General features: G+C 71.0%; 53 protein-coding genes and 3 pseudogenes. 32 read left to right on the plus strand and 24 right to left on the minus strand.

What is annotated here, in order from left to right:
* Positions 1–216 precede the first annotated feature (216 nt).
* Positions 217–1251 carry an SIS domain-containing protein gene (locus KBY19_RS22510; protein WP_210966561.1) on the minus strand — a complete coding sequence of 345 codons (1035 nt, stop codon included), beginning with the start codon at positions 1249–1251 and terminating at the stop codon, positions 217–219.
* A 176-nt stretch (positions 1252–1427) separates the two neighbouring features.
* Here KBY19_RS22510 and KBY19_RS22515 point away from each other — a divergent pair, with 176 nt between their 5' ends.
* The 3 genes from KBY19_RS22515 to KBY19_RS22525 all read left to right on the plus strand — a co-directional run bounded on the left by KBY19_RS22515 (position 1428) and on the right by KBY19_RS22525 (position 5231).
* On the plus strand, positions 1428–2597 hold the full coding sequence (locus tag KBY19_RS22515) for a LacI family DNA-binding transcriptional regulator (protein WP_210966562.1): 1170 nt from the start codon (positions 1428–1430) through the stop codon (positions 2595–2597).
* Between the two features lie 90 nt (positions 2598–2687).
* The gene (locus KBY19_RS22520; RefSeq protein ID WP_210966563.1) at positions 2688–3968 is read left to right on the plus strand and encodes an FAD-binding oxidoreductase; all 1281 of its coding nucleotides are present in this window, start codon (positions 2688–2690) and stop codon (positions 3966–3968) included.
* A gap of 387 nt (positions 3969–4355) precedes the next feature.
* On the plus strand, positions 4356–5231 hold the full coding sequence (locus KBY19_RS22525; protein WP_099885591.1) for a glycosyltransferase family 2 protein: 876 nt from the start codon (positions 4356–4358) through the stop codon (positions 5229–5231).
* A gap of 308 nt (positions 5232–5539) precedes the next feature.
* Here the strand turns inward: KBY19_RS22525 and KBY19_RS22530 are convergent, their stop codons facing one another.
* Positions 5540–5926, minus strand: coding sequence for a hypothetical protein (locus KBY19_RS22530; protein ID WP_099885590.1), 387 nt, complete (start codon positions 5924–5926; stop codon positions 5540–5542).
* A 681-nt stretch (positions 5927–6607) separates the two neighbouring features.
* Between KBY19_RS22530 and KBY19_RS36735 the strand changes: the two are divergent.
* Together KBY19_RS36735 and KBY19_RS22535 are read left to right on the plus strand one after the other, a co-directional pair.
* Positions 6608–6876, plus strand: a pseudogene (locus KBY19_RS36735) (IS5/IS1182 family transposase); the annotation flags it as partial.
* Positions 6877–7107: 231 nt separating this feature from the next.
* Positions 7108–8019: a MerR family transcriptional regulator gene (locus tag KBY19_RS22535; RefSeq protein WP_099886955.1), complete on the plus strand. Its 912-nt coding sequence runs from the start codon at positions 7108–7110 to the stop codon at positions 8017–8019.
* 228 nt (positions 8020–8247) lie between these two features.
* Here the strand turns inward: KBY19_RS22535 and KBY19_RS22540 are convergent, their stop codons facing one another.
* On the minus strand, positions 8248–8682 hold the full coding sequence (locus tag KBY19_RS22540) for an Rrf2 family transcriptional regulator (RefSeq protein ID WP_121785998.1): 435 nt from the start codon (positions 8680–8682) through the stop codon (positions 8248–8250).
* Positions 8683–8805: 123 nt separating this feature from the next.
* Between KBY19_RS22540 and KBY19_RS22545 the strand changes: the two genes are divergently transcribed.
* The 4 genes from KBY19_RS22545 (at position 8806) to KBY19_RS22560 (ending at position 11525) form a co-directional block, all read left to right on the plus strand.
* Positions 8806–9561 carry an SDR family NAD(P)-dependent oxidoreductase gene (locus KBY19_RS22545; RefSeq protein WP_210966564.1) on the plus strand — a complete coding sequence of 252 codons (756 nt, stop codon included), beginning with the start codon at positions 8806–8808 and terminating at the stop codon, positions 9559–9561.
* Between the two features lie 233 nt (positions 9562–9794).
* Positions 9795–10286: a GNAT family N-acetyltransferase gene (locus tag KBY19_RS22550; protein WP_210966565.1), complete on the plus strand. Its 492-nt coding sequence runs from the start codon at positions 9795–9797 to the stop codon at positions 10284–10286.
* Between the two features lie 182 nt (positions 10287–10468).
* Positions 10469–11089, plus strand: a complete 621-nt coding sequence (locus KBY19_RS22555; RefSeq protein ID WP_099885585.1) for a hypothetical protein — start codon at positions 10469–10471, stop codon at positions 11087–11089.
* A 124-nt stretch (positions 11090–11213) separates the two neighbouring features.
* Positions 11214–11525, plus strand: coding sequence for a hypothetical protein (locus KBY19_RS22560; protein ID WP_307843585.1), 312 nt, complete (start codon positions 11214–11216; stop codon positions 11523–11525).
* A 105-nt stretch (positions 11526–11630) separates the two neighbouring features.
* Here the strand turns inward: KBY19_RS22560 and KBY19_RS37300 are convergent, their stop codons facing one another.
* The 4 genes from KBY19_RS37300 to KBY19_RS22580 all read right to left on the minus strand — a co-directional run bounded on the left by KBY19_RS37300 (position 11631) and on the right by KBY19_RS22580 (position 14720).
* The gene (locus KBY19_RS37300; protein WP_107488716.1) at positions 11631–11969 is read right to left on the minus strand and encodes a Tn3 family transposase; all 339 of its coding nucleotides are present in this window, start codon (positions 11967–11969) and stop codon (positions 11631–11633) included.
* A gap of 113 nt (positions 11970–12082) precedes the next feature.
* The gene (locus KBY19_RS22570) at positions 12083–12736 is read right to left on the minus strand and encodes a hypothetical protein (protein WP_210966566.1); all 654 of its coding nucleotides are present in this window, start codon (positions 12734–12736) and stop codon (positions 12083–12085) included.
* 60 nt (positions 12737–12796) lie between these two features.
* The gene (locus tag KBY19_RS22575) at positions 12797–14374 is read right to left on the minus strand and encodes an alpha/beta hydrolase (protein ID WP_099885583.1); all 1578 of its coding nucleotides are present in this window, start codon (positions 14372–14374) and stop codon (positions 12797–12799) included.
* A 94-nt stretch (positions 14375–14468) separates the two neighbouring features.
* Positions 14469–14720, minus strand: a complete 252-nt coding sequence (locus KBY19_RS22580) for a hypothetical protein (RefSeq protein WP_210966567.1) — start codon at positions 14718–14720, stop codon at positions 14469–14471.
* A 189-nt stretch (positions 14721–14909) separates the two neighbouring features.
* On the opposite strand from KBY19_RS22580, the gene KBY19_RS22585 reads away from it, so the two are divergent.
* The 3 genes from KBY19_RS22585 (at position 14910) to KBY19_RS22595 (ending at position 18134) form a co-directional block, all read left to right on the plus strand.
* Positions 14910–16091 (plus strand): sensor histidine kinase, encoded by a 1182-nt coding sequence (locus KBY19_RS22585; protein WP_099886954.1) that lies wholly within the window; start codon positions 14910–14912, stop codon positions 16089–16091.
* A gap of 5 nt (positions 16092–16096) precedes the next feature.
* Positions 16097–16780 carry a response regulator transcription factor gene (locus KBY19_RS22590; protein ID WP_099885581.1) on the plus strand — a complete coding sequence of 228 codons (684 nt, stop codon included), beginning with the start codon at positions 16097–16099 and terminating at the stop codon, positions 16778–16780.
* A 577-nt stretch (positions 16781–17357) separates the two neighbouring features.
* Positions 17358–18134, plus strand: a complete 777-nt coding sequence (locus KBY19_RS22595; protein WP_099885580.1) for a VOC family protein — start codon at positions 17358–17360, stop codon at positions 18132–18134.
* Between the two features lie 356 nt (positions 18135–18490).
* On the opposite strand, the gene KBY19_RS22600 is transcribed toward KBY19_RS22595, so the two are convergent.
* Entirely contained in the window at positions 18491–19024 is a 534-nt protein-coding gene (locus KBY19_RS22600; protein ID WP_099885579.1) for a GNAT family N-acetyltransferase, read from the minus strand.
* A gap of 313 nt (positions 19025–19337) precedes the next feature.
* Between KBY19_RS22600 and KBY19_RS22605 the strand changes: the two genes are divergently transcribed.
* On the plus strand, positions 19338–19985 hold the full coding sequence (locus KBY19_RS22605) for a class I SAM-dependent methyltransferase (protein ID WP_099885577.1): 648 nt from the start codon (positions 19338–19340) through the stop codon (positions 19983–19985).
* Between the two features lie 129 nt (positions 19986–20114).
* Here KBY19_RS22605 and KBY19_RS22610 read toward each other — a convergent pair whose 3' ends face one another.
* Positions 20115–20621 (minus strand): hypothetical protein, encoded by a 507-nt coding sequence (locus KBY19_RS22610; protein WP_307843586.1) that lies wholly within the window; start codon positions 20619–20621, stop codon positions 20115–20117.
* Between the two features lie 30 nt (positions 20622–20651).
* Positions 20652–21776: an NAD(P)/FAD-dependent oxidoreductase gene (locus KBY19_RS22615; RefSeq protein WP_099885575.1), complete on the minus strand. Its 1125-nt coding sequence runs from the start codon at positions 21774–21776 to the stop codon at positions 20652–20654.
* A gap of 50 nt (positions 21777–21826) precedes the next feature.
* On the opposite strand from KBY19_RS22615, the gene KBY19_RS22620 reads away from it, so the two are divergent.
* Complete coding sequence (locus KBY19_RS22620) at positions 21827–22519, plus strand: TetR/AcrR family transcriptional regulator (protein WP_099885574.1); 693 nt, start codon at positions 21827–21829, stop codon at positions 22517–22519.
* A 74-nt stretch (positions 22520–22593) separates the two neighbouring features.
* Here KBY19_RS22620 and KBY19_RS22625 read toward each other — a convergent pair whose 3' ends face one another.
* A complete protein-coding gene (locus tag KBY19_RS22625) occupies positions 22594–23109 on the minus strand; it encodes a hypothetical protein (RefSeq protein WP_099885573.1) in 516 nt (171 codons plus the stop codon).
* A 3-nt stretch (positions 23110–23112) separates the two neighbouring features.
* Between KBY19_RS22625 and KBY19_RS37305 the strand changes: the two genes are divergently transcribed.
* Positions 23113–23241, plus strand: a complete 129-nt coding sequence (locus KBY19_RS37305; RefSeq protein WP_282102833.1) for a hypothetical protein — start codon at positions 23113–23115, stop codon at positions 23239–23241.
* Between the two features lie 265 nt (positions 23242–23506).
* Here the strand turns inward: KBY19_RS37305 and KBY19_RS22630 are convergent, their stop codons facing one another.
* Together KBY19_RS22630 and KBY19_RS22635 are read right to left on the minus strand one after the other, a co-directional pair.
* Positions 23507–25447 (minus strand): helix-turn-helix domain-containing protein, encoded by a 1941-nt coding sequence (locus KBY19_RS22630; protein ID WP_210966568.1) that lies wholly within the window; start codon positions 25445–25447, stop codon positions 23507–23509.
* A 171-nt stretch (positions 25448–25618) separates the two neighbouring features.
* Positions 25619–25996, minus strand: coding sequence for a VOC family protein (locus KBY19_RS22635; protein ID WP_099885571.1), 378 nt, complete (start codon positions 25994–25996; stop codon positions 25619–25621).
* Between the two features lie 353 nt (positions 25997–26349).
* On the opposite strand from KBY19_RS22635, the gene KBY19_RS22640 reads away from it, so the two are divergent.
* Positions 26350–26922, plus strand: a complete 573-nt coding sequence (locus KBY19_RS22640; protein WP_307843587.1) for an HPP family protein — start codon at positions 26350–26352, stop codon at positions 26920–26922.
* A 58-nt stretch (positions 26923–26980) separates the two neighbouring features.
* On the opposite strand, the gene KBY19_RS22645 is transcribed toward KBY19_RS22640, so the two are convergent.
* Positions 26981–27343: a hypothetical protein gene (locus KBY19_RS22645; protein ID WP_210966569.1), complete on the minus strand. Its 363-nt coding sequence runs from the start codon at positions 27341–27343 to the stop codon at positions 26981–26983.
* 17 nt (positions 27344–27360) lie between these two features.
* Here KBY19_RS22645 and KBY19_RS22650 point away from each other — a divergent pair, with 17 nt between their 5' ends.
* Entirely contained in the window at positions 27361–27432 is a 72-nt protein-coding gene (locus KBY19_RS22650) for a hypothetical protein (RefSeq protein ID WP_099886952.1), read from the plus strand.
* A gap of 68 nt (positions 27433–27500) precedes the next feature.
* On the opposite strand, the gene KBY19_RS22655 is transcribed toward KBY19_RS22650, so the two are convergent.
* Together KBY19_RS22655 and KBY19_RS22660 are read right to left on the minus strand one after the other, a co-directional pair.
* Complete coding sequence (locus KBY19_RS22655; RefSeq protein ID WP_099885569.1) at positions 27501–28037, minus strand: putative immunity protein; 537 nt, start codon at positions 28035–28037, stop codon at positions 27501–27503.
* Positions 28038–28129: 92 nt separating this feature from the next.
* Positions 28130–28729: an ABATE domain-containing protein gene (locus KBY19_RS22660; protein WP_210966570.1), complete on the minus strand. Its 600-nt coding sequence runs from the start codon at positions 28727–28729 to the stop codon at positions 28130–28132.
* 87 nt (positions 28730–28816) lie between these two features.
* Here KBY19_RS22660 and KBY19_RS22665 point away from each other — a divergent pair, with 87 nt between their 5' ends.
* Together KBY19_RS22665 and KBY19_RS22670 are read left to right on the plus strand one after the other, a co-directional pair.
* Positions 28817–29605: an MBL fold metallo-hydrolase gene (locus tag KBY19_RS22665; RefSeq protein WP_099885567.1), complete on the plus strand. Its 789-nt coding sequence runs from the start codon at positions 28817–28819 to the stop codon at positions 29603–29605.
* 41 nt (positions 29606–29646) lie between these two features.
* Positions 29647–29816 (plus strand): annotated as a pseudogene (locus KBY19_RS22670) (TetR/AcrR family transcriptional regulator); the annotation flags it as partial.
* Positions 29817–29861: 45 nt separating this feature from the next.
* Here KBY19_RS22670 and KBY19_RS22675 read toward each other — a convergent pair.
* A complete protein-coding gene (locus tag KBY19_RS22675; protein ID WP_099885566.1) occupies positions 29862–30290 on the minus strand; it encodes a pyridoxamine 5'-phosphate oxidase family protein in 429 nt (142 codons plus the stop codon).
* 199 nt (positions 30291–30489) lie between these two features.
* On the opposite strand from KBY19_RS22675, the pseudogene KBY19_RS22680 reads away from it, so the two are divergent.
* Positions 30490–31437: pseudogene (locus KBY19_RS22680) on the plus strand (AraC family transcriptional regulator); the annotation flags it as partial.
* Positions 31438–31565: 128 nt separating this feature from the next.
* Here KBY19_RS22680 and KBY19_RS22685 read toward each other — a convergent pair.
* Complete coding sequence (locus KBY19_RS22685) at positions 31566–31892, minus strand: hypothetical protein (RefSeq protein ID WP_247691296.1); 327 nt, start codon at positions 31890–31892, stop codon at positions 31566–31568.
* A gap of 297 nt (positions 31893–32189) precedes the next feature.
* Positions 32190–32492: a TfoX/Sxy family protein gene (locus tag KBY19_RS22690; protein ID WP_185018751.1), complete on the minus strand. Its 303-nt coding sequence runs from the start codon at positions 32490–32492 to the stop codon at positions 32190–32192.
* Between the two features lie 260 nt (positions 32493–32752).
* On the opposite strand from KBY19_RS22690, the gene putP reads away from it, so the two are divergent.
* Together putP and KBY19_RS22700 are read left to right on the plus strand one after the other, a co-directional pair.
* A complete protein-coding gene (putP, locus tag KBY19_RS22695; protein ID WP_247691297.1) occupies positions 32753–34363 on the plus strand; it encodes a sodium/proline symporter PutP in 1611 nt (536 codons plus the stop codon).
* A 174-nt stretch (positions 34364–34537) separates the two neighbouring features.
* The gene (locus tag KBY19_RS22700; protein WP_210966571.1) at positions 34538–35443 is read left to right on the plus strand and encodes a hypothetical protein; all 906 of its coding nucleotides are present in this window, start codon (positions 34538–34540) and stop codon (positions 35441–35443) included.
* Between the two features lie 59 nt (positions 35444–35502).
* On the opposite strand, the gene KBY19_RS22705 is transcribed toward KBY19_RS22700, so the two are convergent.
* Entirely contained in the window at positions 35503–37563 is a 2061-nt protein-coding gene (locus tag KBY19_RS22705) for a helix-turn-helix domain-containing protein (protein WP_210966572.1), read from the minus strand.
* A gap of 415 nt (positions 37564–37978) precedes the next feature.
* Between KBY19_RS22705 and KBY19_RS22710 the strand changes: the two genes are divergently transcribed.
* Positions 37979–38473, plus strand: a complete 495-nt coding sequence (locus KBY19_RS22710; protein WP_185018743.1) for a hypothetical protein — start codon at positions 37979–37981, stop codon at positions 38471–38473.
* Positions 38474–38516: 43 nt separating this feature from the next.
* Here KBY19_RS22710 and KBY19_RS22715 read toward each other — a convergent pair whose 3' ends face one another.
* The gene (locus KBY19_RS22715) at positions 38517–38987 is read right to left on the minus strand and encodes a pyridoxamine 5'-phosphate oxidase family protein (protein WP_210966573.1); all 471 of its coding nucleotides are present in this window, start codon (positions 38985–38987) and stop codon (positions 38517–38519) included.
* A gap of 146 nt (positions 38988–39133) precedes the next feature.
* On the opposite strand from KBY19_RS22715, the gene KBY19_RS22720 reads away from it, so the two are divergent.
* Positions 39134–41923, plus strand: a complete 2790-nt coding sequence (locus KBY19_RS22720; protein ID WP_210966574.1) for a LuxR C-terminal-related transcriptional regulator — start codon at positions 39134–39136, stop codon at positions 41921–41923.
* 95 nt (positions 41924–42018) lie between these two features.
* Here the strand turns inward: KBY19_RS22720 and KBY19_RS22725 are convergent, their stop codons facing one another.
* On the minus strand, positions 42019–42471 hold the full coding sequence (locus KBY19_RS22725; RefSeq protein ID WP_210966575.1) for an iron chaperone: 453 nt from the start codon (positions 42469–42471) through the stop codon (positions 42019–42021).
* A gap of 239 nt (positions 42472–42710) precedes the next feature.
* On the opposite strand from KBY19_RS22725, the gene KBY19_RS22730 reads away from it, so the two are divergent.
* Positions 42711–43406 (plus strand): hypothetical protein, encoded by a 696-nt coding sequence (locus KBY19_RS22730; protein ID WP_210966576.1) that lies wholly within the window; start codon positions 42711–42713, stop codon positions 43404–43406.
* A gap of 82 nt (positions 43407–43488) precedes the next feature.
* Here the strand turns inward: KBY19_RS22730 and KBY19_RS22735 are convergent, their stop codons facing one another.
* Complete coding sequence (locus KBY19_RS22735) at positions 43489–44052, minus strand: hypothetical protein (RefSeq protein WP_099885557.1); 564 nt, start codon at positions 44050–44052, stop codon at positions 43489–43491.
* 337 nt (positions 44053–44389) lie between these two features.
* On the opposite strand from KBY19_RS22735, the gene KBY19_RS22740 reads away from it, so the two are divergent.
* The 5 genes from KBY19_RS22740 to KBY19_RS22760 all read left to right on the plus strand — a co-directional run bounded on the left by KBY19_RS22740 (position 44390) and on the right by KBY19_RS22760 (position 49965).
* Positions 44390–44950 (plus strand): DUF1266 domain-containing protein, encoded by a 561-nt coding sequence (locus KBY19_RS22740; RefSeq protein WP_307842240.1) that lies wholly within the window; start codon positions 44390–44392, stop codon positions 44948–44950.
* A 380-nt stretch (positions 44951–45330) separates the two neighbouring features.
* Entirely contained in the window at positions 45331–45420 is a 90-nt protein-coding gene (kdpF, locus tag KBY19_RS22745) for a K(+)-transporting ATPase subunit F (RefSeq protein ID WP_099885555.1), read from the plus strand.
* A gap of 8 nt (positions 45421–45428) precedes the next feature.
* Positions 45429–47132 carry a potassium-transporting ATPase subunit KdpA gene (kdpA, locus tag KBY19_RS22750; protein WP_210966577.1) on the plus strand — a complete coding sequence of 568 codons (1704 nt, stop codon included), beginning with the start codon at positions 45429–45431 and terminating at the stop codon, positions 47130–47132.
* Entirely contained in the window at positions 47129–49291 is a 2163-nt protein-coding gene (gene kdpB, locus KBY19_RS22755) for a potassium-transporting ATPase subunit KdpB (protein ID WP_099885553.1), read from the plus strand. Before kdpA ends, kdpB begins: the two co-directional genes overlap by 4 nt.
* Positions 49292–49296: 5 nt before the next feature.
* Positions 49297–49965 carry a potassium-transporting ATPase subunit C gene (locus KBY19_RS22760; protein WP_099885552.1) on the plus strand — a complete coding sequence of 223 codons (669 nt, stop codon included), beginning with the start codon at positions 49297–49299 and terminating at the stop codon, positions 49963–49965.
* 161 nt (positions 49966–50126) lie between these two features.
* Here the strand turns inward: KBY19_RS22760 and KBY19_RS22765 are convergent, their stop codons facing one another.
* On the minus strand, positions 50127–50216 hold the full coding sequence (locus KBY19_RS22765) for a K(+)-transporting ATPase subunit F (RefSeq protein WP_099885551.1): 90 nt from the start codon (positions 50214–50216) through the stop codon (positions 50127–50129).
* Positions 50217–50585: 369 nt separating this feature from the next.
* Here KBY19_RS22765 and KBY19_RS22770 point away from each other — a divergent pair, with 369 nt between their 5' ends.
* Together KBY19_RS22770 and KBY19_RS22775 are read left to right on the plus strand one after the other, a co-directional pair.
* Positions 50586–51044 carry a PaaI family thioesterase gene (locus KBY19_RS22770; RefSeq protein WP_185018727.1) on the plus strand — a complete coding sequence of 153 codons (459 nt, stop codon included), beginning with the start codon at positions 50586–50588 and terminating at the stop codon, positions 51042–51044.
* Positions 51045–51098: 54 nt separating this feature from the next.
* Positions 51099–51713 carry a bifunctional 2-polyprenyl-6-hydroxyphenol methylase/3-demethylubiquinol 3-O-methyltransferase UbiG gene (locus KBY19_RS22775; protein WP_099885550.1) on the plus strand — a complete coding sequence of 205 codons (615 nt, stop codon included), beginning with the start codon at positions 51099–51101 and terminating at the stop codon, positions 51711–51713.
* The last annotated feature ends 71 nt before the right edge of the window (positions 51714–51784 follow it).

A 51784-nucleotide genomic window follows, 5' to 3' on the forward strand; every position in this document is an offset into this window, starting at 1 on the left:
GTGCTGGGGATGGGTGGGAGGGCGCCCGGAGGCCGGTGGCCGGGGGGCGGGGCGAGGGCAGGGCGGGTCGGGCGCGGCAGGGCGCCGGGGCTCTTCACCGCGCCCCGCACCGGGGGCTTCGCACCGGCGCCCTTTCGGGGAGGCGTCTTTCCGGGGTGGGCGGGCGCCCTCCCAGTGGGCGCCCACTCCGGGCCGCTGCCTATGCGCTCAGCGTGCTCAGTAATCGACCTGGAACATGTAGCGGCGCTTGTCCAGGTCGTGGCCGCGCACCGCCTCGTAGTGGTGGGCGAGGCGGCTGGCGAGCGTGTTGAGTGCGATCGGGCTGATCTCGCCGCGCAACTCCTCCGGGACACCGGGCAGCGAGAGCGACCGGGTGTCGATGTAGTGGGCCTTGCGCGTGTATTTGTCGAGGAAGGTCTTCGCCCGCTCGGCCATCGGCCGCGTGCCGTCCTCACCGAGCATCAGCAGCACCGGCTGATCCTCGGTGACCACCTCGAAGGCCCCGTGGAAGAACTCACCGGCGTTGTAGCTGCCGCCGTGCTTCCACTGCATCTCCATCAGGTAGCACATGGTGAAGCCGTAGCCCGCCCCATAGTTGGGGCCGGCGGACAGCACATAGGTCACGTCTTCGTCGGCCAGCGCAGCAGCGATGGAGTGGCACAGTTCCTCGGACTCGAGCTGCGCCCTGTGCAGCGCCTCGGGCAGCGCCTCATAGGCGGCGCGCAACTGCGCGTAGTCACCGGGCACCCCGGTCTGCTCCAGCAGCGCGTGGCCGAGCTGTGCGAACAGCACGTGCTTGGGGGCGGCGACGGTGTCCTCACTGCCGTAGGTGAAGGCTGTGTGCGCGGCCTTGGCGAGGGGGCTGTCCGGGAGCCGGGTCACTGCGGCGACCGTGGCCCCGGCGGCCCTGGCGAACTCGGCGGCTGCGACGGTCTCCTTGGTCGTACCGGTGTGCGAGGCGACGACGACGAGCGAGCCCTCACCGAGCAGCGCGGGCTTGCGGAACTGGAACTCGGCGCTGTTCATGTGGAAGACCGGGAACGGTGCGCGGGTCTCCAGCATGTGGTGCACGGCGTACGAGGCGACCAGCGAGCCGCCGCAGCCGACCAGGAAGACGTTGCGCAGCCCGGCGTCGGAGCCGGTGATGCCCTCGACGAAGGTGCGGGCGGCCTCGCGCTGCCCCAGCGCGAAGGAGACGGTCTCCTTGAAGTCCGGGTTGATGGGCTTGAGCGGCAGAGTTGCGATGGTCACGCGGTTCTTCTCCACATCTGACGAGGGTGGACGAGCGGCGGGAAGCACGAGGTTGGGAACGTTCCCAAGAGCATCCGGGAACGGCTTTGGGAACGTTCTCACCCGCGGTGCTGAGAACCTTCCCACCGCCGATCCGACAGCGTCAATACTGCTGCGGCGGATAATCTGTTGCCGCCATGACCAGTCACCGAAGCCAGCGCCCCGCGACCATCCCCGACGTGGCCCGCGAGGCCGGAGTCTCCCGATCCACCGCCTCCCGGGCGCTCGCCGACTACGGCTCCGTGAGCCCGGACGCGCGGGAGCGGGTACACGCCGCAGCCGCGAGCCTCGGCTACCGCCCCAACCAACTCGCCCGCAGCATGATCACCGGCCGCACCCACACGTTGGGCGTGGTGGTCGCCGACATACAGAACCCCTTCTTCGCCGGCGCCACCCGCGGCATCGCGGACGCCGCACGCGCCGCCGGCTACCAGGTGCTGCTGGCCAACACCGACGAGGACCTCACCCAGGAGCGCTCCGCCGTGAAGATGCTCCGCGACAAGCACGTCGACGGCATCATCATCGCGCCGGCCTCCTCCTCCAGCACCGCGCACCTGATCGCCCTGCGGGAGGCCCGCTGCCCGCTCGTGCTGCTGGACCGCGAGGTGCCGTCGCTGGACACGGACACGGTCACCGTCGACAACCGCGGAGCCGCCGAGGACGCCGTACGCCGGCTGCTGGAGGCGGGACACCGGCGGATCGGCATGGTGACGCTGGGCGGAAGCGGCGAGGACCGTGCCACACAGCAGGGGCAGCACGGGGAAGCCGACAGGCACCGGGCGGCCGGGCGTGCGGACGGCGGGGAGGGTCCGCAGCGCGGGCACGGCACGGAACGGCGCCGTGCGGAGCCGCCCGCGCAGGTCTCCACGGGCGTCGAGCGCGCCGAAGGCTTCCGTGCCGCCCTGCACGCTGCCGGTCTCAAGGACCCCGACACCTACGTACGGGTCGGCGTCCACGGGCAGGATCCCGCTGCGCTGACGACCGAACTGCTCCGGCTCCCCCAGCCGCCGACCGCGCTGTTCACCACCGACAGCCTGATCGCCCTCGGCGCCCTCTCCGCCGTCCAGGAAGCGGGGCTGCGAGTGCCGGACGACGTCTCCCTCATCACCTTCGACGACGCCGACTGGACGAGCGTCATCCGCCCGCGCGTCTCCGTCGTGGCACAGCCGGTCCAGGAACTGGGCGCCCGCGCGGTGCGTGCTCTCGTCGCCCGTATCGAGGGCCGGTCACAGGCCCACCCCGAACACATCGTGCTGGACACCACGTTCGTCTCGCGGGACTCCGTCGCCCCACCGCCGTCCCGCTGAGCATCGGTTACGGTGACGGCTGTTCCGGAGCAGCCGGCGAGCAGCCGATGGGCCGTCGCCCCGCCGGCCCGTCGGCCGAGGAGGAAGCGCATGAACCGCCCCACCCACATCGCCGTCATCGGCGCCGGCGTGCTCGGCACCACCCTCGCGCACCGGCTCGCCCGCCGGCCCGCGCAGCACACCGCGCCCTTCGGAACGGCGGACGGCCCGACACCCGGCGTATCCGCTCCCACCGTCACCCTGCTGGACCGCGCGCAGCCCGGACGCGGCACCTCGCGCTGGAGCCTGGCCTGGCTCAACTCCAACGGGGTGCCCGACCGCGGTTACCACGAACTGCGCACCGCCTCGCTGGACGCCTGGGCGCGGCTGGCCGAGGAGGCCGACGGCGCGCAGTGGTATCGCCCGGTGGGCAACATGCGCTGGGCGGACCCGGCTCCCACCGACCCGGACGACTCCGTGGAGGGCGGTCGGCTCGTCGAGCGGGTACAGCGGCTCCAGCAATGGGGATACCCCGCCGAACTCGTCTCCGCGCAACGGATCTCCGCCCTCGAACCGGCCCTGCGGCTGCCCGCGAACGTGCCTCAGGTCGCCTGGTTCCCCGATGAGGGCTATGTGCTCACCGAACGACTCGTCTCCACCCTCGGGGAACAGCTGCGGAACGCCGGTGCCGAGATCCGCACCGGCAGCGCCGGCCACGTCGTCGGCCTGGAACGCGCGGACGCGGGCACCGCCCCCGCGACCGACCGACACCCCACCTCGCATGCCGAGGGCGGCAGTTGGCTGGTACGCACCGCTGACGGGAACACGCTCCGGGCGGACGCCGTGGTGTGCTGTGCGGGCCGGTGGACACCCGAGGTGACCGCCCTCGCCGGGAAGTCGCTACCGATCGTGGACCCGTCGGCGGCCGGGTCGGCGGCGCCCGGACTCGTCGTACGGGTGGGGCCGGTGGGGACGCCGCTGACGCGCGTGGTGCACACCCCTCTCGTCCATCTGCGCCCGCACGACGAGGGGGACGGCGCGACCGTGCACCTGGAGGCGGGCGATGTGCGTGTCGACCTGCACACCCCCGCCGAGGAACTCGACCGCTGGGCGGGCATCCTGCTGGCGCGGGCCCGCGAGCTCGTGCCGAGCCTGGCCGGGGCCCGGGTGCTCGAACGTAAGGTGTGCGTCCGGCCGCTGCCGTTGGACGGGCGCCCCGTCGTCGGGCCCGTACCCGGCACCGGCACTCCTGGCGCCCTCTATGCGATGGTCACCCACAGCGGCGTCACCCTGGCCGCCGGGCTGGCCGAGCTGGTGGCGACCGAACTCCGCACCGGGCAGGCGGCACCGGTCCTGGAACCGTACCGGCCCAAGCGGCTGCTCCGCGGCTGAGACCGAGGGTGTCGCGGCGCAAACTCACCAGTCGGGCCCAGCACTCATGCTGTGGCCGACTGCTTCCACGTCCCTCGTCCCATCACCCCGCGCACACTCGGAGAAGTACGGCGCCCAGCTGCCAGGCGCGAGGATCGGGTGAGGTTCATCCCCGGGGAAAGCGGAGAGCCAACAGGGGGCTTCGGTACCCACGGTCGCCACAGAAGCGCCGGGAGCCGCAGCTGCTGAGCTGCGGCTCGACCGAGCCGGCCAGTCGCCCACAACGACACGCCCCCGACCGCGCTCAGCGAAGCGGGCGGGGGGCTGAACGCCGGGCTAAGGTGGGGCACCCGCGAGATGACGCGACGACAGCGGGCCACATACCCGCGCGCACCAAAAGGACTTCACGTGAGCGCTGACGCCTCGCGCCCCACGGTCGGCGCCGTGGTACTGACGATGAACGACCGCACCGGCGAGTTCAGCGAGGCGATGTCCTCGCTCCTCGCCCAGGAAGGCATCGACCTCGACGTGGTGGTCGTCGGAAACGGTTGCGAACCCGACCACGTTCCTGACGGGGTGCGCACCGTCACCCTGGGCGAGAACGTCGGTATCCCCGAAGGACGCAACATCGGAGCCCGTCACGTCGACGGAGAGTTTCTGTTCTTCTTCGACAACGACGCCGTCCTGCCGACCACGGATGCCCTCGCCCGCCTCGCGGGGGCGCTGACCCATGATCCCGGCTCGGCCTACGTACAGCCCCGCATCGCGGCACCTGACGGCACGACACTGCGCCGCTGGGTCCCCCGCCTACGTGCCACAGACCCGGCCCGCCCCGGCACCGTGACCGTCATGGCGGAAGGCGTCGTCATGGTGCGACGCGCCGCGTTCGACGCGGTCGGAGGCTGGCCCGGCCACTACTTCCTCTTCCACGAAGGCATCGATCTGGCCTGGCGGCTTTGGGACGACGGCCATACCGGCCGCTACCTGCCGGAGATCATCGTCCATCACCCCGCCACGGACCCCGCCCGACACGACACCTACTACCGGCTCAACGCCCGCAACCGTGTCTGGCTCACCCGCCGCAACCTGCCCCTTCCGCTCATCCCGCTCCACCTCGCCGCATGGGCTCTCGTCACCGCCTGGCGCCTTCGCGACCCCACGGCGCTCCGCGTCACCGCGGCCGGCTTCGCCGAGGGCCTGCGCGGAGGACACGGCCCACGACAGCCGATGTCCTGGCGCACGGTCGCCCGCCTCACCCGCGCCGGCCGACCCCCACTGGTGTAGACGGCTTTCGCCCGACCGCCACGCTGCTCGCTGCCCCGGGGTCCGGAAGGTCCGCAGCGAGCCCGCAACGGGGAAAGCCGGTGGGACGGTGCGCCGCGTGGGGTACAGGTGGTCGCGGTGCGGCCCGGCACGGTCGCCTCCAGGAGCGGCAGGGCGCGGTGGGTCCTGCTGGGCATCTGCTACCAGGAGCTTCGACGCGGCGAGGTGTCGCCCGGCCGTCGGACGCCGCGGGGCCGGCGCCGCAGAGTCGGAGGCCGCAGCCAGGCAGGCCGGAGTCAGCCCGGCCCCGCCTGGCGGGCCTTTTCACCTCACCAATTCTTGCAGGCAGTTCCGAGGCTCTGCTGGTTATCGACACGCTTGATCGACCCGCAGCTTCGGATTCCGACTCCACCCGCGTAAGTGGCGTCGATGTTGAATTTGTGGCTGCAGCTGTTCCCCGTGCCACTGCCGCCGCAAATCATTGTGTATGTCTTGGTCGGGGAGGTGGTGGCGTAGTATATGAACTCGTACTGGGCAGGGCCTTGGGGCTCCGGCACCCCGTGGATCGTGACCGAGTCGACGTGGTAGCCGCTTCCGAAAAGCACCATTTCCACATTGCCGCCGGTGACCGCGTCGTCGGCAGATGCCGGTGCGGACGCCATGCCCGTCATCGCCACTGCCGCGGCCACGACACCAAGCCATTTCTTGACCTTCATGTCCCCTACCTCCCGTTCAGTCCTGAGACGCCGTTTCTTTGGCGCGCTCGGCCGATTGAAGAGTACATGGCGATCCTGTCCCGGCAGCTGGTAGCGGACGAATTTGAGGCGCCTTTTAACGAGGGAGCTCTGCCGATACAGGTCAGGTAGTTCTCGGGGCGGCGGACAGTATCCGTGAATACTGCGAGAACCTGCACCGAATACTCCGCAAGCGAGGCATCCGTCACCGCATTGCGCCAAATCCCGCTAATACTCACCCAGTTGGCCCCGCCGCCGCAGGGGCCACCCCCTCTACGAGCTCGTAGCGCGATCACCTGGCGGGCTTTCTTGAGGCGTCTTCAGCAGATGAGGCGGCAGGCCAACGAGACGAAGGCATCGTGGGGTTCGGTTCGGTGTTCCCAACGGACGGCAACGCGTTTGAACTGGTGGAGCAGGGCGAAGGTCTGCTCGACGACGTAGCGGAGCTTGCCCAAGCCCTCGATGTTCAGGTGCCCTTGCGGGGAATGACCGGCAAGATCCGCCGCTTGCGCAGCTCTCGGCGGTTGGGGCTGGGAGTCGTAGCCCTCGTCACCGAGGAGCGAGTCGGGGCGGCGGCGCGGGCGCCCGCGCCGCCCGGCCACGGGCGGGATGCCGTCGACCAGGGCGCGGTGTGCGGTGGCGGGTTCGGACCGGAGTTCCCGCCGGGCACACCAGCATGCTGCCGGTGCCCGCCGGCGCGGTGCTGTGCAGAAGGCACCGCCGGGCGGAGTGAGCGCCGAACCTGAAGACCATGGACCGGGCAGGTCGCGAGGCGGGTTCACCACGAATTTCATCTGGCGTGCGAGCAGAGACAGAAGCCGTTGTCGCTGCTGATCACCGCCGGGCAGCGCGGTGACAGTCCTCAGTTCGAGCCGGTCCTGAACGCGATCGGGGTGCCCCGGCCTGGTGTCGGCCGGCCGAGAAGCCGCCCGCTGCGGGTGCGAGGCGACGGTTCAGGTCGCGGCGATTCATCAGTGGCTGTGAACCCTCATCCTGCCGTCGTGCGGATGCCCCAGCAGGAAAGGACGGCCCTGCGCTCATTACGGAGGAAGGGCGCATTTCCTGGCGTTGGCGCGGGGCGGTGCGTATGGGGTTGCACCTTCCGTAGCGGCATGTGGTCCGGTGGACTTGCGTCCCGATCCCTTGAGGAAAGATCCCTGCTCATGCATTCGTCCTTCATGCCACCTCGCCAGGTCAAGATCGGTGACGCGGCGGCCTTCGCCGGCACCACGCCACGGGCGATCCGTCATTACCACGAGATCGGCCTGCTCCCCGAGCCTGAGCGGGGCGGCGATGACCGTCGCCGCTACGGCTACGAAGACATGATCCGGCTGCTGTGGATTCGCAGGATGACCGACGCCGGGATCGCCCTGGACGACATCCGTGACGCCTTTACCACCGGCACGGCTTCCGTCGGTGCGGACAGCGGAGACGGTATCGCGGGCATCCTGGAGCGGTTGGAGGAAACCCTCGCCGAGCAGGAAGCAGAAGTGCGGCGGCAGCGGACCGCCGTGCAGCGGATGCGCACCGAAGGCAGCCGGATGGGTCTGCTCTCCGACTTCGTCACCGAACGCCTCAAGAGCCTGCCCGAGGGCTCCCTGCGTCAGGCGGACCTGGACAGCCTGCTGGTCACTGAGCGGATCTTCGGCCCGCTCGGCGCGGCCGTCCAGGCCACCCGCTTCGTCGTCCTGGCCACGCACCCCGCTCTGCGGGAGGACTCCGACCGCATCGATGACGCCGAGGAGGCACTCGATGACAGCGTCGCCGTCGATGATCCGCGCGTGGCCCAGGTGGCCGCCGAACGGCACGCCTTCGAAAGCGCCCTGCACGCCGCCATCGAGAAGTCCGGTCTGGAAAAGGACGACGATGCCCTCTTCGACGCCTGGGACGCTTTGCACCCTGCTCCCGCCCATGAGGGCGAGGACGAGGCCGATCTCAGCTCCGGCGGGCGGGAGACTGACTCCATGAGCGTGTTCGAAGCCATCGGCAAGATGCCCTACGACTTCTCCCCAGCCCGCCTGCGCTGTATGGAACTGGCCGTAGAACTCTCCGCCCAAGACTCACCCGCTACCTAAAACACGCCCTAGTCGTCGTCCACGATCCATGCCGGGCGCTCACATCCTCCCGAACGGCGGAATCGTCACATCGGTCACGCCGGACCAGGGCACTGTAACAAGATCAAGTTACAAGCTCTTCGGACACGGTCTGATACTGCAACGGTCTTCGGCGTGACTGGTTGCCAGGCTGTTCGCCGGCCTGGGCTCAGATGGGGATCTTGGTGATGTCAGGGCGTGACGGAGAGGCTAGCGAGGTGCCGCGAGTACGTCCCGGAGTACGTTCGCGAGCGTGACGCGGGCCAGCTCGTGTCTCACGGTCTCCTCGATGCCCTCGTAGATGCTCTGCATTGCCGGCTGGATGCCGTGACCCACCACGCATCCCTGGTCCGGGGTGGTGCGGTGCATTGCGAACAGCGGGCCGGGTTCCACTGCCTCGTACACGTCGAGCAGGGTCATCGACTCCAGCTCGCGTGCCAGCGACCAGCCCGCGCCCACGCCCCGCCGGGACTCCACGAGCCCGGCCCTGCGCAGTTCGCCGAGCAACCGTCTGATCACCACGGGGTTGGTGTTCGCGCTGGTCGCGATCTGCTCGGAGGTGGCGACCTCATGGCCCTGGCGCTGATAGAGGCCGATCCAGGCCAGCGCGTGGGCGGCGATGGTCAGCCTGCTGTTGGCGCTCATGGGCTCCTCCTCTCGACCACAACGCTTCATGATACGGCAGTCGTAACAGTGAAGGTTGCAACATACTGTCGTAACAATTAACGTTGCGACTGCCGGAAAGGGCCAATCAACGAGGTGAGAAGAATGAGCAAGCCACTCACGGGCAAGGTCGCCCTGGTCACCGGGGGATCGCGCGGACTGGGAGCCGCGACCGTACGGCTGCTGGCCGAGCAGGGCGCCGACGTCGCCTTCACCTACATCAGCTCCGAGAAGCAGGCGCAGGCCGTCGTCGACGAGGTGCACGGCAAGGGAGCCAAGGCCGTCGCCTTCAAGTCCGACCAGGCGGACACGAGCCGGGCGCCGGCGCTGATCGACGACGTGGTCGCGCACTTCGGCGGCCTGGACATCCTCGTCAACAACGCGGCGATCTCGGTGGAGCAGGGCCGCACGGTGGACGACCCGGACGTCGACACCGCCGCACTGGACCGGATGCACGCCACCAACTACCTCGGCGTGATCGCCGTCATCCGGGCCGCCTCCCGAGTGCTGCGCACGGGCGGCCGCATCATCACGGTGAGTTCCGGGCTGGGCTCCCGGGTCGGCGTCCCGGGCGTTGCCGACTACTCGGCGACCAAGTCAGGCATCGAGAGGTACACCATGGGGGTCGCACGGGACCTCGGGCCCCGCGACATCACGGCCAACGTCGTGGAAGCCGGGCTGATGGACAGCGACATGCAACCGCCGGACCCCGACACTCTCAAGGCCCTGCTCAGCTCGCTGTCCCTGCAACGCATGGGGCACCCCGACGAGATCGCCGCGGCGATCGCCTTCCTGGCGAGCCCCGCCGCGTCGTACGTCACGGGCGCGGTGCTGGACGCCCACGGCGGCTACAACGCCTGAACCCGAACCCTGAACCCTGCCGCGCGCCCCGAAGGACACCGCGTCTTCGGGGCGCGCACCGCCAACGACCCGCGTGTGCGTGGACACGCCTCAAGAAGCCCGGATCGTGGTCATGTTACGCGCTCTCGATACGCCACCCGGAGATCGTCAAGTGGGCCTGATCCGGACTTGAGGACGGCTGCCGCTGCCGGAATCTCAGTGGCCTCGGCGCACCATCCGAGTACAGTCGTGCGATGCCCGAGCTGAAACAGCTGCATACCGGCCACGCCCCTGCTGTCCTGGACTTCGAGCTGGCGAACCGCACCTACTTCGCCGCCTCGGTTCCCGACCGCGGCGACAAGTACTTCGATCGGTTCACCGACCGCTTCAACGCCCTGCTGGCTGAGCAGGGAGCCGGCATCTGCGCCTTCTACGTGCTCGTCGCCGAGGACGGCTCGGTACTGGGCAGGTTCAACCTGTACGACATCGAGGAGCGCACCGCGGAACTCGGCTACCGGGTCGCGCAACATGTCGCCGGCTGCGGCGTGGCGACCGCGACCGTTGAGGAGCTGTGCCGACTGGCGGCCTCGCGGCACGGGCTGCGCACACTGCGCGCGGCCACCGCCCACGAGAACGCCGCGTCCCAGAAGGTGCTGACCAAGGCCGGGTTCGTCCCCGTCGGCCCGGCCGGCCCTGCCGACCTCGGCGGTGAGCCAGGCACCTGGTACGGGCGCGAGCTCTGGTAGTCCACCCGTCCAGCCGTAGTGTCCGCGATCTTGCCGACGGGGCGGCCGGACCCCGCCATCCCGCCTCGGACGGGCTGATCCCGCCGGCCTGCAAGGAGATCTGGGCGTCGGGTGACGGGGCGAGTCTGCCCGGCCCTTCGAAGGCTCACTAGAGTCAGGACCTCGGCGAGTCAGGGGGCATCGTGACCTTAGCTGTGGGCATCTTCGATCTGTTCACCTATGGGATACCTGGAGCACTTCATCTTTCTTTGATCATTTACGTGCTCGCCCGCCTGAACCTCATCGATCTCGCAAGTCTGGCCTCGGCACCGTCAGTGCTGCAGGTGGTCGGAGCCGCTGTTGCCAGTTACCTGCTGGGGCAGCTTGCCTACCCTCTGAGTGCCCTCCTGGACAAGGTGGCGCCGCGTTGGAACTGGAGCATCGATCACGCTCGGCGTGAATTCGTTGCCAGAGTGCCCGAGTCCCGGGAGCGAGCCTTCGTGCGCGCTGATACGTCTCTGCTGTTGGCTGCGGCGGAACTCCACGACAAAGAGGCAGCGGGCGAGATCACCCGGCTGCAAGGTGTCGCGTTGCTGCTGCGGAACTCGGCCCTCGCCCTGGTGTTCGCGCTCGCCGTCGCGGTGCTCGAACTCGTCCTGGGAACCGCTCGTTTGCCGGCAGGGGGCTGTGCGGCACTGCTCCTCGTAAGCCTGATTGCCGCGATCAGACATGGGCGCCGCGTGCGGCACTGGGACCGCCTGAAGACGTTGGAGATCTGCTTCTGGATCCCGGACATCGACGACAGACTCGACTCCACTCCTTGAGGTACTGGTCCAGCTCACTCGCGGGAATCGGATTGTCGAACGCCACGATCATCGTGTGGTGCATCATGCCCCCAGCGAACAGCCACTTTTCTGCCCGCGTCCAAGATCCATCCGTTCTCGTTCCATGCCTGCTGGGAATCGATCGGGCGGTAGTCTTGCGGCATGGCCCGAGCCGGAGACCGGCGAGCTGGAGTACTTCGTCGCCATGGCCGAGGAACTGCACTTCGGTCTGGGACGCACCATCGCGATCTTGCCTCGCTCGCTGGCCCGGCCCATGCACCCCGACCTCGTCTACCGGCCCGTGACCGACGCCCCCGACAGCGAACTCGTCCTCGTATGGGCGCAGGATGACCACCGCCCGCTGGTCGCCTCCTTCGTCGCTGCCGCTGTTGAGGCTGCGAAGGCCACTGCTGCAGCGGCCGCAGGGGCTACCTGACGCCGGCGCCGACCGACTCAGGAGACACCGAGGACTTCGGCCGGGGTTCTTCGGGGTTCGCGGCGCTGGGGTCAGTGGCTGGTGAGTCCGCCGGACCTGTTCGTACTACTGGGCGATCAGGTCCCGTCGACCGTCTTGGTGGGAGAGCACCGGGACCAGGTTCGGCCAGTTCTCGTCCTCCCCGGCCGCCGGCCGGTACAGCTTCGCCGAGCCGATGTTCTTCAGCCGGGGCATCAACTTGAAGTCGAGCGTGTACGCGAAGCCGAAGCCGACGATGAAGGCGCCGTGAGTGTCGGTGTAGGGCCGGTCGGCGTCCATGTCGGTGCGGTGCCGCAGCACGCCCTCGATCACCGAGGCGACCTCGGAGGCCGAACAGGGCCCCGAAGTCCGGGTCCGACACAGGGAACAAGTATCCCCTCGTAGCTTTCGCGACTCGCTACTCATCGCGCGTTCGCTGCCGTGGTCGCCTGCTTGTCGTGGTCGCGGAGCATCCGCATGACGGTGGCGGGCGAGGGGTGCCGGCCCTTCTTCGAACCGGTGGTGGCGAAACCGGCGGGTCAGCCCGCGCCGCCGTCGAGGAGGCGACTGTAGCGGAGGCGCAGGGCGCGTTCGGTGCTGGCCGCCAGGGTGACGAGCACGACGGCGATGTTCATCCACACCGACAGATGCACGGGTGCGGTGAACGTCCCGATGTGCTGGGCGATCTCGCGGGGCTCGGTCAGCTTCTCCGCCATCTGCGAGACGAGCAGGACCAGCGCGGTGGCGAGTGCCACCGCCGAGAAGCACCCGATGACGCGACTCAGCGTCGGGTGCCGCCGCGCGAGGTTCGCGCGGCGCCCCTCGGCGGAGGCGGGGTCGGGAGTGAGCTGGTGCTCGTACCCCTCGTCAGTGACGTAGTGACAGCGCTTCAGGCCGAAGCCGCTCATCGACACCTCGACGGTGCCGTCCTCGACGGGGAAGACGGCGGGGAGCCTGCACACCGCGTGCTGCCTGCCGTCGACGTACAACTCCGCCTTGACGTTCCCTGAGCCCTGGTTCTGGCCGTGCCTGACGTTCACGGCGTAGACCGTCCAACGACCGGTGGCGTCCGCCGTCCGCAGGTAGAACAGGGCCCGGGAAAGCTGCTGCCACCAGCGGAAACGCTTCAGTTCCCGCCCGTCTCCGGGCTCGACCCGCCGCAGAGCCCTACGCTGTCGCCATTCTTTGAGCATGTCCGTGCTCCCGCTCGTGTTCCCGTTCCCGAGTCCTGCCGCTTCCACTGCCGTCCCCCGCTACGCGCCCGGCTGTCCGCCCGACCCCCCGCTCGGCTGCTCCGCGGAGCAGGCCACGTCCTGGGCCGGGCGCTTCCCGGTGGTCAAGTACGTGGTCACCGCGTCGTTCGCGCACGTGTTGGCGGTGTTCGGGTAGACGCCGTGGCCGCCCTGGTCGGCGGTGACCATCGTGGCCCGCTTGCCGAACGCCTCCCGCAGCTTCTTCGCGCCGGCCAGCGGCGTGCCCGGGTCACGCTCGTTCTGCACCATGAGGACGTTCGACGGGCCCCGGTCACCGATCGGCACCTGCGGCTCGATGTGCTCGTCCGGCCAGAAGGCGCACGGTCCGATGTTGGCGGTGGCCCCGCCCATCATCGGGTACTTCTCGCGGTCCACCGCGGTGTTGCGCTGGTAGACCCCGATCGAGCTCGGCCAGCGGCTGTCGTTGCAGGTCACGTAGTACCGGGAGGACGTGGCGTTCTCCGCGTCCGGCGCCGGCGGGCTCGGCGGCAGCGGCCGGCCCGTGTCGAGGGCCTGCCAAATCTTCGCCACCAGAGGCATGTTGGAGTCCGAGTACAGCTTGCTGAACGTGTCCGTGCGGAAGCGCGCCCCGTCGTATCCCTGAGCCGGCTTCTTCTCCAGCCGCTCCGCCAACTCGAAAAACTTCCTCCTCACTTGCTCCTGCGTCCCGCCCAGGCCGTACTCCGGGTGCGCGGCGGCGTACTTCGCGAAGTCCGGGAACCGGTCCTCCATGCCTCGGCCGAACAGCCGCGCGGCGTTGACGTCGTACCCCTTCGGTCCGAGGTTGCTGTCCAGCACGATCCGGTCACTCTTCCCCGGGAAGAGCGTCGTGAAGACCGCACCGAGGGAGGTGCCGTAGGAGCTGCCGAAGTACGAGATCTTCGACTCGCCGAGGGCGGCCCTGATCCGGTCCATGTCGCGGGCGGTGTTCGCGGTGCTGACGTGCGGCAGCATCCACGACGTCTTCGAGTCGGCGCACTGCCGGGCGACGTCCCGCGCGTGGTCCGCCTCCTTCGCGACATCGGCCGCGGTCCGCGCGTACACCGGCCGGTGCTCCAGCTGCTCGGGCGTGAGGTCGCAGGTCACCGGCGTACTGCGGCCGACGCCGCGCGGGTCGAAACCGATCAGGTCGTACGAGTCCTGCACATCCTGCGGCAGCCCCGAGGCGGCGAGCGCGGCCGGGTAGCCGAGGCCCGCCAGTCCCGGGCCGCCCGGGTTCACCAGCAGCGCGCCGCGGCGCTTCGAGGGGTTCTCGCTCGTCAGCCGGGAGACGGCGATGTCGATCTTCCTGCCGCCCGGGTTCCGGTAGTCCAGGGGGACTTCGAGCGTCGCGCACTCCAGCCTGGAATTGGGGTCCTTGCCGGAGTTCTTCGGCGTCTTCGACTCCCCGGTCTCCCCGGACTTCTGCTCCATGTCCTTGCACGAGCCCCACCGCAGGGTGTCGACCGTCGCCTCTGCGGTCTCCGAGGTCGTCGCCTCTGCGGTGTCCGAGATCGTCGCCAACGACACCCCCGCGAGGGTGGTCGCCGCCACAGCGGAGGCGGCGATGCCGAGGGACAGGGCCTTCTTCCGGTGCATGTGAGGGTCCCTTCAGTTGTCAGGTGTCTGCCGGAGGTCAGCCAGATGCCGACTGTCAGATGCCAGGCGCCAGGTATGTGGTGCGGCCACGGGATCAGGCGCTCGGTGCGCCCCGCCCGGTGCCGGACTGAAGCCGGAGGTGGGCCCAGCCGCCGTACGCGATACCGAGGACCGCAACCAGCCCGAGCAGGACCGTCCGCCCGACGAGGCCGCCGGGCACCTGATCGAGGAGTCCCCACCATTGCTCGGACTCCCGGTCCAGCACCCCGTGGATCGCCGTGGGGGTTGCCAGGGCCGCGAGCACCATCCCGAGGGCCTCCAGGGGCAGGTAGCCGCCTCTGCCCATCACGCACTCCGTTCCGCCTCCGGTCGATTCGGTACGTGAACGAGTCTGTTCAGCGGGTGTCGCGAACACATCGGACCGGCGTCTCGAACCGCCCTCGACCGCGGTCGAGGGGGTGCTACGACCGAGGTCGGGGGTGAGATGGACCCCGGTACGCTGCGCGGGCCCGTACGCCTCGCGACAATGACGGCCATGAACACGGACGAGATGCCCCGGCTCGGCGGGTGGCAGCAGACCTGGCGGCTGGGGGCAGCCGCGGCGGCGGGCGTCCCGGTCTGGCTCGCCGCCGGCGTGCTGCTGACGGACGGGCAGGCGGCCAGGACGGGCTCCTGGTTCGCCACCGGCGATCCGCTGGTGGCGCTCGGCTGCGTGACGCTGCTGCTGTGGCGGCGGCGGTTCCCGCTCGCCGTCGCCATGACGGTCGCGATCGCCTCGACCGCGTCGATGCTGGCCACCGGCGCGGCGCTGCTGGCACTGACCTCGATCTCCACGCGCCGCCGCCCGGTGGAGATCGGGTCGGTCGTCCTGGCGTACGTGGTCGCGTCCTCGCTCGCCGTCGGGCTCTATCCCGTCGAGGACGGCGACGGTGCGACCTGGCTGGAGCGGGCAGTCGTCCCCGCGCTGACCGCGGGCATCGCGGTCGCCCTCGGTGCGGCGGTCGGGGCGCGGCGCGTGGAGGTACGGTCGCTTCGCGAGCGCGCGGAGAGCGCGGAGCGGGAACAGGAGGCGCGGGCGGCGCAGGCGCGCGCCCTGGAACGGAACCGGATCGCGCGGGAGATGCACGACGTGCTGGCGCACCGTATCTCCCTGGTCGCCATGCAGGCCGGGGTCCTCGGCCACCGCTCCAACCTCACGCCCGAGGAGAGCAGCACCCTGCTCCGCGGCATCGCCGACGGCTCCCAGCAGGCACTGGAGGAACTGCGCGACGTCCTCGGGGTGCTCCGGGCCGACCCGGACCACCCGGAACCGCCGCAGCCCTCCCTCGACCGCGTCCCCGAACTGGTCGACGACGCCCGTACATCGGGGCTGGACGCGACGCTCACCAGCACGGTGGCAGGAACGCCGTCCGACGCCCTCGGGCGGACCTGCTACCGGGTCGTTCAGGAGGGCCTGACCAACGCGGCCAAGCACGCCCCGGGCGCGGGCGTAAGCGTCACCCTGGAGGGAGCGGCCGGCGGTGAACTGCGTGTCACCGTCCGCAACTCCCGTGCCGGCGCCCCGACGGTCCGGCCGCCGTCCTCCGGTTTCGGCCTGCCCGGCCTCGGCGAACGCGTCACCCTCGCCGACGGGACGCTCGACCATGGCCCCGCACCCGACGGCGGATATGTCCTCACCGCGCGGCTACCCTGGCCGCACCAGTCCCGGGAGAGATGAGAGACGTGGACAGCGAGCGAGAGCCGGTGCGGGTTGTCATCGTCGACGACGACCCGCTGGTGCGGATGGCGCTGCGCCTGATCATCGACGGCGAACCGGATCTGGCGGTCGTCGCGGAGGCGACGGACGGGAACACCGCGATCGGCGCCGTGGACGAACACCGGCCGGACGTCGTCCTGATGGACGTGCGGATGCCCGGCCGAGACGGCCTCAGCGCGACCCGGGAGCTGCTCGGCCGACCCGCTCCCCCGCGCGTGCTCATGCTCACCACCTTCGACTCCGACGACCTGGTGCTCGGCGCGCTGCGCTCCGGGGCCCTCGGCTTCGTGCTCAAGGACACCCCGCCCGCGCGGATCGTCGACGCCGTACGGACGGTCGCCGGCGGCAACCCCGCACTCTCCCCCGAGGCCACCGCGCGTGTGATCGCCGCGGCCACCGGGCCGCAGTCCTCCGGATCCGACAGCCGCGCCGCGTCCCGCGAAGCGGCGCGGAAGCGCCTGGCCACACTGACCGAACGCGAACTCGACACCGCCCGCGCCATCGCGGACGGCCTCGGCAACGCGGAGATCGCCGGGCGCCTGCACATCAGCGTCGCCACCGTGAAGGCGCACACCAGCAGCCTGTTCGCCAAGCTGGCGGTCGAGAACAGAGTGCAGATCGCCCTGGTGGTGCGCGACGCGGCGGAATGACCTTCGCCCACCGGCCCACCCTTCCGTTCAGCGACGACACGCGCCGCGAACGGCCCGAACGCGCCATACCCGCCCCCACCCTCACCGGGCCGTGCCTTCCCGGCCCTGCGCTCTGCCGGCCACGTGGATTGTGCGGCGAGGACGTCGACCGTCGGGACTCCGGAATCGTCCACTGAGCGATCCTCCGCTCGGATCTGACGGCGCTGCGCTTCAACCGCGTCCGCGCCTACGTCGGGGGGTGACCGGACGACGGCTGCTGGGTGCCCGACCAGGTTCTGCCGTAGAACGATCTCGGCGGTGGGTCAGGGTCAGGGTCCCGTGACGCGTCGCCATGGATCGCGCGCTGCTGAACGGGAGTTCACCCGGCCGCTCCTGCCCGCGTCGCCGTGGTAGCCACACCGAGTTGGAGCCCGGCACCGGCGACCGCGATGCCGCTCATGCAGCTATTCAAGTTTGACTAGCTGGGACCGCGAGTCGTACCGTCGAGAGCCGGTCCGGTGCTCGCTCGTCGAGGTCCCACGCCCGAGCGGCCAAGAATTGTTCCGGGGTGTCCGGGACGCGATGAGGTGGAGGACTGTTGACGCAGACGGCGATACGGGCGAACGAGACGACGGTGCCGGTGCTGCCCTGCTCCGACGCGGAGGAGACATTGGCGTTCTACCAGGCGCTCGGGTTCCGGGTCGTCCACAAGCAGACCCGTCCGTACCTCTACCTCGCCCTGGAGTGGAGCGGTTTCGCCGTCCATTTCGGCAGACCGCCCCAGGGCCACGATCCGGCCAGGCAAGACGGCGGCGGCTGTCTGGTCCTGGTGGACGAGGTCGCCCCCTACCATGCAGCCTTCACCCGGGCCATGCGCGCCGGCTACGGAAAGGTCCTGGCCAAAGGACTCCCGCGCCTCACCCGCTTCCGCCCCGGCCAAACCCGGTTCACCCTCATCGACCCGTCCGGCAACTCGCTCATCTTCATCCAGCGCGACGAGCCGGCCGAACTGGAATACGGCGGCTCCAAGGAGTTGCAGGGTCTGGCCCGGGCACTCGACAACGCCCGCATCTTCCGCGAGTTCAAGAACGACGACCGGGCCGCATTCCGGACCATCTCCTCTGCCCTGCGCCGGCACGGCGACAGCGCCCCGGCCCTCGACCGGGCCTTGGCCCTGGCCACCCTCATCGAACTCGGCACCGCCTTGAACGAGCAGCACCGCATCCCCGAGTGGGCCGGTGAGCTGGAGCGGATTCAGCTCACCGATGCCCAACGCGAACGCGTCGCAGACGAACTGCACCATGCCGAAGACCTCACGCAGTGGCTCGCCGGACACGCCCCCGGTACGGGAACGCGGGACGGCTCTTCGCAGTGACCCTCTGCCACAACAGTGATCCCGCAACGGCTGGTGCCTGGAGACAATGCCTCGGCCCTCCAGGCCTCGCCTCCGGCCTCCCCCGCGCCTCGGCTCCGTCCGCCTCGCCTTCCGGCGACGCGAACCGCCGCACGGCCGAGGCTGGGGAACGAGTCATGAGGGGCGTCTCTTTGCCGCTGATCGACGAGACGTCCTCTTGATACTCCAGGTACTCCAGCCCTGGATCGGGATCTTGCCGGCAGTGTCGGGGCGCGCTGCGGTGGGCCGGTGAGCGTCGGTGTTGGCCGCTTCTGTGCTCGGTCAGTGGCACTGGTGAGGCCCGTCGGACCGGGGACGGCACTCACCGAAGCACTCGATCACATGGGGAGTGAGAGCAGGCGGACCTCGCCAGTGGGCCAACTCGCGCCGTCGCGCAATGGCGTCCACATGGTCGGCAGCGGCATGATCACGGGTCCTTCGGGTTGTTCGACGTGGACGTCCTGCTCCAGCGTGCGCCAGCCGAGTCGCTGGTAGAGCGGGACGAGGGACGACCGGCAGAAGAGGATTCCGTGCTGTGGCCCCATCGTCCGCGCGTGGTCCACGGCCGCCGATACGACCGACCGGGCCAGTCCCTGCCCGCGCAGCTCAGGCGCGACAGCCACCCCGCCGACACCCACCACCTGTGTGCCGACTCCGCCGATCGAAAGGGGTAGCCGCAGTAGACCGGCGTGTGCGACGAGGCGGCCCTTCTGTCTGATGCCGACATGCTCTTCCTTGGGCAGCCAGGTCAATCCGGCGTCTGCGACACCGAAGGGATCGGCACTGTCGCCGAGGATTTCGCTCTGCTCGGTCTTGGTGTACTCCGTGAGTCGCACCACGGTTGGCGGTGCGGGAGAGGGGCGGTCTGTCATCTCGCCATGATCTGTTCGCGCCCGATCCCGGGCAACCGAAGAGGCCGGCCCACAGAGGTGCTCGGCAACGAGGCACCCCTGGACGGCATGCGGCACCTGCTGACGCGGGGCAAGTCGGACGCCGATCACGTTCGCGACGCGGGGGCGCCCGGACTCGGCGAGGAGACGTCCTTCGCCACCGGGCCGCAGCTGGCCGCGCGGATGGTGGCCCGGTCGCTGGATGCCGGCCACCGTGCCGCCTGTGATCGACCGCACAGGCCCGGCGTCGAGCGTTCTTGCAGCGTATGCACCCTCGTCCCGCTACGGTCTTCGGGTGAGCGATCTTCAGACCCTGCGTGCCACCCGTGAGTCCTACGACGCCATCGCACCCACCTATGCGCAGATGTTCCACGACTCCCTGCGCGACCGTCCCGTGGAACGCGCCCTCCTGAGCGCCTTCGCGGAGCTGGTGCGGGCGGACGGTGACGGCGAGGTGGCGGACCTCGGCTGCGGGCCGGGGTATGTCACCGCTCACTTGCACGGCTTGGGTCTGCGTGCCTTCGGTGTCGACGTCTCCCCCGCGATGGTCGAGCTCGCTCGCGAGGCGGCCCCCGGACTCCGGTTCGAGGTCGGTTCGATGGCCGCGCTGGACATCGCCGACGGCGCGCTGAGCGGGGTGCTCTCGCGGTGGTCCATCATCCATACCCCGCCGCAGGACGTTCCCGCCGTCCTGGCCGAGATCGCCCGGGTCCTGGCTCCGGGCGGGCACCTGTTGATCGGCTTCCCCGCCACCGACGGCCCTCACCACGAGACGCAGGCCTACGACCATGCGGTGGCCACGGCCTACCGCTGGTTTCCCGACCGTCTCGCCGCGCTCCTCCATGACCACGGATTGACCGAGGCAACCCGCACGGTGATCCAGCCGGGGCCCACCGACCGGCGGCAGTTCCAAGAGGTTCAGCTCCTCGCCCACAAGGCGTAGCCGGCTGGTCGCCCGGACAGCTCCTGAGGCCTGTCCGGGCGAGCAGATGAGCGGCGACCTGATCACCTCAGCGGCGGCAAGGCGGACCCGTCCCGCCGTAACCACTACGGCCGGATCAACAGTGCCTGGCTAGCCCGTGGGGGTGGCGAGGTGGGCGAACTCCCAGGGGTCGTGTGCGCTGAAAACGGTCACCGCGTCCGCATGGTCGAGGCAGAGGCCGCGCAGTCGGTCGCGGGTCCCGAGGCGGGCCGCGGCATCGGTCTGCGCTCCCTGCTGAACCGGATCGAGAACGGGGTGGGAGAGGGCCGGGGTGTGCTCCAACTCGCCGTGATACATGTACGCATCACCTCCGTGCAGCAGCCACCTTCCCTCCTCGTCGCGCACAGCGACGCCCGCATGTCCCGCCGAGTGGCCGGGCAGCGGCACCAGCAGCAGCTCGCACTCCAGCCCCTGCGGGCGCGCCACGCCCGGGAAGCCGAACCACTCGGAACGCGCGTCCGCGTCCAGGTCCGCATCCACATGCGCGGGCGTCAGCAGCGGGTTGTGTGCCCGGTGTGCCGGCAGGAAATGGTCGAGACTGTGCCGGTGGTGCGCTGCCGCCGGGTCGGTGACGGCCCGATATTCCTCGGGGTGCACATGCACCCGAGCGTGGGGAAAGTCCGGCAGTCAGGACGGCTGGACTTCGTCGAAGAGGGCGAGGGCTTCGGCGGGGTCCGGGCTCACAAGGCGTTCCAGACCGGCCGTCGTGAGCTCCGCCCATCTGCCCGCCCGCGCCCACATCTGTTCCTCGAAGACGCGGACGGCCTCGTCCAGTTCCCCGGAGCCGGAGACGGCGGCGATGGACTCGGCGAGCTCGGCGCCTTCCAGCATCGCGAGGTTCGCGCCCGCCCCCAAGGGGGGCATCAGATGGGCGGCGTCGCCCAGCAGCGTCACCCCGGGGACATGGGCCCAGGTGTGGGAGACGGGCAGTACGTGGAGGGGGCGGGGGACGAATGCCGTGCCATGGCGGAGGAGTTCGAGGACGGGAGCGGCCCAACCGTCGAACAGGGCCGACAGGCTCGATCGCACGGCCTCGACGTCGGACAGGTCCAGGTTCGTGTGCCGGTCCAGCGGCGCGCGGAACTGGGCGTACACCTTGACGTGGCCTCCGCTGTTGCGCTGGGCGACGAGGGCGCGGTTGACGCCGTACACGGCCACGGAACCGTCGCCGACCAACCGGGCGAGGTCGGGGTGGCGGGTGTCGACGTCGTCCAGTGAGGTCTCGATCAAGGTGACGCCGGTGTAGTGCGGTGTCACCGGCGAGACTGCCGGGCGGACTCGGGACCAGGCGCCGTCCGCACCGACCACCAGGTCGAACGTCTCCCGCCGCCCGTCCGCGAAACGGACGAGTACGCCGTCCCGGTGCCCCGGCACGACCTCCGACACGTCCTGCCCCCATCGGACGTCGAGCGGGCCGAGCAGCAGGTCGCGGAGTTGCCCGCGGTCGATCTCGGGGTTGGCCCGGTCGTCCGGACGGGGCTGCCAGTCGCGCAGGACGGTCCCGTCCGTGTCCAGGATGCGCATGGCCTGCCCCTCGGGACGGGACAGCGCCTGGAACTCCGCCAGCAGCCCCGCCTTGTCCAGCGCGCGCTGCCCCAGCCCTTCGTGCAGGTCCAGCGTGCCGCCCGGGGGACGGGCGTCGGGGGCGGGATCGCGTTCGAGGACGGTGACGGGGTGACCGTGGCGCTGCAGGACGCGGGCGAAGGTGAGGCCGGCGGGCCCGCTCCCGACAACGGCGATACGGTGGCTCATACCGATACACTGTATCGGCACGGCGATGATCGCGACAGTACGGTGTGACCATGACTGTGTGGGACCGGCCGGAGCCGACGCCTCGCCCCGTACCGCTCGACCGGGAGCGGATCGTTGCCACCGCCGTCGCGCTTGCCGACGAGGGCGGGCTGGAGGCGGTGTCGTTGCGCAAGGTCGCCGCCCGGCTGGGCGCCGGCCCGATGCGGCTTTACGGATACATCTCCTCCAAGGAGGAGCTGTTCGACCTCATGGTGGACGAGGTCCAGGGCGAGATCCTCCCCGAGGAGCAGCCCGGTGACTGGCGGGAGGCGCTGCGCGTCCTCGCCCACCGCACCAGGCAGGCCGCTCTCCGTCATGAATGGCTGGCCGACCTCCTCGGCGGCCGTCCGACCCTGGGACCGAACGGCCTCGCCATGACCGAGGCCACGCTGGCCCCCCTCGTCGGCCTCGCCGACCTCGACACCGTCATGCGCGCCGTGGAGACCGTCAGCGCCTACTTCACCGGCGCGATCAGACGCGAGATCGCGAACCTGCGGGCCGAGCGCGCCACGGGTCTGTCCAAGCGCGACTGGCAGCGCGCCTCCGGCCCGCATGTGACGAAGATGCTGGCCACGGGGCGCTTCCCGGCGCTGGCCAAGGCCGTGTACGACGGCACGGACGTGGATGCCGAGACATCCTTCGCAACCGGCCTGGACTGGGTCCTCGACGCCGTGGCCGCCAAACTCACCGGGCCGACGGCGTGACGATCAGAACCGCCGGCCGGCCGCGTTGCCGCGTCCCCCCGTGAGGCACGGCAACGCGGCCGGGGAAGCCCGGGTCAGACTCGGGGCGAGGCGGTGACCGAGTAGTGGACGTAACCGTCACCGTCGTTGTTCCAGTTCAGCTTCCAGGCACCGTCACCGAGGGCGTAACGAGAGATGGCGTGCCGGAAGGTCGGAGTGGTGTAGGAGCCGTCGCCGTTCTCCAACCTGCCTTCGATACCGAAGTCGCGGTGGGCGCGCACCGGGTCCTTCGCACCGGAGACGCTCTTCTTGAGGTAGACCCGGAACTTCGCGGCGTCGAAGGTCAGGTAGGGCGCGCTCCCGTGGGCGTCGGGCATGTCCCAGCTCAGCTTGGCGTAGCTGTAGATGTAGCCGCCGGACCGGTACGAGCACATGGTCGACTTCAGAATCCAGTTGTCCGGCCACGGACCGGTGTACCCACGGTCGTCCACGGACTTGGTGGTGGTGTTGCAGGACGCCGCCATGGCCGGAGAGGCCGTGACGACCGCCGCGCCGGCGAGGGTGCCGAGGCAGGTCGCGGTGACCGCGGCTCGGCGCAGGAAGGTGCGCACTCGATGACTCCTGGTTCTCCGCACGAGGGTGCGGTGTGGATGGGTCGGGCCGACCGCACCCGGCGTCGGCAGCTGCGCGCCGGGCGCCGGGGCAGGGGAGATGACGGCTCCTCGGGCGCCGTGGCGCGGTGAGCCGTGCCGACGCCGGGCTTCCCCGTACTTCGGCCCGATCACCCGGCATCTCGCCTGGCCCCGGCGTCCCCCGCTGGAAAGTCACACCGATCGCCGCGGCATGCTTCAACACCCTTGGACGGGGCAATGGTTGCTCCCGTCGGTTCCGTCGCTCTCCCCGCCGGTGCGGTCGAACGCCGGGATCGTACGCACGCCGGCCGCCGCCGCGCCTCATGCATCCGAGGCGGTCGACTGTGCATCTGAGGCGCCCGTTCCGGGCCGCCGGTCAATCCCCCGGTGCCACCGGGTCCGGCACGGCGGTCACCGGGACCTGTCCGGCGGCCACCAGCCGCCACAGCACCTGGTACGGGGCGGCTCCCTGCTCTCCCAGCGGCAGCCTCAACCGCGCACCCGACGCGGACAGCCGGGCCGCGAGGGTGTTCCGGTGCATCCCCAGCGCCACGGCCGTCGCACCGGCACGGCAGTTGTGCGCGAGCCAGGTGGCCAGCAGCCGCGAGGCGTCGCCCGACTGATCCAGCACGGCCAGCTCGCGCGTCGCCCAGTCCACGACCGGGGCCTCCCGCAACAGCGCCCGCAGCGCCGGGGGTGCCGCCGGCAGTTGGTCGGGCGGCACCGGCAGGTCGGCGAGCTGGAAGGCGAGGTCCGCCACCGCGCGGTGCGCGACCTGCCGGTGGTCCAGCCCCATCGCCTCCAGCACCAGTCTGAGCCGCTTGTTGGCGGTGGTGCGGTCTACACCGAGCAGCCGACCGGCGCGCAGCGCCCCGTACGACAGCGCGCGGCGAGCAGTCGGCACCGCCTGTGACCGCTGTTCCTCCGTGAGCTTCCGCAGCCCCACGCAGAGCTGGTGGGCCCACGAGCGGGCCCGCGGGGACAGGGACACCAGGAGCGAGGACTCGCCGAAATCCCGGGCTATCCCCTCCGGATCGCTCTCGGCGGCCGTCAGCGCCCGTATCGCGGCGCCGTAGGCCAAGGCGGCCTGCGACCACGGACGTGGCCCGGAGACACCGGCGAGCCGTCCGGGCGCCTGTTCCACCACCGGGCGCAGCAGGGCCAGCGGTGCCCTGCCGTCCGGGTTCTGCGGGGCCACCACGATGACGTGCCGCGGGTCCGCCGGGCACGGGACCACCAGCCCTCCGTCGCCCATCGCCTCCTCGCAGGCGGCGGCGGTCCCCGTACGGTCCTCTCCGGGCGCGCGCTGCACCACCGCCACCACACCGCGTGCGGCGGCCAGCACTTCGCCCACTCCGTACTCGGCGGCGCCCAGCCGAGCCAGCGGTTCGGCGACCCGCACGGCGCCCTCCCAGTTCCCGAGCATGAGGTACTGCAGCACCGACACCCGGACGCCGCGCAGCGCGGTACGCAGCACTTCGCGGTCCCGGCGGTGCCGCACCGAACAGTCCAGCAGCGCCACCTGCCCCGCCGCGTGGGCCAGCAGCCGGCGCAGGTGGGGCGGCCAGCCCCCGCGCCGGAGCGCGGCCAGCACCTGGTGCGGCCGGTCGCGTCCGACCGCGTGCAGCACCAGTTCCTGATCGCCGAACGGCACGGCGGCCGTCCGTACCCCTCCGTTCCGCACCTCCTCCAGCGCCCATGGCTGCTCGGCGGCCAGCCGGTCCCACTCGGGCTGCCCCGGTTCGACCAGTGTCACGGGGCCGCCGGTGCGGGCGGCCACCTCCCGCAGCAGCCGCGCGGGGCCCTCGGCCTGCTCCACCAAGGACGCGGAGAGTGTCAGCAGCCGTGCTGTGCCGCGTGCGTCGTCCCGCTCGACCGTCAGTTGCCTGCGCAGCACCCGGGACAGGATCTCGTCGGCGTCCCAGGGCCCCGCCGGAACCAGGACCGGCACCCCTGCCGCCCGGGCAGCCGCCTCGACGGAGGGCGCCACCGAGGCAGAGGCCGCCGCCGAGGCAGAGGGCGCGAGCACCACCGCGACCACTCCCGCTCGGACGAGTTCCCGCAGCGCCGTCCCGGTGCGCTCCGACCCCGCGCCCTGTGGGCCGGTGGGCAGTACGGCCAGCCCCGCTCGCGCCCGGGGGGTGTCCGTCGGCAGCCGCCAACGCGCATCGCACACCACGACGTCGTCCATGTACACGTCGCCCGCGTACACGTCGCCCGCGTGCTGCGCCGTCGCCGCTGCCGCTGGGTCCGGGGCCGGTTGCGGAAAGCGCAGTATCGGGTGGGGCCCGGTGGTCAGATGGAGGAGGTTCAGCATGGCGGTGCAGCGGTGAGGGGGCGGGAGCAGGTGTGAGGCCCGGGGATACTACCCGTTCGGCGTCGCACCACACGGTCGTGCCGGTCCCGCAGCAGCTCGCGGCCGTGGTCCGACGCGCCCTCACCGCACGCACGGCCCCGGGCAAGCGGCCCTCGTTTCCGACGCGGGTCCTCAGAGCGGGGCGATACGGGCCTTGAGCAGGCAGAACTCGTTGCCCTCGGGGTCGGCGAGTACGTGCCAGGGCTCTTCCCCGGTCTGACCGACGTCGGCGGGTTCGGCCCCGGCGGCCAGCAGACGTTCGAGCTCGGCGTCCTGGTCGCGGTCGGTGGCGTTGACGTCGATGTGCAGCCGGGGCTTCCCGTTCCTCGGCTCGTCGTTGCGGCTGAGGATGAGCGTCGGCTGCGGACCGCCGAACCCATCGCGCGGCCCTATCTCGATGTCGTCGTCCTCACGATCGAGCACGACGAAGTCGAGGACCTCGCACCAGAACCGCGCCAGCCTCTCGGGGTCGTGGCATTCGAGCACGAGCTCACTGATACGGCATGCCATGGGTGCACCCTGCTCTCTGCGTCGGAACTGCCGGGGTGGCCGCGCGGATCTCGTGGCTCCCCGCAGTGAGAACACCTCGGGACCGTACCGGGCGGGGCGAGCAGGGGCGAGGCGGTTTCGGACCGTCGCCCTGACCGGGCCGGGCCCGGACGTCCGTGAACGCTACGCCGGGAGACCTCTTCGCCGAGCAGTGCATTCGCCCGGATGGCGCCCTTCAGTGAGCGCGGGGCGCCGGACGGGGTTGTGGTGGAGTGGCTGCGTCGGCGGGTCGAGCCATGGTGAGGAGCACGCCCGATGGCCGAACGCTCTTTCGGAGGCATTTCCACAGCGGCGACCGACCGGTGGAACATCCGGTGGTCGGCGGCGCAGTCGACCGGCCCAAGGGCCCGTGGGGTCACGACGGTATGAGAGCGCGGCTGGTGGCCGGTGCCCGCCTGCTGTGCCTGTCCGCCCTGTTGCTCGCGGGCGTCGGCGCCATCGGCCGGCTCATCGACTGGATCACACTGACCACCACGCTCGGCCCGACGGCCTATCTGCTGCTGGCCCATCCGAACCATGTGCGCGCACGGCTGCGCAGTGCCGTGCTGGGGCACGCCTCGGCGGTGGTGGTGGGCCTCGCCTGCCTCGCTGCCTTCGGCCTGTGGAACCACCCGTCGATCGCCACCCAGCACTACGACACCGTCCGCCAGATCGGCGCCCAGGCCCTGGCCGTGGGACTGACTCTGCTTCTGCTGCATGTGCTCGACGCCCACCATCCGCCGGCCGCCGCCACCACGCTGCTCATCACGTCCGGCATCTCCCGCCCGGGGGCGCCGTTGTACGGCCTGCTCACCGGGCTGGCCCTGATCATGACGATCGCGCCGCTGCTCTCGAAGGTCGCGTCCGACGCCGGCGGGCCACGTACCGACGGCGGCGGCGACGACTGATGCCGCCGCCGGGCTGCCGTCCCCCGGCTCCTCCCCGCCGTTCGGCCCCTCCCCGTGGTCAGGCGAGGGTCTCGCAGATGTTCTCCTCGGAGCCGACGGCCAGGGGCATGTGCCGCCGACCGGCGGTGTCCCAGGTCGTCACGTGGATCCCGTCGACGACGTGGTAGCCGGCGGGGTAGGCATCGGTGGTCTTGAGACGCACGCCGAACGGTCCGACACCGCCGAGGGTCTTGCGGGTGCCCTCAGGGCGGAACTCCTCCGCGCCGCTCCCGGACAGGTCGCGCCGGACCGTGGCGCCGGTGTCGGCGTTGACGAAGTCCACGATGAGCTTGCCCTTGTACTCGTTGATGTGGACGGAGCCGTCGGGGTACCGGGAGTCGACGCGCACCATCTCCTCGTCCTCGACAACGGGGAGGTGCACGGCGACGTTGGTGCGCCATGTCCTCCTGCGGCAACCGGGCGAAGGCGCAGGCCCACGCCCGGCGCCGCCGCGCCGACCGCACGGACTGACTGCCGACGGGCAACCAGCCACCCGCAGGACCGCGATGTCGCCGCCCATACCCCGGACAAGGGCTGCTCTACGGCGTGCGCAATGAGCTGTCCAGGGTTTTCATGAGGTGCGCGGCGCGGCTCCTACCGGTGGGCGCGAGAGGGTAGCGGCCGAGAACGTCGATCAGCACGGGCGTGGCACGCTGCCGCGCTTGCTGGATCAGCGCGTCGCCGACGGCCGGGTCGTCACCCGCACGCAGCTCGGCCGCCCGCGCCGCGCTCGCGGTCGCGCGCAGGATGTGGCCGACCTGGGTGGCCTTCGCGAGAGGGTGCAGATACGCGGCGGAGGCCGCGTCGCCCGCTGCACGCGCGGCGTGCCTGGCGGCCTCGCTGTCCGCGGCTTTCGCCGCGCGGTGCGCGTCCAGCGAGGCGACGCGCTGCAGCTTGGTGCGCGGAGCACCGTTCGCGAAGGTCCATGCGGCTTCCACCGCAGTGCGGGGCCGGGTGTCTCCGGGGTGAGCAGCCTCGAAGATCGTGAGGACCTCCTGCGCGCTCTCGACCGCGTAGCGGGCCACGACCCGCAGTTCGTCCAAGGTCAACTCGAAATCGCCTGCTCCGATCGCCACGCGCTCCATTGTGCCCGCTGCGCCGACGGCCGACGGCCGTGGGGCCGATCCCGGTCGGTTCCGGCAGCGGATCCCGCTCGAACCGCCCGGGGTCAATCCGTTCCGGGTCGGGTGCGGCGGGCGTAGGCGCGAGCGGCACGGGCGCGGTCTCCGCAGCGGGTGGAGCACCAGTGGCGGCGGCCGTGGCGGAGCAGATAGCGGTTGCAGGGCGGGGAGCCGCAGGCGGTGAGGCGTTCGGCGTCGGGGCCGGTGAGCAGGTCGGCGGCGTCGGCGGCGAGGGTCGCCAGAGCGTGGTCGACGATGGGGGTGGGGGGGGGGGGGGGGGCCCGGTAGGGGCCGGTCTTCTCGTCCCAGTGCAGCAGTGGGGCCGTGGGGACGCGGGTCATCGCGTCGTTGATGGCGGCGACGGCCGCGGGGAGGGCGGGGAGTCCGGCGGCGCGGGAGGCGAACAGCGACCTGATCTGTTCGCGCAGCGAGCGCAGCTGCGTCGCGCACATCTCCTGCATGGCCACGTCGACCGGAGCGAGGCCCCGCTCCGTCAGCCAGCGGTTCGCCTGGGCGGGAGTTCCCAGGAGGTCGACCGTGCGTCCGCCCGGCATCGCGATCGTGCTGTTGGCGAGCGCGAGGGAGGGGTGCTCCTCCTCGCCCTGGACGGGGGGCGGAGCGGGCTCTGCCATCGGGACCTCCTTCATGACTCTCATGGTACGGGTTGCGCATATCCATGAGAAGCATCTACCGTCGATCTCACGGTTCAACCACATCTATCCGTGAGGTTCTCTATGTCTTCCGCTCCTGTGACGACCGACCGGTTCCCGGTCCGGGCCCTGGGCGGCCCGACCGCCGTCTTCGACTACGGCGGCCTGCGCTTTTTGACCGACCCGACCTTCGACGACCCGGGCGACTACCCGACGACCGGCCGCGGCCTGGTCAAGACCGCCCCTTCCACCACCACCCCGGCCGACCTCGGCCCGGTCGATGTGGTTCTGCTCTCCCACGACGAGCACCCCGACAACCTCGACACCTCCGGGCGCGCCCTGCTCGCCGACGTCCCGCTCACCCTCACCACCCCCGACGGCGGGCAGCGCCTCGGGGAGAAGGCCAGGGGGCTGGCCGACTGGGAGTCCGCCGAACTCAGCCGTCCCGACGGTGGCACGGTGACCGTGACCGGTGTCCCCGCCCTGCACGGCCCCGGCACGCGCGAGGAGGTCGAGGCGGTCACCGGACAGGTCGTCGGTTTCGTCCTGACCGCGGAGGACCTGCCCACCGTCTACGTCAGCGGCGACAACGCCTCCCTGGAACTGGTCCGGGAGATCGCCGAGCGGTTCGGCCCCGTCGACACCGCGATCCTCTTCGCCGGCGCCCCCCGCTTCGACGGGCTCTTCTCCGGTGCGCTGATCGTTCTCGACAGCTCCCAGGCCGCCGAGGCCGCCCGGATCCTCGGCGCCCGCCGCGTCGTTCCCGTCCACTACAACAGCTGGGCCCACTTCACCGAGGGCCGCGACGAGCTGGCAGCCGCTTTCACCGCTGCCGGACTGGCCGACCGGCTGGAGTGGGGCGACCGCTCCTGAGCCGACCGGCAGGGGTATCCAGCGCCGGCGAGTCCGCGTGCCCGCCGCCCGCTGTCGCCCTCCTCATGAGCGCGGGGGCCATATGCACGGCCTCGTCGTCCTGGAGGTGTTCGGGCACACCCCCTTCCTCGGTGGCCACCAGGCCGAGATCTTCCGCATGGCGATGCGGCATGTGCTGGAGGACGTCCACCGTCGGATCCCCGCCTCCTGACGGGGCTGGCCCGTATCCGTCCAGCCAGAGGGATTGTCGCGGAGGTCAGTTCATGTAGCGGCTCACGGCCTCCGGGCGGAGGACGAGACGGACCTGGTCCGCGGCCAGCATCCCGGCGAGGTCGTCGGCGCGGGCCGGGTCGTCGAGGTTCCAGTAGCGGGCGGCCAGCCGGGCGCACAGCTCGTGTGCTCCGTCGGGTTCCACCGTGACCCGGCCGGCGACCGACAGCCAGCGCTCGCGCTCACCCACCGGGGCGGCGACGACGATCGAGGCGCGGGGGTCGCGGCGCAGTCGCCGCACCTTGAGCGAGTCCGGGGCCGTGAACAGCTGGATCGTGCCCTCGTCGGTGGCCTCGAACCACACCGGTCGGGGCTGTGGGGGCAGTGGCCCGGCGGCCACGGTCAGGAAGCCGTGCAGAGGGCGTCGCAGGAATGCGAGGTCCTGGGTGGTCAGCGCATCGGTGCCGGTGCTCATCACAGCCTTTCCGGTAGGCGAGGGGAAGGGTGCCGAGGCCGTCGCACGGGGAGCGTTCCCGAGGTCGGCCGGTCTCCCGCTGCGGGGTTGCCGTTGTTCGTGACATCAACAGTTCGCGATACCGATTGAACACGGCCGGCCTGGACGAACCCATAGGTGAGAAGCCGGATCGCCTGCGTATTCGTCTAATCTCGCTGAGGTGGACGTGTTCAGTGATCTGATCCGCGGGGTGCGGGCCCACGGCTCGTTGTTCGGCAGTTCGACCCTCTCCCCGCCCTGGGCACTGCACTTCGTGGACGGCGCGCCGCTGACCCTGTGCACCGTCCTCACCGGAGCCGGCTGGATCGTGCCGGAGCACCGTCCGCCCGAGCCGCTTCGCGCCCGCGAGACGATCGTGGTGCGCGGCCCCGCGACGTTCACCTTCGTCGACGAGGTCGGCACCCGTGCCGAACCGATCGCGTGCGGCGAGCACTGCGCGACTCCCGAACAGGGCGGGACCCGGCACCGGCGCGGCTGGACAGACCACGGCGAGGACGCCGGGGACGGCCACGGTCACGGTGCGACGACACTGATCGTCGGCGCCTGTCCGGTGCGCGGCGAGATCAGCCGCCGGCTGCTGGACGCGCTGCCCGTCGTGCTGCGAGTGGACGCCGGGGGCACGGCTGACGCCGTGCTGGACCACCTCGCCGCCGAGGTCGGCGTCGACACACCTGGCCAGCAGGTGGTGCTCGACCGGCTGTTGGACTGGATGCTGGTCTGCACGCTGCGCGAGTGGTTCGACCGGCCCGGCGGCGAGCCCCCGGCCTGGTGGGCCGCCCAGCGGGACCCGGTGGTCGGCGACGCGCTGCGCCTGCTGCACACCGAACCGGCCGCGCCATGGACGGTCGCCTCACTGGCCGAACGCACCGGGGTGTCCCGTTCGACGCTGGCCAAGCGGTTCACCGACCTGGTGGGCGAACCTCCACTGACCTACCTCACTCGCTGGCGTATGACGCTCGCGGCGGACCTCCTGGTCGAGCGGGAGAGCGCGACCGTCGCGGACATCGCCCGCACCGTGGGCTACGCCGACCCGTTCGGGTTCAGCGCGGCGTTCAAACGGGTACGGGGCGCCAACCCGAGCGAGTTCCGGCGCACCGCGACCACAGCCTCTCCGGCGTCCGGGCGGCCCGTCCCCGCCCGGACGGCTCGGACGGCCCGGACGGCTCGGCCGGCTGAGGCACCCGGTTCGGCTCCCTCGCAGGACGGCTGCGACGTGAACCCCCTTGGGCTCACCCGTCAGTTCAGCAGCAAAGCACTGTCCCAGGACGTCGCCGGAGCGCTCCCCGAGGCGTAGGTGTGGAGGGCGAGGGCGATGCCTGCGGACCCTTCCAGGAAGCCGGAGCGGTCCAGAGCGCGTCGTGCGAGCGCATGGCGGTACCGGTAGCCGAACGGTGCCTCGGGCTCGAAACCGGCCAGCACCCGCTCGGCCAACCGGTCGGCGACGGCGTGGTAGCCCGGGTCGGCGCTGTCGTGGGCCATCCGCAGCACGATCCGCCCCGAGTTGGTCGGTGACGCGAGTGGCGGAATTTCCTGTTCAAGATCGCCGATCACGAGGTCGAACACCTCATCGGCACTTTTTCCGACTCGATCCGGCCTTTTCCTTCGACAGCCTGCACGAACCCCCTCCTCCCCCGCTGCGCAACGAATCCGCCATTCGATAGAACTGGGCGGAATGACCATGCCAACAGAGCGTCATTGATCGATTCTGATCGTTCTTGCCGGTAATACCGACGTGGAGCATGCCGAGTTCGGGGCGATTCTGCTCGAAGTGCTGAGTGTCAGTGGTCGTTTCCGACGGTCGACGGTTACGGGGGCCAGCGCGGGACGTACGGCCGCTCACTCGGCGGACAGCGTCGCGGTCTACGTCAGCGCGGTTGTGATCCAGTGGTCCAACGCGGCGTCGTCGAGTGTCTCCCCGGCCGCGCGCACCCAACCGCGCATCGTCCGCGAGCCCATCACGGCGGGGCGCGCACCGGACCGGGCCAGTGCGTCCCGCATCCGTTCGGCACCGACCCGTACCAGCAGATCATCGCCGCTCACCGCGACCACGAGTCTCCCGTGCGAGAGGAAGGACAGCCCTCCGAACATCCGCTTCTCGGCGACGGCTGTCTCGTCCCCCAGCCGTTCGCGCACCCGCTCCGCCAGCACCTCGTCATAGGCCATGGGCGGCAGCCTACGGCGACGTGCGCGGCCCCGCGGCTCCCGTCGGCCCCGGCCACCGTCGTGACCGAGCTGCGGCTTCATCACGATCCGGAACCGATCAGGACCTTCGGCGGCTGATGCTCTCGCCAGTGCGCGCCACGTCTTCTTAAGCTCCAGCACCTCCAGCCGAAAGTGCGGCCACTACTCGTACTCGGTATGCGCAACGGTCGTTTCTGCAACACCACGGGGAGTAATACATGTTCGCCCTGACCGTCCCAGTCATGATCACATTCGGAGTCTTTCTGATTGCGATGGTCATGGTCGGCATCGTGACGCATGAGGAAACGACCACGTTCGACGATTTCACCGTCGGCAGCCGAAAGCTCACGGCCCCGGCGGCCGCCCTGTCCGCCGGAGCCGCCGACATGTCCGGCTGGCTGTTCCTGGGCCTGCCGGGCGCCGTCTACATGGCCGGGATCGGTGCCACCTGGATCGCGGTCGGCCTGATCGTCGGCACGTACCTCAACTGGCGCCTCGTCGCCCCACGCCTGCGCGTCTACACCGAGCGGGTCGGTGCCGTGACCCTGCCGTCGTATCTGGAGGAGCGGTTCGAGGACCGGAGCAGGGTGATCCGGCTGCTGTCGGCCACCGTCACCGTCGTGTTCTTCACCGTCTACGTCGCCAGCGGACTGCTCGCCTGCGGACTGCTGGCCGACGAGATCTTCGGCGCCGGCTTCGAGCTGGGACTCACCGTCTTCGCCGTCGTGATCGTCATCTACACCATCCTCGGCGGCTTCCGGGCCCTGAGCGTCAGCCACTCCATACAGGGCACGCTGATGGTGCTCACGGCAGTCGCCCTGCCCGCGATCACCCTGTGGCAGCTCGGCGGTTTCGGCGCACTGCACAGCCAACTCGACGCCGTGACCCCGGCACTGCTCGACCCGGGAGCCGAGGCCTCCTTCGCCGACAAGAAGTGGACGTCGGGCGAGGAGCTCGGGGCCGTCGGCATGATCTCGCTGCTCGCCTGGGGACTCGGCTACTTCGGCCAGCCCCACATCCTCACCCGCTTCATGAGCATCCGCAGCACCCGGGACATACCGCTGGCCCGCCGACTGGGCGTGAGCTGGGTGGTCGTCGTCCTGGCGGGCGCGTCCCTCATCGGACTCACCGGGATCGCCGTCCTCGACAAGCCGCTCAGGAACCCGGAGATGGCGGTCATCGCGCTCTCCGCACAGCTGTCCTCCCCCTGGCTCGCGGGGGTCCTGCTGGTGGCCGTACTGGCCGCGATCAAATCCACGGTCGACAGCCAACTGCTGGTCTCCGCCACGTCCCTCACCGAGGACCTCTACCGGGCGTTCCTCAACCGGCGGGCCTCCGACACCTCGCTGCTGCTGATCGGGCGGCTGAGCGTGCTGGCCGTCGCGCTGGTCGCCTATGTGATCGCGCTGAGCGGCGGCGCCGTCCTCGACATCGTCGCGTACGCCTGGGCGGGGTTCGGCGCGGCATTCGGCCCGGTGATCCTCCTGTCGCTGTTCTGGCCGCGCATGACGGCGGCCGGAGCGAAGGCCGGAATGCTCACCGGCGCCCTCACCGTGCTGCTGTGGAAGCACATCGACCCGCTCCTGGGGCCGCTGGAGTCCGGCCTCTACGAGATGGTGCCCGGCGTGCTGGCCGCCACCGCGGCAGCCGTGGTCTTCGGCAGGTTCGTCGGACGCCGACCGACACTCGACTGGAGCGACGTCACGGAGGACGACACCCCTCCGGCCGCGGCACCGCACAGCCAGGTCCCATGGCCCCCGGAGAGCCAGACCCCGTGGCCCCCGTACCCCTCGTCACCGTGGACGGGCCAGGGGGACGGCCCGACGCCCACAGGCCGGCCCTCCGGCTGGTGAGGCACCCACGGGGACGGCCCCTCTTCCAGCGACACGGCGCCCGGCTGCCCGGACGCCAGGCGTTGTTCACGTCCACGGAACGGGTGTCCGAACAATCCGTACGGCGCTGAACTGGGCCTACGGTGCCGGCATCCGGACCGCCGAGACGGGAGCAGCACGCAGAGAGGTCGTTGGATGTTCACAAGACAAAGCGTCGCCGTGGTGGCCGCCGGGCTGGTGTTGACCGTCGGCGGCTGCGGGGGCAGGGCGGACGGCACGACGGACGCGTCGTCGGACAAGGGGTCGGACAAGAAATCGGGAAAGCCCGCGCCGACCCGGCCGCCGTCCAAGAAGCTGGTGAAGTGGGCCGGCGGCATGTGCGAGTCGACGGCCGCTCTCAAGACCGTCCGCAAACAGAGCGCGGCGGATCTGAAGGAGATCCGGAAGCCGGACGAGATCGGCCCGACGGCCCAGCATCTCGCCGTCAGCTACCTTTCCCGGACTCCGCTGCCGGTGGAGGAGGTGGAACGCGACCTCGAACACCTCACTCCGTCGGGCGTGCCCGCCGCCGACCGGCTGCGTGACGCCTGGCTGAAGAAGCTCAAGCGCGTCGTGCGCGAGCTCGACAAGGTGTCCCCGAGTGCGGCCTTCGACGACGCCGAGGGCAGTGCCGCGGGTGTCGACAAGCTCATCCAGTCCCTCACCTCGCCCGAGCCGGGCCTGCCCGCGCTGATGAAGAAGGACCCGCGGCTCGCCGCCGCGCACAAGCGTGCCGAGCAGTGCGCCCCGGGCTGGAAGCCGGACAAGAAGACGCCCGCACCCGAGCCCTCCGGCCCGCTGCCGAAGGCGAAGGACGGCAAGAACACCGGTGCCTGCGCGGACGGCGAGTGCGAGATCCTGGTGACCTCCGCGGTGAAGATCACGGCGAACGGGCTGAGCCTGCATGCCAGCGCGGAGGACGACTCCGTCACCTTCCGGTCGGCGGGCTCCGTGATGCGGCTGGGTGGCTCGGGCGGCGTGGCCAGGTTCGGCGACGACCTGACCATCACCGTTGTCGCGCAGAACGAGGACGGTGCGGTGCTGAAGTTCACCGCCCCCTGAGACCGCCGCACGCCACCGGGACCGCTCGGGCCCGAGGCTGTCCGTCCGCGGGCGCGCTCCTAGCGCTTCTCGCACGTCTCCCGGTAGCCGAGTTCCGGTAGGTGTTCCTTCCACTCGGCACGGGTGAGGACGCCCTCGGTGCGGTCGCAGACGTAGTCCGCCGCGCGGTCCGCCTCCAGGGTCCACACCCGTGCCGTCAGGTCGTAACCGGCGGAGGCGAGGGCGTCGCCGTCCGGGCTGAACGCGACAGAGGTGACGGTGTCGACATGGCCGGTGAGCGGCCGGCCGACGGGCTCGGCACGGGCCGGGTCGGTCACGTTCCACAGGCGGACCGTGTGGTCGCTGCCGCCGGTTGCCAGCGTCTTCCCGTCGGGCGCGAAGGCCACGGACCTGACCGGCCCTCGGTGCCCGGCCAGTTCCTTCACCACGGGCCGCGCGCGGCCGGCCCGTCGTACGTCCCACAGCCGCACCGTACGGTCACCGGCGGCGGTCGCCAGCGTCTTCCCGTCCGGGGCGAAGGCCACCGCGTTGACCGTGTGGTCGTGCCCGGTCAGGGCGGCGCCTGCCGACCGTGCCCGCGTCCGGTGACCCACGTGCCACAGCCGCGCCGTGTGGTCCTCGCTGCCGGTGGCCAGGGTGCGGCTGTCGGGGGCGAAGGCGAGGGAGGTGACGGTGTCCTTGTGGCCGCGCAGCCGGGTGCCCGTCGGCCGTACGCGGTGCGTCGCGCGTACGTCCCACAGCCGCACCGTGTCGTCGCCACCGCCGGTGGCCAGCCTGCGGCCGTCCGGGGAGAAGGCGACGGCGAACGCGCCGCCCTCGTGCGCGTCCAGTGGTTCGCCGAGCGGCTCCGGGCGTGCGGGCGAGGAGACGTCCCACAGCCGTACGGTGTCGTCGAAGCCGGCCGTGGCCAGGGTGTCCCCGTCCGGGGAGAAGGCCAGCGTCCAGACGGAGGCGGTGTGTTCGCGCAGCGGCTTGCCGAGCGGTTCGATGCCGTCGTCCTGGCTGAACCACCAATTCCGTACGGTTCCGTCGAAGCCGGCCGTGACCAGGGTGTCGCCGTCCGGCGCGAACGCGACGGCGCGGGCGCTGCCCTTCTTCGACCCGTCGGCCTCGGCCGGCTCGCCGAGCGGCGCGGCGTGGGCCGGGTCGCTCAGATCCCACAGCCGTACGGTCCCGTCGTCGCCGGTGGTGGCCAGCGTCCGACCGTCGGGGGCGAACGCGACGGAGACGATGTTCTCCTCGCCATGGCTCACCAGCTTCCGGCCGACGGCGCGGGGCCGCTCCCGGTCGCGCACGTTCCAGAACCGGATGGCGCCGCCCTCCCCGGTGGCGACCAGCAGGTCGCTGTCCGACGGGGCGAAGGCGACCGCGCCGACCGTTCCCGTACCCAGCCGCAGCGGTTCGCCCAGCGGCCTTCCCATGTCCCGGGGCCCGCCCGCGGCCCCCGACCGCGCAGCGGTGTCCCACAGCCGGACCTTGCCGTCGTGGCCGCCGCTGGCGAGGGTGCGGCCGTCGGGTGCGTACGCCACGGAGCTGCCGACACCGCCATGGCCGGGCAGCCGGGTGGCCAGCGCCCGGCCCGCGTCCGAGGCCAACCGGGTGCGCAGCTCCGCGGTGGAGCGCATGCGGTACGCGGCGACGTCGAGCCGGGCGGCCAGCCCGGCGCGGGTCTCGCGGACGCTGTCGGCCTCGGCGGTGAAGCGGTGTTTGCGGTTCAGTTCGGCCAGCTGGTCCAGCAACTGATCACGGCCGAAGAAGAGTTCGACGTCGCCCGGTTCGAACCGGGTCAGACCTCGGTACGGCGGTCGGGCGGTACCGTCGTCGGTGGCCTCCGCCGCCGACTCGGCCGATGCCTCGCGCCAGCGCCGCTCCCACTCGATCACGTCGCCGCCGCACGCCTTCACATAGGCGAGCATCACCGCGCGGGTGGGCAACTGCTTCCCGGCCGCCGCCTGCGACAGGGTGGTCACCCCGTACCGCGCCCGCTGGGCCATCACCCGATAGGTGGGCTTCCCCGCGGACTCGCGCAACGCGCGCAGTTCGGCGGCGAACCGTGGTACCGCTCCGGCCTCCGGGTCCAGCTCGCCCTCGGTGCGCCCAGGTCCTGGTTGTCCCGACACGTGTCCGCCCCACCCCCGTTCGCCCGGTTGTCGCCGAGCCGGCCCAGCGTGTCTGCCCGGGCGCGCGCCCACGGTAGGCAGTCGTGGGTACGGCCGCAACCGAACGTCCGTTGCATCACCGGACGGGGAACAGGCGTTCACACCCCCTTCACCGTTCCTCCCGGTCGGTCGTTCCCTCGGCCTCCCCATTGTTCGGCGCCGGGAGAGGACCTGCTGAACAACGGCGTGCGGCGGTCGAATGGCCGAGGGGCGTGGCCGGAACTGGCCACGGTGCGGTCCGAACCCTGTGAAGGGGGGAGGGTTCGGGCCGCCCCACGCGTGCACACGGCCGGTCGAAGGCCGCGAAGCGCCGTCCACGGAGTCGGCTGCGGGCGCGTCCACGGCCCGCCGGACAACGAAAGCGTGAGGTGACCTGATGCAGCACCCTCCGTATCCGTCGGAGCCGCCCGGCCCACCCGCTCCCCCGCAGCGGGCGCGCATGCCAGGAGCCCTGGTGTTCGTGCTGGTGATCGTCGCCGTGAGCGCGCTGGGTACGGCCTACGGCAGTTGGACACTTCTGCAGGAGAACTACAGCAAGCAGGAGCTCGGGCAGGAGCTGCTCGTGCCGATGGGCACGGCCTGGTCCGTGGCGTTGTTCTGCTGGGGACTGGCGGCGCTGGAGATCGTCTGCGTGGTGCTGGCCCGCGAGCGCCGCCCCTGGGTCGGTGCGGTGCTCGCCGGTTGCCTGATCTTCGTGGTGCTCGCGACGGTCGTCGGCTTCCTCGGCTCGCTGGTCGCCGGGGCGCCCAACCTGGCGGTGCTCGTCGTGCTGGGCATCGATCTGGTGGCCGTGTGGGTGGCGCTCGGCGACACCGCCCGCCGCTGGTTCTCCGTACGTCCTCCACTTCCCACCGCGCAGCCTCAGGGCTGACCCACCACCGGGCTCCGGCCGGGCGGGGCGTCCGGCCGGAGGGTCAGGCCAGCCAGCGGCCGTCGCGCATCAGTTCCCGGCCGGTCAGCTCGTCCTCCTCCCGCCAGGCCTGGATGCGGCGCGGAACGATACGGAACCAGCGGTACGGCGTGGCCGACGCACGCGGGTCGAAGCCGGTCTGCTCAGCGAACCGGTCGGCCCGCTGACGCGGCAGCGCGTCGAGTTCGAGAACTTCCACCGCGCCGTCGATCATGGTCACGTCGCGGGTGTGGCCCAGCCCCAGCCGAACGATCCGGGTGCCGGCCAGGTTCCGGCCGGTGGGGCTGTCCTTCGGGGTGGCCGCCAACAGTGCCTCGCCGTCCCAGTCGAAGGACAGCGGCACCAGATACGGCGTGCCGTCCGCCGAGGCGCTGGCCACCCAGACATCGACGTCGTGGGCGAGCCGGTGCTCGGTGTCGTGGCGGCGCTGAGCGCGGGAGCGCGGTGCGGCGCTCGTCGGGGAAGAACCGGTCATGGTCGCTCCTGTCGGTCGTGGTTCACCTCGGCCGGGCCGACGGCTCGTGGTGCCGCCCCGGGCCGATGGCCGTGGTCACAGCCTTCACCGGCCGGGGGCCGGACACCTCCGTGCCGGCCACGGAAGCCGCCACGGATAATGAGTCGGTGTCCGCTCCGCAGATCTCCGCGCGCGAAGCCCAAGTGCTCGCGCTGCTCGGGGAACACCTCAGCAACGCGGAGATCGCCGCGCAGTTGGTCATCTCCGTACGTACCGTCGAGTCGCACGTCTCCTCGCTGCTGCGCAAGCTGCAGCTGCCGGACCGGCGGGCGCTCGCCCGGCACGCCGCCGAGTCCGCCCGCACGCAGGAGTCGCACCCGGCGCCCGCCCTCCCGGAGCCGCTGACGACGTTCATCGGCCGGGTGCGGGAGCGCCGGGAGTTGGCCGAGGCGGTGCGGGGGCACCGGCTGGTGACCGTGGTGGGCCCGGGCGGGGTGGGCAAGACGCGCCTCGCGCTGGCGGTGGCGGCGGACGTGGCCGACGACTTCGACGGGGTGTGGTTCGTCGACCTGGTGCCGATCACCGAGCCGGGCCGCGTGGGGGCGGCGGTCGCGGCAGCCGTAGGTGTGGGCGAGCAGCCCGGGCACGGCATCGACGACGCGGTACTGGCGGCGCTGGCGGAGCGCCGGGCACTGCTGGTGCTGGACAACTGCGAGCAGGTGCGCGACGGGGTGGCGCCGTTCCTGGAACGGCTGTTGGCGGCCTGTCCGCGATTGCGGGTGCTCGTGACGAGCCGGGCCAGGCTGATGGTGCCGTTCGAGCGGGCCTTCACCCTTGCGCCGCTGTCGCGGGTCGGTGGCGACGAGTCGGAAGCGGTGGCCCTGTTCATGGACCGGGCGGCGGCGGTCGGCCACCCGCCGGGTCCCGCGGTGAGCGAAGGGGTCGTGACCATCTGCGAACGCCTCGGCGGCATGGCGCTGGCGATCGAGCTGGCGGCGGCGCGGTGGTCCACGCTTGGGCTGGACGGACTGGCGACCGGCCTCTCCGATCAGCTGCGGATCCTCACCGGCGGACCCCGCGCCGACGACCGGCACCGGTCGGTGCGAGCGGTGCTGGACTGGAGCCACGACCTGCTGGAGCCGCAGGATCAGGCGCTGCTGCGCCGGGTGTCGGTGTTCGTGGCGCCGTTCACCGCCGAGGCGGCCGCCGAGGTCGCCGGGTTCGCCCCGCTGGATCCGGCCTCGGTCGTCGACGGGCTCGGCAGGCTCGCCGAGCAGAGCCTGCTCGCCGTGACACCGTCCGCGACGGGCACCCGGTACCACGGGCTGGAGACCATCCGGCAGTACGGCACGGAGCGGCTCGCCGACGCCGGTGAGTGGATCGATGTCCGATCCCGCCACCTGGAGTGGTGCTCGACGGGCGCGACCGTTCTCCAGGGAGCGTCAGGTGCCGACTGGCGGGCCCGGTTCGACGAGGTGGCGGACGATCTGCGGGCCGCCCTCACCTGGGCCGCCGACCGGCCCGAGCGGCGCGCGGACGCACACCGTCTGGCCGTCTCGCTGGCCGAGTTGGCCTTCTCCCGCAACCTGCTGGGCGAGTCGCAGCAGCGGTACGAGCAGGCGGCCGGGCTCGCCGACGACACCGCCGGTGCCGCGGCGCTGCGGCAGGCCGCCGCGGTGGCCGGGTGCCGCAGGCTGGGCGACGACATGTTCCGGCTGCACCGTGCCGCCGGGGAGGCCGCACGCCGGGCCGGGGACAGCGTCGGGGCCGGTTGCGACCTGGCGGCGGCGGCCACCGTCGCCTACCGCTTCTCCACCTCCTTCACGCGGATTCCTCCCGCGGAGGAGGTGGTGGCCATGCTCGCCGAGGCGCGAGTCCTGTCCGGCGACGCCCCGGACGCCGCGGCAGCGGTGGCGCTGGCCGAAGCGGCGGTGGTCGCGGACGCGTACGGCGCGCTGCAGGGGGACACGGACAACACCGCCCAGGAGACGGTCGGGTGTGCCGAGCGGGCCGTCACGCTCGCCCGGCGTACGGGCGACCCGGTGGCGGAATCCGCCGCCCTCGACGCGCTCTCCGGCGCCCGCAGCTGGACCGGTGACGCCTTCGCCGTCGCGGCCGCCGCCCGGCGCCGCATCGACGTGCTGGCTTCCGTGCCGCCCGGCCCCGACGGTACGCACGAGTTGATGGACGCCCTCGCCATGGCCGCCGGGACCGCCCTCGGCGTCGGCGAACTGGCGGAGGCCCGGCGATGGGGAAGTCGGCTCGCCGACCATCCGCTGCTGGCCGAGGCCGGCCACCATGCCACGTCCTGGCTCCTGGTCGCGGACGCGTTCGCCGGCCGTGCCGACGACGTACTCGGCCGCAGCGTTCCGTTCCTCGACTCGTGGGAGCACAGTGGCCGCCCGCGGTCGCTCTCCCTGGGCGCCGCGGCCTCCTCGGTCGCCATGATCCACGGTCTGCGCGGTGACCAGGACGCCCGCTCGGCCTGGCTCTCGACCGTCGAGCGGGCGGATACGGCGCCGCAGCACCGGCACGGTTACGGTGCGGTCCTCGACGCCATGGTGCTGCTCCACCAGGGAGAGGTGGACGCGGCGCTGGAGCGGCTGGCACCCGAGCCGGACCGGGTGTGGAAGTGGGTGTGCTGGATCTGGCTGCACTGGTATCTGGCCCTCAGGGCGGAGGCTGCCGTGCTCGCCGGGCATCCGGACGCCCGGGCCCGGATCGACGCCGCCAGGGCCGTCGTCGCCGGCAACCCGGTCGCCACCGCCCAGGTGGACCGCGCGGAGGCGCTGCTCGACGGCGACCTGGCGGGGCAACTCGCCACCGCTGCGGCGTTCGACGCGGCCGGCTGCCCCTACCAGTCGGCGCGTACGCTGCTGCTCGCCGGGGGCGAGCACACCGCCGCCGGCGCCGCCGCCCTTGTCGCACTCGGCCTCGCCCCCACGGCCGCCCGGTAGCCGGCGGCCGCCCCGGCACCCGCCGGGGCGGCCGGCCGCATGGCGGAGTCCGCGCAGCCCGCCTCGCCGACCGCCCGTTGACCGAGCGCACGCCCCTAGCGCACCGCCTGCTGCACCAGTGCGGCGATCCGCTCCTCCACCTCGGCCGTCACCTCGGTCAGAGCGAAAGCGGTCGCCCACATCGAGCCCTCGTCCAGCTTCGCCGGGTCGTTGAACCCGAGCGTCGCATAGCGGGCCTTGAACTTCGCCGCGCTCTGGAAGAAGCACACGACCTTGCCGTCCAGTGCGTAGGCGGGCATCCCGTACCAGAGCTTCGGTGCGAGCGTCGGGGCGTTGGCCGTGATGACGGCGTGGACGCGCTCGGCCAGGATCCGGTCGGCGTCCGGCATCTCGGCGATCTTCACGAGCACGTCCCGCACGGCCTCCGCCTCCTTTTCCGCACGCGAGGTACGGCGTGCGGCCTTCTTCTGCTCCTGGGCGTGCTCCTTCATCGCGGCCCGCTCCTCGGCCGTGAACCCCTCGTACGTGCTGCTCTGTGCGCTGGTCATGGTCGCTCCTGCCGTCGTGGTCGGACACCCGGCCCGTCCGGTCGGGCCCCGCTCGCTGTGGTCACAGCCTCCCTCGCACGCAGCCGGCCCGCCTCCGTACCGAGCACGGAAACCACCACGGAAAGCTCCACTGTCCGGCAGCCCGGACGGCCGGGACGGCTGCCTCCTTCCGATGGCACCCACCCGGCCACGCCACCGGCCCGGACCCGGCCAGGACGGCGTCCACCGAGGACGGCAGGGTGCGGGAGGAGGTCGCTCACCGCGTCGTCTCCCCCCGCACGGATCAGGTCCGGCTGCCCGGAGGGCAGTTCGCCCAACGCCTCGGCGGCGACCCCTGGCCCGGATCCACCGCGGCGTACGCCCGCCTTCTGGGCGGGTTCGCGGAGGACTTCGGTATCGCGTACCGCCCCGGGGACGACACGGCGACGGAGCTGAGCGGTGCTCTGCTGCTGCCGGTCCTGGACGACTTCCACGAACACGAGTGCCGAACCGTGGCCCGGGTACGCGACTTCGACCTGGCCGGGCTCGTCGAGGGCGCACCGGCGGAACAGCTGCGCGGTGCCGTCGCCGCACAATTGGCCCGGCTGGCGGCGGAGACGCACCTCGACACCTATGCGGAGGTGACCCAGGCCCTGGAGCGCATACGCAGCCAGGAGACCGTCCGGCTCGTTCCCGACGGTCCCCTGGACCTACGCATGCGTACTCTCGCCGCGGAGGTCCGGGCGGCCCGGCAGTCGGTACAGCCGGCGTGGCGTGACGCAGCGGGGCCGGTCACGCAGCAGGACCTCGACGCGTGGGCGACGCGGCAGGGCGCGGCACACGCCCTGCGGGCGTTCATACAACTGACGGTTCCCGTCGCGGCGCAGAAGGTTCTCCATCGGCGGATGTCCGTGCACTGGAGGGCCGAACTCGCCGCCGATCTGGAAGCGGCCTGACACCGGCCGCGCGCTGCCGGGCAGCGCCGACGTCCGGTCCCCGGGGAGAGGGGCAGCCTGCCCCTCCCCCCGTTGGCGGGTCTCAGGCGGCGTAGAAGTGCCAACCCTGGCGCTGCGAGGGGTGGTCGCCCCACATCCGCTTGAGGTCGATGTAGGTGTCCCCCTCGCCGCGGGCGGTCAGCGCCAGGTCCTCGTCGCGGTAGGAGACGATGCCGTAGTCAGGGTCCTGCGGGTCGGTACCGGGGACGGGCTCCAGAAGCCACCACTGGTCCTTGTTGCGGTTGGAGCAGTCGCGGAGGTAGACGATGCTGTTCTCACCGTTCTCGTTGCTGGCGCAGGCACCGGCCGAACTCTGCAGCTGGTAGACCGCCCGCCCGTTGGAGGTGGCGACCCGGTCGAAGCGCCACGTGGTCTTCCAGCCCTTGGGAGCGGTGCTGGGATAGACCTGAAGGTAGGTCCCCGCGTTCCCCTTGGTGTCGTCGGGGAGCATGTAGTTGCCGGTCACCTGGCTGACGGCGATGAACTCGCCCGAGGGAACGGCCCGCTGGGAGGAGTCGGCCGCGGCCGGTGCGGCGGCCAGAGCGGTGCCGGTGAGTGCGGTGGCGGCGAGGGCGGTCAGAATCCTGCGGGCGGTGCGAGCGAACATACCGACTCCATGCAGTAGTGGTACCGATACCGTGCGTTGCCGACAGTAGGGCCGGGATGCCGCGCGAGGGGGAGGAACTGAGCATCGCCGGAGGGCGTTCGAAGTGATCAGGCCATGGATCACGCCGCCGGCGGCGCCTCAGAAGCGTTCCGGAAGCCTCCAAAGCCGCCGAAACTCGGCAGATTTCGTTCGCTCGGCCCCCGGCCTCGACCGTCCGCACGCCCCCACGGGGCGGGACGCACCCGCCGTCGGAACTCCAGCAGCGTGCGGGATCATGTGCGACATGCTCGAGCGCTTCCGCCGTCGGCGCCCCGCCCGACCGCCACACGAGACACCCTTGTCCGCCCACCAGCTGTGGCTCGTCTCCCTGTCCGCTCCGGTCAACCGCGGCCGGGAAGCTTCCCGCACCACCCTGTACCCCTTCCGGTACCGGGACGACGCCGAGGCCGAGCGATGGCTGCGCGAACAGTGGGAGATCCCGGACCGGGAGGAGCTGCTGCACAGGCTGGACGGGCTGCTCAAGGACGGCTACCGGGCGCCGCTGCGCGAGCAGACGGGTGCCGACCCGCTGGCCTGGGACGTGGCCCTCTACTGCGATGTCGTCCGCAAGGGCTACGCCGCCGGCCATCTCGACGCACCGACCGCATGGGAGCTGCTGGGCGCCACCGTCATGCCCACGGTCGCGGCCTACGACTCGTGGCGGGCCTACGCGACGGACTATCTGCTGGTGCGCAAGGTGTGGATGGAAGGCCTGCGCGCCACGCCCGACGAGGACTTCCCCGCCCCACAGGCCGTCTCGGACGCCCATCTGCGCGCCCTTCTGGACCCCGCCAACCACGCCAGCCCCTGGAACCAGGTCCCCTGGCATGTGATCAGCCTCCCGGACCGACCGCTGTGACCAACCGGCCGTCCGCCTCTCCACCGCGGTCCGGACAGCGGCCTGTCCGGCATGTCGTACCGGTGCGGCATGTCGTACCGGTGCGGTAGGGCTCCCTCAAGCCCCTCCTCCTCACCCTTCTCTCCCTCCCCCCTCCCTCGCATCACCGCAGGTCAGGGGTGCCCATGAGGTGAAAGGTTAGGAAAGCGTCAAAGGCGGCCTCCCGGCCGTAAGGGAGCTGTCAACAAAGGGCTCGACCGGTCGAAAAGGCGTTTTCCTCAAGGGGTCCATCACAACCCCGAGCCTCACTGAGGAGCACCGATGGCCGACGCGGCCTTCGTCGTCACCACTGTCGCGGTCTTCGCGCTGGTGGCGTTCATCGCCAAGGGGGTGGCGAAGCTGTGACTGCCGAGAACATGACCGGCCTGATCGTGGCCGTCGCCCTGCTGGGTTACCTCGTCCTCGCCCTTGTGTATCCGGAGAGGTTCTGAGCACCGGCATGACCCCGTTTCTCGCCGCTGTACTCCAGCTCGTCGCGCTGATCGGCGCGCTCGCCCTGGCCTACCGCCCGCTGGGCGACCACATGGCCCGCGTCTACTCCTCCGACCGTCATCTGCGGGTCGAGCGATGGGTGTACCGGGCCATCGGCGCCGACCCCGACGCAGATATGCGCTGGCCCGCATATCTGCGCGGCGTACTCGCCTTCTCCGCGGCCGGCGTGCTGTTCCTGTATCTGCTGCAGCGTCTCCAGGGCTCGCTGCCCGGCTCGCTCGGCTTCTCCTCCATCGACCCGGACCAGGCGTTCAACACCGCCGCGTCCTTCTTGTCCAACACCAACTGGCAGTCCTACTCCGGCGAACAGGCCATGGGCCACGTCGTGCAGACCGCCGGTCTGGCCGTGCAGAACTTCGTCTCCGCCGCCGTCGGTATGGCCGTGGCGATGGCCCTGGTACGGGGCTTCGCCCACACCCGGGCGCAAGGCCCCACCGGTTCGGGGGGCGCGCCGCACGGCACCGGGGGGCTCGGCAACTTCTGGGCCGACCTGGTCCGGGGCGTGCTCCGGATCCTGCTGCCGCTCTCGGTGGTCGGAGCGCTCGTGCTGGTCGCCTGCGGTGCCATCCAGAACTTCGCCGGCATCCACGAGGTCGGTCGGTTCACCGGTGGCTCGCAGCAGTGGAACGGCGGGGCGGTCGCCTCGCAAGAGGTCATCAAGGAGTTGGGGACCAACGGTGGCGGCTACTTCAACGCCAATTCCTCCCACCCCTTCGAGAACCCGAACGGCTTCAGCAATCTCTTCGAGATCTTTCTGATCCTGCTGATCCCCTTCGCTCTGACGCGCACGTTCGGCCGCATGGTCGGCAGCGTCCGGCAGGGGTACGCGGTGCTCGCCACGATGGTGGGCATCTGGATCGGCTTCGTCCTGCTCATGTGGGCCACCGAGTTCGCCGGCCACGGCCCGGCGTTCGAGGCCGCCGGGGGCGCGATGGAGGGCAAGGAGACGAGGTTCGGAATCGGCGCGTCGTCGATCTTCGCGGTCTCCACGACCCTGACCTCGACGGGTGCTGTCGACTCCTTCCACTCCTCCTACACGGGCCTGGGCGGCGGCATCGCCATGCTGGGCATGCAACTGGGCGAGATCGCCCCCGGTGGGGTGGGTTCGGGCCTGTACGGCATGCTGATCATGGCGATCATCGCGGTGTTCATCGCGGGGCTGATGGTGGGCCGTACGCCCGAGTACCTCGGCAAGAAGATCGGCACTCGCGAGATCAAGCTGGCGGCCTGCTACCTCCTCGTCACCCCGGCGCTGGTGCTCTGCTTCACCGCCGCGGCGATGTCGCTGGACACCCCCGCGCACTCGATGACCAACAGCGGAGCGCACGGGTTCTCCGAGGTCCTGTACGCCTACACCTCCGGAGCCAACAACAACGGCTCGGCCTTCGCCGGGTTGAACGCGGACACCCAGTGGTTCAACACCACCATCGGGCTGGCGATGCTGCTCGGCCGGTTCGTGCCGATGGTGTTCGTCCTCGCGCTGGCCGGCTCGCTCGCCCAGCAGCGGCCGATCCCGGCGACGGCGGGCACGCTACGGACCGAGAAACCGCTGTTCACGGGTCTGTTGGTCGGCGTCATCATGATCGTCGCGGGGCTGACCTACTTCCCGGCGCTGGCGCTGGGCCCGCTCGCTGAAGGGCTGGCGGCATGACCACCGACGTCACAGAGCATGAGGAGCCAGGCGCCATGTCCTCCACGGACTCCGCCACCCCCACCCGAGCGCCCCACCGGGACCTGCCCACCGGCCGCGGGCCCGAACGGCGGGTCGGCGGCGGTTTGTTCGACCCCGGGCAGTTGCTCACCTCCCTCCCGGACGCGCTTGGCAAGCTGCATCCCCGGGTGATGATCAAGTCGCCGGTGATGTTCGTCGTGCTGGTCGGCTCGGTGCTCACCACCGCGCTGGCGGTCAAGGACCCGGGGAACTGGTTCGGCTGGGCGATCACCGGCTGGCTGTGGCTGACGACGCTCTTCGCCAACCTGGCGGAGGCCGTGGCCGAGGGGCGCGGCAAGGCCCAGGCCGACACCTTGCGCAGGGCGAAGACGGACGCGGTCGCCCGGCGGCTGAGCGGCGGGACCGAGGAGCAGGTGCCCGGCGCCGAACTCCGCGTCGGCGACCTGGTGGTCTGCGAGGCGGGGGACATCATCCCCGGCGACGGCGATGTCGTCGAGGGCGTGGCGAGTGTGGACGAGTCGGCGATCACCGGCGAGTCCGCGCCCGTCATCCGGGAGTCCGGCGGCGACCGCAGCGCCGTGACCGGCGGTACGAAGGTGCTGTCCGACCGGATCGTCGTCAAGGTCACGACGAAGCCGGGTGAGTCGTTCATCGACCGGATGATCAACCTGGTCGAGGGCGCGGCCCGGCAGAAGACGCCCAACGAGACCGCGCTGAACATCCTGCTCGCCTCGCTGACGATCATCTTCCTGCTCGCGGTCGTGACCCTGAAGCCGTTCGCGATCTACGCGGGCGCCGACGACCAGACCTCGCTGATCGTGCTGTCCGCGCTGTTGGTCTGCCTGATTCCGACCACCATCGGGGCGCTGCTGTCCGCCATCGGCATCGCCGGCATGGACCGGCTCGTCCAGCGCAACGTACTGGCCATGTCCGGGCGCGCGGTCGAGGCAGCCGGAGACGTCTCGACGCTGCTGCTCGACAAGACGGGCACCGTCACGCTGGGCAACCGCCAGGCCGCCGAGTTCGTCCCCGTCACCGGGACGACCGCCGCGGAGCTGGCGGACGCCGCGCAGCTGTCCTCGCTGGCGGACGAGACGCCCGAGGGCCGCTCGATCGTCGTCCTGGCGAAGGAGCAGTACGGGCTGCGCGAGCGGCACGCGGGCGAACTGGAGCACGCCGAGTGGGTCCCGTTCACAGCCCGGACCCGGATGAGCGGCGTGGACCTGACCGAGGACGGCACGGTGCGGAAGGTCCGCAAGGGAGCGACCGGTGCGGTGCTCGCCTGGGTCAGGGAGCACGGCGGCGCCCTGGCCGACGACGCGGAAGGGACGGCGAACGCCATCTCCCAGGGCGGCGGTACGCCGTTGCTGGTCGCCGTGGAGGACGGCAAGGGCGCTCGCGTGCTGGGCGTCGTCCACCTCAAGGACGTCGTCAAGGAGGGCATGCGGGAGCGGTTCGAGGAGCTGCGCCGCATGGGCATCAGGACCGTCATGATCACCGGCGACAACCCGCTCACCGCACGGGCCATCGCCGAGGAGGCGGGCGTGGACGACTTCCTCGCCGAGGCCACGCCCGAGGACAAGATGGCGCTCATCAAGCGTGAGCAGGCCGGCGGCAAGCTGGTCGCGATGACGGGTGACGGCACGAACGACGCGCCCGCGCTGGCCCAGGCCGACGTCGGCGTGGCCATGAACACCGGCACCTCGGCCGCCAAGGAGGCCGGGAACATGGTGGATCTGGACTCCAACCCGACCAAGCTCATCGAGATCGTCGAGATCGGCAAGCAACTCCTCATCACCCGCGGCGCTCTGACGACCTTCTCGATCGCCAACGACGTGGCGAAGTACTTCGCGATCATCCCGGCGATGTTCGCCGTCGCCTACCCGGGCCTGGACAAGCTCAACATCATGAACCTGGCCTCCCCGGAGTCGGCGATCCTCTCCGCCGTCATCTTCAACGCGCTGATCATCGTGGCCCTGGTGCCGCTCGCCCTGAAGGGTGTCAGGTACCGGCCGATGAGCGCGGACCGGATGCTCCGCCGCAATCTGGGGGTCTACGGCCTCGGCGGCCTGGTCGCCCCGTTCCTCGGCATCAAACTCATCGATCTGCTCATCTCCCTCATCCCTGGCATCGGGTGACGACCATGAACACTTCCGTACGAAGCACCGCCCGACTGCTCGGGGCCGGCCTGCGCGCCCTGCTCGTCCTGACCCTGGTCTGCGGCGTCCTGTATCCGCTCGCGGTGACCGGGGTCGCACAGGCCGCCTTCCACGACAAGGCCAACGGCTCCGAGGTGCGGAGCGAAGGCAGGGTCGTCGGCTCCCGACTCATCGGCCAGCGCTACGACCTGCCGCTGAAGAAGGGTCGGCAGACGCCCGCACCCGACCTGAAGTGGTTCCAGCCCCGGCCCTCCGACGGCCTCGGAGAGAACTCCGTCAACACCCGGTACAAGCTGCTCGTCTCAGGCGCCACCAACCTCTCGGGCGACAGCGAAGAACTGCTCGAACGGGTCGCCGGCGCCAAGGCCGCGGTGGTCGAGGACAACAGCACCGCCGACTACAAGATCGAGCCGTCGGATGTGCCGCCCGACGCGGTGACCTCCTCCGCTTCCGGCCTCGACCCGCACATATCGCCCGCGTACGCCGAACTCCAGGTCCATCGCGTCGCGGAGCGGAACCACCTGGCTGTCGAGCGGGTGGCGGAGCTGGTCAAGAGGCACACCGACGGGCGCGTGCTCGGCTTCATGGGAGAGCCGCGGGTCAATGTCCTGGAACTCAACATCGCCCTGGAAGAGCTGATCGAGAAGGACTGACCGCCTCGGCCGCCCCGCCCGGGAGCCGACGAGCAGCAGAACAGCGCTGCCCGTCGGCTCCCGCTGCTGCGACCGCTGCGACGGGCCAGGCGGACCGGGCGGGACAGGCGGGCCGGACAGGGCGGACGGTTCGGGGGCTCGAATGAAGCGCTTTTCCGGCGTCAGAATTTGTCCGGGTACTTCCGCGCCAGGAGGAGATACCCGATCAGCGAGGCGGCCAGGAAAAGCCCCGCGATATTCACTTCTGCCATACTGAACACTCCTTCGTCCACGGAAGTCTTCTGTGGTCCAGCCAAACCGCTGCCCGAGGCGCGGGCTCACCGTTTGACGCATTGCTGTCGTCGCCGATTCCGGATTTGACGCGCCGCTGATCAAGCCCGCCCCGCTCCAGCGGAGGCTTCATCGTTGGAACGACGGACGACGGCGGCGGTAATGCCTTTCTTCCCGCGTACGCCACACGGTCCCGTCACATCTCGGCACCCTCCAACCTCGGGCGGAGGGCGGAGTGTTGTATTTTTGTCGCATTCTTCGACTGCAGGGCGCGGGGTGGGGAGTACGGCGGTTCTCGGTCCGTGACCCGTCATGGCAGGCAAAAGTCCCAGAGCGTGCAAGGAGGGGACGTGGACGAGCAGACCGCCGCGGGCGAGCGGGCCGGCCTGGAGCAGGCGAGCCCGGAGGTCCAGGAGCGAATTCGAAAGAGCTTCGACAGCCAGGGGCTGATGAGTCACCTGGGCGCCCGTATCACGCACATCGGGCCCGGACGGGTGCACATCGTGCTGCCCAGTCGGCCGGAAGTCACCCAGCAGGACGGCTATGTCCACGCCGGAGCCACCAGCGCCGTCGCGGACAGCGCGGGCGGTTACGCGGCGTTCACCCTCTTTCCCCCGGACAGCTCGGTACTCACCGTGGAGTACAAGGTCAACCTCCTCGCGCCCGCCGTCGGCGATCGGATCGAGGCGGTGGGGACGGTCCTGCGGTCCGGACGGACACTGACCGTGTGCCGGCTGGAGGTGTTCGGTGTTCAGGATGACCGGCGAAAGCTCGTCGCGACCGGCCAGCAGACACTGATCTGCGTATGAGGCCGGGCCGGCGGCCCGGTTCTGCGCCCAGCGGCTCGGCTCTACGGTGAGGCGATGCACCCGACCGACACGAAGCCGTACTGGAACACCAACGTCGCCCGGCACCAGGACATTCTCCGTGCCGTTCCGGAGGAGTGCGGCGAGGCACTGGACATCGGGTGCGGTGACGGGCTGCTGGCGCGCAAGCTGACGGCGCGGGCCACATATGTCACCTGCGTCGACAGCTCGCCCGAGATGATCGCCCGGGCCCGCGAACTGGCCACCGGCCACGACGGGATCGCCTGCGTCGAAGGTGACTTCCTCACCGTCGACCTGCCCGCGCGGGGCTACGACTTCATCTGCTCGGTGGCCACGATCCACCACATGGACTTCGAGGCTGCCCTTGCCCGCATGCGCGAACTGCTGCGGCCCGGCGGCATTCTGGTGGTGGTCGGTCTGGCCCGCGAGGCGGGACCCGCGGAGTGGGCGGCGACGATCGCGGCCGCTCCCCTGGTGCGGATCACAAAAGCCCTGCGCCGGGCGCACAGCCCTCAGGGCATGCCTGTCGCCGACCCGCACATGAGCTACGGGCAGGTGCACGCGACGGCACGGCGACTCCTGCCGGGAGTCCGCTACCGGCGGCACCTCCTCCGCCGGTACTCCCTGACCTGGCACAAGCCACGCTCCTAGCGCACCTCACAAGGGAGCGGGCCGTCCGCGCTCCATGCGGCCACGAGAGCCCCGCACGGTCGGCCCCGGGA

Source organism: Streptomyces sp. B15, from assembly GCF_018070605.1.
Taxonomy (GTDB): domain Bacteria; phylum Actinomycetota; class Actinomycetes; order Streptomycetales; family Streptomycetaceae; genus Streptomyces; species Streptomyces smyrnaeus.

Coding starts and splice junctions, on each gene's coding strand:
- KBY19_RS22515 (WP_210966562.1), top strand. CDS start 1,428: ATGACCAGTCACCGAAGCCAGCGCCCCGCGACCATCCCCGACGTGGCC.
- KBY19_RS22520 (WP_210966563.1), top strand. CDS start 2,688: ATGAACCGCCCCACCCACATCGCCGTCATCGGCGCCGGCGTGCTCGGC.
- KBY19_RS22530 (WP_099885590.1), bottom strand. CDS start 5,926: ATGAAGGTCAAGAAATGGCTTGGTGTCGTGGCCGCGGCAGTGGCGATG.
- KBY19_RS22535 (WP_099886955.1), top strand. CDS start 7,108: ATGCATTCGTCCTTCATGCCACCTCGCCAGGTCAAGATCGGTGACGCG.
- KBY19_RS22540 (WP_121785998.1), bottom strand. CDS start 8,682: ATGAGCGCCAACAGCAGGCTGACCATCGCCGCCCACGCGCTGGCCTGG.
- KBY19_RS22545 (WP_210966564.1), top strand. CDS start 8,806: ATGAGCAAGCCACTCACGGGCAAGGTCGCCCTGGTCACCGGGGGATCG.
- KBY19_RS22550 (WP_210966565.1), top strand. CDS start 9,795: ATGCCCGAGCTGAAACAGCTGCATACCGGCCACGCCCCTGCTGTCCTG.
- KBY19_RS22560 (WP_307843585.1), top strand. CDS start 11,214: ATGCCTGCTGGGAATCGATCGGGCGGTAGTCTTGCGGCATGGCCCGAG.
- KBY19_RS37300 (WP_107488716.1), bottom strand. CDS start 11,969: ATGAGTAGCGAGTCGCGAAAGCTACGAGGGGATACTTGTTCCCTGTGT.
- KBY19_RS22570 (WP_210966566.1), bottom strand. CDS start 12,736: ATGCTCAAAGAATGGCGACAGCGTAGGGCTCTGCGGCGGGTCGAGCCC.
- KBY19_RS22575 (WP_099885583.1), bottom strand. CDS start 14,374: ATGCACCGGAAGAAGGCCCTGTCCCTCGGCATCGCCGCCTCCGCTGTG.
- KBY19_RS22580 (WP_210966567.1), bottom strand. CDS start 14,720: ATGGGCAGAGGCGGCTACCTGCCCCTGGAGGCCCTCGGGATGGTGCTC.
- KBY19_RS22585 (WP_099886954.1), top strand. CDS start 14,910: ATGAACACGGACGAGATGCCCCGGCTCGGCGGGTGGCAGCAGACCTGG.
- KBY19_RS22600 (WP_099885579.1), bottom strand. CDS start 19,024: ATGACAGACCGCCCCTCTCCCGCACCGCCAACCGTGGTGCGACTCACG.
- KBY19_RS22615 (WP_099885575.1), bottom strand. CDS start 21,776: ATGAGCCACCGTATCGCCGTTGTCGGGAGCGGGCCCGCCGGCCTCACC.
- KBY19_RS22620 (WP_099885574.1), top strand. CDS start 21,827: ATGACTGTGTGGGACCGGCCGGAGCCGACGCCTCGCCCCGTACCGCTC.
- KBY19_RS37305 (WP_282102833.1), top strand. CDS start 23,113: ATGACTCCTGGTTCTCCGCACGAGGGTGCGGTGTGGATGGGTCGGGCC.
- KBY19_RS22630 (WP_210966568.1), bottom strand. CDS start 25,447: ATGCTGAACCTCCTCCATCTGACCACCGGGCCCCACCCGATACTGCGC.
- KBY19_RS22635 (WP_099885571.1), bottom strand. CDS start 25,996: ATGGCATGCCGTATCAGTGAGCTCGTGCTCGAATGCCACGACCCCGAG.
- KBY19_RS22660 (WP_210966570.1), bottom strand. CDS start 28,729: ATGAAGGAGGTCCCGATGGCAGAGCCCGCTCCGCCCCCCGTCCAGGGC.
- KBY19_RS22665 (WP_099885567.1), top strand. CDS start 28,817: ATGTCTTCCGCTCCTGTGACGACCGACCGGTTCCCGGTCCGGGCCCTG.
- KBY19_RS22675 (WP_099885566.1), bottom strand. CDS start 30,290: ATGAGCACCGGCACCGATGCGCTGACCACCCAGGACCTCGCATTCCTG.
- KBY19_RS22690 (WP_185018751.1), bottom strand. CDS start 32,492: ATGGCCTATGACGAGGTGCTGGCGGAGCGGGTGCGCGAACGGCTGGGG.
- putP (WP_247691297.1), top strand. CDS start 32,753: ATGATCACATTCGGAGTCTTTCTGATTGCGATGGTCATGGTCGGCATC.
- KBY19_RS22700 (WP_210966571.1), top strand. CDS start 34,538: ATGTTCACAAGACAAAGCGTCGCCGTGGTGGCCGCCGGGCTGGTGTTG.
- KBY19_RS22710 (WP_185018743.1), top strand. CDS start 37,979: ATGCAGCACCCTCCGTATCCGTCGGAGCCGCCCGGCCCACCCGCTCCC.
- KBY19_RS22715 (WP_210966573.1), bottom strand. CDS start 38,987: ATGACCGGTTCTTCCCCGACGAGCGCCGCACCGCGCTCCCGCGCTCAG.
- KBY19_RS22725 (WP_210966575.1), bottom strand. CDS start 42,471: ATGACCAGCGCACAGAGCAGCACGTACGAGGGGTTCACGGCCGAGGAG.
- KBY19_RS22735 (WP_099885557.1), bottom strand. CDS start 44,052: ATGTTCGCTCGCACCGCCCGCAGGATTCTGACCGCCCTCGCCGCCACC.
- kdpA (WP_210966577.1), top strand. CDS start 45,429: ATGACCCCGTTTCTCGCCGCTGTACTCCAGCTCGTCGCGCTGATCGGC.
- kdpB (WP_099885553.1), top strand. CDS start 47,129: ATGACCACCGACGTCACAGAGCATGAGGAGCCAGGCGCCATGTCCTCC.
- KBY19_RS22760 (WP_099885552.1), top strand. CDS start 49,297: ATGAACACTTCCGTACGAAGCACCGCCCGACTGCTCGGGGCCGGCCTG.
- KBY19_RS22765 (WP_099885551.1), bottom strand. CDS start 50,216: ATGGCAGAAGTGAATATCGCGGGGCTTTTCCTGGCCGCCTCGCTGATC.
- KBY19_RS22775 (WP_099885550.1), top strand. CDS start 51,099: ATGCACCCGACCGACACGAAGCCGTACTGGAACACCAACGTCGCCCGG.